Source organism: uncultured Tateyamaria sp. (assembly GCF_947488715.1).
In the GTDB taxonomy this organism is placed as follows: domain Bacteria; phylum Pseudomonadota; class Alphaproteobacteria; order Rhodobacterales; family Rhodobacteraceae; genus Tateyamaria.
Window position 1 is genome coordinate 120,001 of the sequence record NZ_CANLAG010000006.1, and the last position, 56,886, is coordinate 176,886.

At 61.3% G+C, this 56,886-nt stretch carries 55 protein-coding genes and 1 tRNA gene (1 of these 56 only partly in view); 24 read left to right on the forward strand and 32 right to left on the reverse strand.

Going from position 1 to position 56,886, the window contains the following annotated elements; all coding sequences use genetic code 11:
- Positions 1-136 precede the first annotated feature (136 nt).
- The 3 genes from msrQ to Q0936_RS14635 form a co-directional block, all read right to left on the reverse strand.
- Complete coding sequence (msrQ, locus tag Q0936_RS14625; protein WP_299143456.1) at positions 137-739, reverse strand: protein-methionine-sulfoxide reductase heme-binding subunit MsrQ; 603 nt, start codon at positions 737-739, stop codon at positions 137-139.
- Complete coding sequence (gene msrP, locus Q0936_RS14630) at positions 739-1,644, reverse strand: protein-methionine-sulfoxide reductase catalytic subunit MsrP (protein ID WP_299298188.1); 906 nt, start codon at positions 1,642-1,644, stop codon at positions 739-741. The genes msrQ and msrP overlap by 1 nt, the downstream gene beginning before the upstream one ends.
- A 74-nt stretch (positions 1,645-1,718) precedes the next feature.
- Positions 1,719-3,212, reverse strand: a complete 1,494-nt coding sequence (locus Q0936_RS14635; RefSeq protein WP_299298192.1) for an FMN-binding glutamate synthase family protein — start codon at positions 3,210-3,212, stop codon at positions 1,719-1,721.
- 246 nt (positions 3,213-3,458) lie between these two features.
- On the opposite strand from Q0936_RS14635, the gene Q0936_RS14640 reads away from it, so the two are divergent.
- From Q0936_RS14640 to Q0936_RS14650, 3 genes are all read left to right on the forward strand, one after another.
- Positions 3,459-3,947, forward strand: coding sequence for a fasciclin domain-containing protein (locus Q0936_RS14640; RefSeq protein ID WP_299298195.1), 489 nt, complete (start codon positions 3,459-3,461; stop codon positions 3,945-3,947).
- Positions 3,948-4,158: 211 nt separating this feature from the next.
- A complete protein-coding gene (locus Q0936_RS14645) occupies positions 4,159-5,898 on the forward strand; it encodes a calcium-binding protein (RefSeq protein WP_299298199.1) in 1,740 nt (579 codons plus the stop codon).
- 236 nt (positions 5,899-6,134) lie between these two features.
- Complete coding sequence (locus Q0936_RS14650) at positions 6,135-7,247, forward strand: hypothetical protein (RefSeq protein ID WP_299143476.1); 1,113 nt, start codon at positions 6,135-6,137, stop codon at positions 7,245-7,247.
- Between the two features lie 54 nt (positions 7,248-7,301).
- Here Q0936_RS14650 and clpB read toward each other — a convergent pair whose 3' ends face one another.
- A complete protein-coding gene (gene clpB / locus Q0936_RS14655; protein ID WP_299298202.1) occupies positions 7,302-9,917 on the reverse strand; it encodes an ATP-dependent chaperone ClpB in 2,616 nt (871 codons plus the stop codon).
- Between the two features lie 452 nt (positions 9,918-10,369).
- Here clpB and Q0936_RS14660 point away from each other — a divergent pair, with 452 nt between their 5' ends.
- Both Q0936_RS14660 and pyrF read left to right on the forward strand, forming a co-directional pair.
- Positions 10,370-10,681: an orotidine 5-phosphate decarboxylase gene (locus tag Q0936_RS14660; RefSeq protein ID WP_299298205.1), complete on the forward strand. Its 312-nt coding sequence runs from the start codon at positions 10,370-10,372 to the stop codon at positions 10,679-10,681.
- A 205-nt stretch (positions 10,682-10,886) separates the two neighbouring features.
- Positions 10,887-11,603: an orotidine-5'-phosphate decarboxylase gene (gene pyrF / locus Q0936_RS14665; protein WP_299298208.1), complete on the forward strand. Its 717-nt coding sequence runs from the start codon at positions 10,887-10,889 to the stop codon at positions 11,601-11,603.
- Positions 11,604-11,835: 232 nt separating this feature from the next.
- On the opposite strand, the gene Q0936_RS14670 is transcribed toward pyrF, so the two are convergent.
- Positions 11,836-12,264 (reverse strand): NUDIX hydrolase, encoded by a 429-nt coding sequence (locus Q0936_RS14670; RefSeq protein ID WP_299298211.1) that lies wholly within the window; start codon positions 12,262-12,264, stop codon positions 11,836-11,838.
- A 54-nt stretch (positions 12,265-12,318) separates the two neighbouring features.
- Here Q0936_RS14670 and Q0936_RS14675 point away from each other — a divergent pair, with 54 nt between their 5' ends.
- Positions 12,319-13,572 (forward strand): DNA polymerase IV, encoded by a 1,254-nt coding sequence (locus tag Q0936_RS14675; protein ID WP_299298213.1) that lies wholly within the window; start codon positions 12,319-12,321, stop codon positions 13,570-13,572.
- Between the two features lie 3 nt (positions 13,573-13,575).
- Here the strand turns inward: Q0936_RS14675 and Q0936_RS14680 are convergent, their stop codons facing one another.
- The gene (locus Q0936_RS14680; protein WP_299143493.1) at positions 13,576-14,436 is read right to left on the reverse strand and encodes an N-formylglutamate amidohydrolase; all 861 of its coding nucleotides are present in this window, start codon (positions 14,434-14,436) and stop codon (positions 13,576-13,578) included.
- A 170-nt stretch (positions 14,437-14,606) separates the two neighbouring features.
- On the opposite strand from Q0936_RS14680, the gene Q0936_RS14685 reads away from it, so the two are divergent.
- The 6 genes from Q0936_RS14685 (at position 14,607) to Q0936_RS14710 (ending at position 18,871) form a co-directional block, all read left to right on the forward strand.
- Positions 14,607-14,681: transfer RNA gene (locus Q0936_RS14685), tRNA-Val, on the forward strand.
- A 107-nt stretch (positions 14,682-14,788) separates the two neighbouring features.
- Positions 14,789-14,914, forward strand: coding sequence for a type B 50S ribosomal protein L36 (gene ykgO, locus Q0936_RS14690; protein WP_005850168.1), 126 nt, complete (start codon positions 14,789-14,791; stop codon positions 14,912-14,914).
- Positions 14,915-15,094: 180 nt separating this feature from the next.
- Positions 15,095-16,018 (forward strand): YeeE/YedE thiosulfate transporter family protein, encoded by a 924-nt coding sequence (locus tag Q0936_RS14695; RefSeq protein ID WP_299298216.1) that lies wholly within the window; start codon positions 15,095-15,097, stop codon positions 16,016-16,018.
- A 101-nt stretch (positions 16,019-16,119) separates the two neighbouring features.
- Positions 16,120-17,295 (forward strand): DUF2235 domain-containing protein, encoded by a 1,176-nt coding sequence (locus tag Q0936_RS14700; protein WP_299298219.1) that lies wholly within the window; start codon positions 16,120-16,122, stop codon positions 17,293-17,295.
- A 106-nt stretch (positions 17,296-17,401) separates the two neighbouring features.
- Positions 17,402-18,277 (forward strand): glutathione-dependent disulfide-bond oxidoreductase, encoded by an 876-nt coding sequence (gene yghU, locus Q0936_RS14705; protein WP_299298222.1) that lies wholly within the window; start codon positions 17,402-17,404, stop codon positions 18,275-18,277.
- A gap of 111 nt (positions 18,278-18,388) precedes the next feature.
- Entirely contained in the window at positions 18,389-18,871 is a 483-nt protein-coding gene (locus Q0936_RS14710) for a hypothetical protein (protein ID WP_299298225.1), read from the forward strand.
- Positions 18,872-18,879: 8 nt separating this feature from the next.
- Here the strand turns inward: Q0936_RS14710 and Q0936_RS14715 are convergent, their stop codons facing one another.
- The 6 genes from Q0936_RS14715 to Q0936_RS14740 all read right to left on the reverse strand — a co-directional run bounded on the left by Q0936_RS14715 (position 18,880) and on the right by Q0936_RS14740 (position 25,456).
- Positions 18,880-20,535, reverse strand: coding sequence for an iron ABC transporter permease (locus tag Q0936_RS14715; RefSeq protein WP_299298264.1), 1,656 nt, complete (start codon positions 20,533-20,535; stop codon positions 18,880-18,882).
- 82 nt (positions 20,536-20,617) lie between these two features.
- The gene (locus Q0936_RS14720) at positions 20,618-21,823 is read right to left on the reverse strand and encodes a phenylacetate--CoA ligase family protein (protein WP_299298228.1); all 1,206 of its coding nucleotides are present in this window, start codon (positions 21,821-21,823) and stop codon (positions 20,618-20,620) included.
- 3 nt (positions 21,824-21,826) lie between these two features.
- Positions 21,827-22,114 carry a hypothetical protein gene (locus Q0936_RS14725; RefSeq protein ID WP_299298231.1) on the reverse strand — a complete coding sequence of 96 codons (288 nt, stop codon included), beginning with the start codon at positions 22,112-22,114 and terminating at the stop codon, positions 21,827-21,829.
- On the reverse strand, positions 22,114-22,938 hold the full coding sequence (locus tag Q0936_RS14730) for an ABC transporter ATP-binding protein (RefSeq protein ID WP_299143516.1): 825 nt from the start codon (positions 22,936-22,938) through the stop codon (positions 22,114-22,116). The genes Q0936_RS14725 and Q0936_RS14730 overlap by 1 nt, the downstream gene beginning before the upstream one ends.
- 72 nt (positions 22,939-23,010) lie before the next feature.
- On the reverse strand, positions 23,011-24,288 hold the full coding sequence (locus tag Q0936_RS14735) for an ABC transporter substrate-binding protein (protein ID WP_299298234.1): 1,278 nt from the start codon (positions 24,286-24,288) through the stop codon (positions 23,011-23,013).
- Between the two features lie 91 nt (positions 24,289-24,379).
- Complete coding sequence (locus Q0936_RS14740) at positions 24,380-25,456, reverse strand: branched-chain amino acid ABC transporter permease (protein WP_299298237.1); 1,077 nt, start codon at positions 25,454-25,456, stop codon at positions 24,380-24,382.
- A gap of 125 nt (positions 25,457-25,581) precedes the next feature.
- Between Q0936_RS14740 and Q0936_RS14745 the strand changes: the two genes are divergently transcribed.
- Positions 25,582-25,908: a hypothetical protein gene (locus tag Q0936_RS14745; RefSeq protein WP_299298240.1), complete on the forward strand. Its 327-nt coding sequence runs from the start codon at positions 25,582-25,584 to the stop codon at positions 25,906-25,908.
- A 60-nt stretch (positions 25,909-25,968) separates the two neighbouring features.
- Here Q0936_RS14745 and Q0936_RS14750 read toward each other — a convergent pair whose 3' ends face one another.
- Genes Q0936_RS14750 through Q0936_RS14770 form a run of 5 tightly spaced genes read right to left on the reverse strand, consistent with a single transcriptional unit; the run spans position 25,969 to position 29,368 of the window.
- Positions 25,969-27,000 carry a branched-chain amino acid ABC transporter permease gene (locus Q0936_RS14750; RefSeq protein WP_299143530.1) on the reverse strand — a complete coding sequence of 344 codons (1,032 nt, stop codon included), beginning with the start codon at positions 26,998-27,000 and terminating at the stop codon, positions 25,969-25,971.
- 3 nt (positions 27,001-27,003) lie between these two features.
- Positions 27,004-27,543 (reverse strand): hypothetical protein, encoded by a 540-nt coding sequence (locus Q0936_RS14755; RefSeq protein ID WP_299298243.1) that lies wholly within the window; start codon positions 27,541-27,543, stop codon positions 27,004-27,006.
- Entirely contained in the window at positions 27,540-28,127 is a 588-nt protein-coding gene (locus Q0936_RS14760) for a hypothetical protein (RefSeq protein WP_299298246.1), read from the reverse strand. The genes Q0936_RS14755 and Q0936_RS14760 overlap by 4 nt, the downstream gene beginning before the upstream one ends.
- Positions 28,117-28,557 carry a hypothetical protein gene (locus Q0936_RS14765; protein WP_299378216.1) on the reverse strand — a complete coding sequence of 147 codons (441 nt, stop codon included), beginning with the start codon at positions 28,555-28,557 and terminating at the stop codon, positions 28,117-28,119. Before Q0936_RS14765 ends, Q0936_RS14760 begins: the two co-directional genes overlap by 11 nt.
- Positions 28,550-29,368: an ABC transporter ATP-binding protein gene (locus Q0936_RS14770; RefSeq protein ID WP_299298252.1), complete on the reverse strand. Its 819-nt coding sequence runs from the start codon at positions 29,366-29,368 to the stop codon at positions 28,550-28,552. Before Q0936_RS14770 ends, Q0936_RS14765 begins: the two co-directional genes overlap by 8 nt.
- A gap of 85 nt (positions 29,369-29,453) precedes the next feature.
- Between Q0936_RS14770 and Q0936_RS14775 the strand changes: the two genes are divergently transcribed.
- Positions 29,454-29,618 carry a hypothetical protein gene (locus tag Q0936_RS14775; RefSeq protein WP_299298255.1) on the forward strand — a complete coding sequence of 55 codons (165 nt, stop codon included), beginning with the start codon at positions 29,454-29,456 and terminating at the stop codon, positions 29,616-29,618.
- Positions 29,619-29,677: 59 nt separating this feature from the next.
- Here Q0936_RS14775 and Q0936_RS14780 read toward each other — a convergent pair whose 3' ends face one another.
- Complete coding sequence (locus Q0936_RS14780; protein ID WP_299298267.1) at positions 29,678-31,633, reverse strand: AMP-binding protein; 1,956 nt, start codon at positions 31,631-31,633, stop codon at positions 29,678-29,680.
- Between the two features lie 209 nt (positions 31,634-31,842).
- On the opposite strand from Q0936_RS14780, the gene Q0936_RS14785 reads away from it, so the two are divergent.
- The 3 genes from Q0936_RS14785 to Q0936_RS14795 are packed head-to-tail and all read left to right on the forward strand — an operon-like array spanning position 31,843 to position 34,688.
- Entirely contained in the window at positions 31,843-33,735 is a 1,893-nt protein-coding gene (locus Q0936_RS14785; protein ID WP_299298258.1) for a PAS-domain containing protein, read from the forward strand.
- Positions 33,732-34,433: a response regulator transcription factor gene (locus Q0936_RS14790; protein ID WP_299143551.1), complete on the forward strand. Its 702-nt coding sequence runs from the start codon at positions 33,732-33,734 to the stop codon at positions 34,431-34,433. Before Q0936_RS14785 ends, Q0936_RS14790 begins: the two co-directional genes overlap by 4 nt.
- Positions 34,434-34,460: 27 nt before the next feature.
- Positions 34,461-34,688: a WGR domain-containing protein gene (locus Q0936_RS14795; protein WP_299143553.1), complete on the forward strand. Its 228-nt coding sequence runs from the start codon at positions 34,461-34,463 to the stop codon at positions 34,686-34,688.
- On the opposite strand, the gene Q0936_RS14800 is transcribed toward Q0936_RS14795, so the two are convergent.
- The 3 genes from Q0936_RS14800 to fdhF all read right to left on the reverse strand — a co-directional run bounded on the left by Q0936_RS14800 (position 34,685) and on the right by fdhF (position 39,286).
- Positions 34,685-35,872, reverse strand: coding sequence for a hydantoinase/carbamoylase family amidase (locus tag Q0936_RS14800; RefSeq protein WP_299293160.1), 1,188 nt, complete (start codon positions 35,870-35,872; stop codon positions 34,685-34,687). The two genes, Q0936_RS14795 and Q0936_RS14800, sit on opposite strands and share 4 nt — an antisense overlap.
- A gap of 101 nt (positions 35,873-35,973) precedes the next feature.
- Positions 35,974-36,441, reverse strand: a complete 468-nt coding sequence (locus Q0936_RS14805) for a hypothetical protein (RefSeq protein WP_299293163.1) — start codon at positions 36,439-36,441, stop codon at positions 35,974-35,976.
- Between the two features lie 79 nt (positions 36,442-36,520).
- Positions 36,521-39,286, reverse strand: coding sequence for a formate dehydrogenase subunit alpha (gene fdhF, locus Q0936_RS14810; protein WP_299293166.1), 2,766 nt, complete (start codon positions 39,284-39,286; stop codon positions 36,521-36,523).
- A 150-nt stretch (positions 39,287-39,436) separates the two neighbouring features.
- Here fdhF and Q0936_RS14815 point away from each other — a divergent pair, with 150 nt between their 5' ends.
- The 5 genes from Q0936_RS14815 (at position 39,437) to Q0936_RS14835 (ending at position 43,303) form a co-directional block, all read left to right on the forward strand.
- Positions 39,437-40,480, forward strand: coding sequence for an AbrB family transcriptional regulator (locus Q0936_RS14815; protein WP_299293169.1), 1,044 nt, complete (start codon positions 39,437-39,439; stop codon positions 40,478-40,480).
- 99 nt (positions 40,481-40,579) lie between these two features.
- Positions 40,580-41,233, forward strand: coding sequence for a histidine phosphatase family protein (locus Q0936_RS14820; protein ID WP_299293172.1), 654 nt, complete (start codon positions 40,580-40,582; stop codon positions 41,231-41,233).
- Positions 41,234-41,265: 32 nt separating this feature from the next.
- Complete coding sequence (locus Q0936_RS14825) at positions 41,266-41,877, forward strand: glutathione S-transferase family protein (RefSeq protein WP_299293175.1); 612 nt, start codon at positions 41,266-41,268, stop codon at positions 41,875-41,877.
- Positions 41,874-42,926 (forward strand): saccharopine dehydrogenase, encoded by a 1,053-nt coding sequence (locus tag Q0936_RS14830; protein ID WP_299293178.1) that lies wholly within the window; start codon positions 41,874-41,876, stop codon positions 42,924-42,926. Before Q0936_RS14825 ends, Q0936_RS14830 begins: the two co-directional genes overlap by 4 nt.
- Before the next feature lie 53 nt (positions 42,927-42,979).
- Positions 42,980-43,303, forward strand: coding sequence for a hypothetical protein (locus tag Q0936_RS14835; RefSeq protein WP_299293181.1), 324 nt, complete (start codon positions 42,980-42,982; stop codon positions 43,301-43,303).
- A gap of 9 nt (positions 43,304-43,312) precedes the next feature.
- Here Q0936_RS14835 and Q0936_RS14840 read toward each other — a convergent pair whose 3' ends face one another.
- The 5 genes from Q0936_RS14840 to Q0936_RS14860 are packed head-to-tail and all read right to left on the reverse strand — an operon-like array spanning position 43,313 to position 47,948.
- On the reverse strand, positions 43,313-44,050 hold the full coding sequence (locus Q0936_RS14840; RefSeq protein WP_299293184.1) for an SDR family NAD(P)-dependent oxidoreductase: 738 nt from the start codon (positions 44,048-44,050) through the stop codon (positions 43,313-43,315).
- Complete coding sequence (locus Q0936_RS14845; protein WP_299293187.1) at positions 44,047-44,625, reverse strand: DUF3833 family protein; 579 nt, start codon at positions 44,623-44,625, stop codon at positions 44,047-44,049. Before Q0936_RS14845 ends, Q0936_RS14840 begins: the two co-directional genes overlap by 4 nt.
- A gap of 1 nt (position 44,626) precedes the next feature.
- Positions 44,627-45,895 (reverse strand): MFS transporter, encoded by a 1,269-nt coding sequence (locus tag Q0936_RS14850; protein WP_299293191.1) that lies wholly within the window; start codon positions 45,893-45,895, stop codon positions 44,627-44,629.
- Entirely contained in the window at positions 45,892-46,650 is a 759-nt protein-coding gene (locus tag Q0936_RS14855; RefSeq protein WP_299293194.1) for a DUF1365 domain-containing protein, read from the reverse strand. Before Q0936_RS14855 ends, Q0936_RS14850 begins: the two co-directional genes overlap by 4 nt.
- Positions 46,647-47,948, reverse strand: coding sequence for an FAD-dependent oxidoreductase (locus tag Q0936_RS14860; protein WP_299293197.1), 1,302 nt, complete (start codon positions 47,946-47,948; stop codon positions 46,647-46,649). The genes Q0936_RS14855 and Q0936_RS14860 overlap by 4 nt, the downstream gene beginning before the upstream one ends.
- Positions 47,949-48,155: 207 nt before the next feature.
- On the opposite strand from Q0936_RS14860, the gene Q0936_RS14865 reads away from it, so the two are divergent.
- Positions 48,156-48,704, forward strand: a complete 549-nt coding sequence (locus tag Q0936_RS14865; protein ID WP_299143596.1) for a sigma-70 family RNA polymerase sigma factor — start codon at positions 48,156-48,158, stop codon at positions 48,702-48,704.
- A 7-nt stretch (positions 48,705-48,711) separates the two neighbouring features.
- Positions 48,712-49,368, forward strand: coding sequence for a ChrR family anti-sigma-E factor (locus Q0936_RS14870; protein WP_299143913.1), 657 nt, complete (start codon positions 48,712-48,714; stop codon positions 49,366-49,368).
- Between the two features lie 15 nt (positions 49,369-49,383).
- Here Q0936_RS14870 and rmuC read toward each other — a convergent pair whose 3' ends face one another.
- The 6 genes from rmuC to Q0936_RS14900 form a co-directional block, all read right to left on the reverse strand.
- The gene (gene rmuC / locus Q0936_RS14875) at positions 49,384-50,595 is read right to left on the reverse strand and encodes a DNA recombination protein RmuC (protein WP_299293325.1); all 1,212 of its coding nucleotides are present in this window, start codon (positions 50,593-50,595) and stop codon (positions 49,384-49,386) included.
- Positions 50,596-50,624: 29 nt separating this feature from the next.
- Positions 50,625-52,427: a DNA mismatch repair endonuclease MutL gene (gene mutL / locus Q0936_RS14880; protein ID WP_299293199.1), complete on the reverse strand. Its 1,803-nt coding sequence runs from the start codon at positions 52,425-52,427 to the stop codon at positions 50,625-50,627.
- A gap of 53 nt (positions 52,428-52,480) precedes the next feature.
- On the reverse strand, positions 52,481-53,689 hold the full coding sequence (locus Q0936_RS14885) for a urate hydroxylase PuuD (RefSeq protein ID WP_299293202.1): 1,209 nt from the start codon (positions 53,687-53,689) through the stop codon (positions 52,481-52,483).
- Between the two features lie 135 nt (positions 53,690-53,824).
- Positions 53,825-54,835, reverse strand: coding sequence for a cytochrome d ubiquinol oxidase subunit II (locus Q0936_RS14890; RefSeq protein WP_299293205.1), 1,011 nt, complete (start codon positions 54,833-54,835; stop codon positions 53,825-53,827).
- Between the two features lie 5 nt (positions 54,836-54,840).
- The gene (locus tag Q0936_RS14895) at positions 54,841-56,229 is read right to left on the reverse strand and encodes a cytochrome ubiquinol oxidase subunit I (RefSeq protein ID WP_299293208.1); all 1,389 of its coding nucleotides are present in this window, start codon (positions 56,227-56,229) and stop codon (positions 54,841-54,843) included.
- A 204-nt stretch (positions 56,230-56,433) separates the two neighbouring features.
- Positions 56,434-56,886, reverse strand: partial view of an NADH:flavin oxidoreductase gene (locus Q0936_RS14900; RefSeq protein ID WP_299293211.1) — the 3' portion only. It continues 1,590 nt past the right edge of the window; the window shows 453 of its 2,043 coding nt (coding positions 1,591-2,043); its start codon lies beyond the right edge, outside the window — the gene reads right to left on this strand; the stop codon is at positions 56,434-56,436.

The following is a 56,886-nucleotide window of genomic DNA, read 5'->3' on the forward strand; positions in this document are numbered from 1 at the left end:
ATTCACCCGAATGAATCGCGCGATTCACCGGATGACTCGTTTTTCTGAGGGAATTTTTTGGCTGACTCGGGCGATTCATGGGGGTCGCGCCGGTCAGGCAAAGAGAAGTTCCGCCTGATTCCGGGCAAATCGGCCCTCAGGCTGCTGCTTTCTTGCGCAGTGTGGGAACACGAAACGCCAACAGGGCGATAATCACCGTCAAATAGGCCAGTGGTTCGATCTGAAAGCCTCTGGCGAGCCATACATAGTGAAGCGCACCCAACAGAGCGATGGGATAGGTCAGAAGGTGAAGCTTGCGCCACACGACACCCAGTTTGCGGATAGACATGTTGTTGGATGTCACCGCCAACGGGATCATCAGCACAAAGGCCGCCATTCCAATAGTGATGTAGGGGCGTTTGAGAATGTCGGCCCAGACACGTTCCAGGGATTGCACATCCAGAACCGCCCAGACCAACAGGTGTAGAGTAACGTAGGTAAAGGCCAACAGGCCGACTGTGCGGCGGAACTTGATCAGGTTGATCCCGAACACCTTGCGCAGGGGCGAGATACACAGGCCTATGATCAAAAGCTGGAGGGCAATCTCGCCCAGCTCGTGTTCCAGTGCTTTGACCGGATCACGGCCGAGCCCGTTGGTCACCCCCAGATAGAGCAGAACCGGGACCGGGATCATGTATACTATATATACGGCCCATGTGGGGACCCAACGGGCCGCTTTGTTGATCCGGTCGACGATCATCAGTAATTCGCGCGCAGGTCCATGCCGTCGTAAAGGCTGGCCACTTCGGCTTCGTAGCCGTTGAACATCAGCGTCGGTTTCCGCTTGGCGAAGAGACCGCCACCAACCGGGCGCTCGCTGGCCTGGCTCCAACGGGGGTGATCCACTTCGGGGTTCACATTACTATAGAAGCCATATTCCCGACCGTTTGCCTTGTTCCAGCTGGTGGGCGGTTCCTGATCCGTGACGGTGATACGCACAATCGACTTGATCGATTTGAACCCGTATTTCCACGGCACCACCAGACGCATGGGCGCGCCGTTCTGGTTCGGGATCGGTTTGTCGTAGATGCCTGTCGCCATAATAGTGAGCGGGTGCATCGCCTCGTCCAGACGCAGACCCTCGACGTAGGGCCAGTCCAGAACAGGAAAGCGGACGCCCGGCATCTCGTCGGGGCGCAGCGCGGTTTCAAAAGCGACGTATTTGCCGCCTTCCTGTACACCGGCGAGGTTCAGCAGATCGGCCAGTTCGAACCCGTTCCACGGGATCACCATCGACCACGCCTCGACACAGCGGAAACGATAGATACGTTCCTCGATCGTCATTGCGTCCATGATCTGTGCCATGGAGTAGTCGCCGGGGTTGTCGACCATGCCGTCAATCACGACGGTCCAGGGATCCGTGGTCAGAGTGTGGGCGTTGCGGGCGGGATCGCCCTTGCCGGTGCCGAACTCGTAGTAGTTATTATACTGTGTGATGTCTTCGTAGCTGTTGGGTTCCAGCGGCGCACGTTGCGCACGCGCCATGCCAGCCGCGCCGATCAGGCCAAGGCCCAGCGCCCCGCCCATCACCTGCCGACGATTCAGAAACGCATCATATGGTGTCGCGTCTGCGCGCGTCAGGTCATTCGTCCAGCGGTGAGCCATTTATATCATCTCCTAAAGGTCATCGGCATCTTGGCACATAGATGGATGCGCAAGCGCGGCAAAATGATATGTCCTCACGGGGTTGTCACCGCGTTGTAACTCGGGGTGATTTCATTCAGCGGGCGCGACCGTCCATCATCCTGCATGATACGCACGTGACGGCGCCGCATCATACGTGGTTCTGCAACGCCCACCGAATGCGCGATCACTTCGACTTCGTGGATCAGTTCGGTGGCATAGCGGGCCACGCGCTTTTCCTTTTCCTTGACCACCAGCCCCTTTTGGAACCGCTTGTCATGGGTCGTGATCCCCGTGGGACAGGTGTTTTTGTTGCACTTGAGGGCCTGGATACATCCCAGGCTGAACATGAACCCCCGTGCCGACGTGATAAAGTCGGCCCCCGCCGCAATGGCCCAGGCCACGTCGCCGGGATTGACCAGCTTTCCGCTCGCGACGATGCGGATCCGGTCCTTGAGGCCCGCCTGATCACGCAGATCCACAACCATCACCAGCGCCTCGCGGATCGACATACCCACCAGATCGATCAGAGGCATCGGCGCGGCCCCGGTGCCACCTTCGCCCCCGTCGACTGTAATAAAGTCGGGTGCCGACGCCGCACCACGCGCATTGATCGTGGCAAAAAGGTCCGCAATCGGGGCCTCGGCCCCCACCACAGTCTTGATCCCCACCGGTTTGCCAGTGACGTCGCGGATGTGGCCGATCAGGTCCAACAGGTCGTCCCAGTCATCCACTTCGGCGTGGCGGTTGGGCGAAATACCGTCCTGCCCCACATCCAGCCCGCGGATGCCTGCGATTTCGGCGGTCACCTTGGCACCGGGCAGAATACCGCCCTTGCCCGGCTTGGCCCCCTGCGCCAGCTTGATTTCAAACATGCGCACCGTCTCGTGGGCGGCCACCTCGCGCAGCTTTTCATCACTGAGCGCGCCCGCCTTGTCGCGCACGCCGAATTTGGCGGTGCCGATCTGGAACACCACGTCGCATCCGCCCTCGAGGTGATAGGGGCTGAGGCCCCCCTCGCCCGTGTTCATCCAGATGCCCGCCGCCTTGGCCCCGCGACTGAGCGCGCGCACCGCCGGTTTGGAAATCGCGCCATAGCTCATGCCCGAAATGTTGAAGAACGAATGCGCTGTATAAGGTGTGCGTGCATCTGCACCGATGACCATGGGCGCGGTTTTGGCGAACTGATCCTCGAGCGGGGGGAACGCCGCATTCACAAAGATCGGCGTGCCCACCACATTGAGATTGCGGGTCGAGCCAAAGGCGACTGTGTTGCTTTCCCCATGGCCTGCGCGATGGATCCACTCGCGTTGGGCCCGGTTGAACGGCATCTCTTCGCGGTCCATGGCAAAGAAGTATTGGCGAAAGAACTCGCCCAGGCTGGAGAACAGCCGACGAAAGCGCCCAATCACGGGATAGTTTCGGCGGATGGCGTCATCGGTCTGCATGCGGTCCACAAAGAACATGACCACCAAAACCGCAGCGCTCAGACCAATCAGAAACACAAAGAGGAACAACAGCACCTCAAGCACCGACATTGCAAAATCCATGGCCACCTCCGTTCGCGCTCGGTGCACTGTGCAAAGGCAAGAGAGGGGACGCAAGCGCAGGCGGATATTTGCCGCGCCTGACATGTTCGTGAGTGGAAACTCAAAGGCCCTCGGGCTTAGCGGTGGCGCGGGTTCTTTCAAGTATAAGTGGGAAAAATTTCCACGTGATCCAGCGGGCAAAGTGGTGCGTTTCCCTTGCGATACCGAATGACGGTTATCGCAACGCAATCAAAGGGAGACATCGTTATGTTCCGCAAGACACTTTTGACCACCATTGCCGCCGCCACCTTTGCAACCGGCGCCATCGCAGGTGCCGCCAAGAAGGACATCGTGGACACGGCTGCGAGCGCCGGTTCGTTTGAAACGCTGGTCGCAGCCGTGCAGGCCGCGGGTCTGGTCGATACATTGAAAGGCGACGGCCCGTTCACTGTCTTTGCCCCCACCGACGCCGCATTTGCCGCCCTGCCCGAAGGCACGGTCGAAACGCTGCTCAAGCCCGAGAACAAGGACCAGCTTGCGGCGATCCTCACCTATCACGTCGTCCCCGGCAAAGTGATGTCGACCGACCTGACAGATGACATGGAGGCAACCACCGTTCAGGGCGAGGCCGTTACCATTGATCTGGACAACGGCGTGATGGTCGAAGAAGCGACCGTCGTGTCGGCTGACATCGAAACATCGAATGGCGTGATCCACGTGATCGACAAAGTGATTCTGCCCGAAGGCAACAGCTAAGCCGTTCTGACAGAACACCGGATGGGCCCGCATTGTTGCGGGCCCGTTTACATTAAGCTCCCCAATAAATTGAATTCGACGCAATTTTGGCTCAATTTCGCCTTTTTCGAGCCACGCCCCCAAATCTCGTGCTACGAAATCACCCGAAAGCGGGCCTGCCAGCCACAACGCTTTGCGCGCAATTTCGCGTAACGACCTGGGGAGATATTGAATGCCGACCAATTATGTCGAAGAGACGGTTTTTCCGATGGGCACAATCGGGCCCTACTTCGAAAGCTTCAACGACGGTGTCCCGATTGACTTTCAGGTCGGAGACACGGTCAGCGGTAACGTCGGAGTGCCGTACATCTCACGACCGGATTCTCAAGATCAAATCGTCTTCAACGTACAAGCTGGCGTCGCTTACGTCTTTGAAGTGACTGTTCAGAAATCGGGCTCGGACGTGTGGATCGCGGTTGGCGATGACAGCGTTCAGATACCCTTTACTGAACCAGAGGGCGAATACACGTTCACACTCGGCCTGCCCTACGACGCAACCGGCACCAGTCAGTTGAGCATAAGCGCCGGATCGTCCGTAACATACACGTTCACGGTCCTGCAGGTCATCTACCCTGACCCGTCCGAGGGTGACGATTACATTGTCGGCAACATGACATCGGACCGCGTCGACCTGCTGGGCGGCAACGACACCTATGTGGCCCTCGGCGGATCCGACGTCATCACCGGTGGCATGGGTGACGACAGCATCGACGGCGTCTGTGGCAATGACACGCTCGAAGGCAACGAAGGCAATGACACCTTGCTGGGCGGCAATGGCCGGGACGTTCTGATCGGTGGCGACGACAACGACCTGCTGGATGGCGGCAATCAGCAGGACATGCTGGACGGCGGCGAAGGTAACGACACCCTCATCGGCGACAAGGGGGACGACACCCTGATCGGCGGCGACGGCGATGACGAAATCAACGGCGGCAAGGACAACGACGAGATGACGGGCGGTGCGGGCCGCGATGTTTATCGCATCCGCAACGGCGAGGGTCAGGACACGATCACCGATTTTACTCAGGGCGAAGACCTGATCGACCTGACCACGTTCGGCATCTGGGATATTTCCCAAGTCACCATTCAGGATCTGGGCAGCGGTGTGCGGATCAACACCGGCGACGGCAACTATGTCGAACTGACCGGCCTGACGACGGCGGACCTGAGCAACGCGGATTTCATCCTCGAAGACGCGCCGATCATTCTGGCGACGGACGGTGGTGATGTGATCCAGGGGACGGGTGCGGGTGACACCTTCATCATGCTGGGTGGTGCCGATCTGGTCCGCGGCGGCGCAGGCCGAGACTTTCTGGCAGGTGGCACCGGGCGCGACACGATCTTTGGTGACGACGGCGCGGATTCGCTGCGCGGCGGATCGGGATCGGACCAGATCTTTGGCGGGCGCGGCAACGACCTGATCGAAGGCGGGTCGGACAATGACCAACTGCTGGGCAACAACGGCCGCGACTTTATCAATGGCGGCAATGGCAATGACCGGATCATCGGCGGGTCAGGCAGCGATACGTTGATCGGCGAGAACGGCAACGACATGCTGAACGGCAATTCGGGCCGCGACTCTATTATGGGTGGCGCGGGCCAGGACACCATCCTTGGCGGCGGCGGCGCGGATACCATCGAAGGTGGTTGGGGCGATGATGAGCTGACCGGCGGTGCAGGTGCAGACCTGTTCGTGTTTGCCGATGACCGCACACGCGCTGACACCATCACGGATTTCGGGCGCGGCGCAGATGTGATCCAGATCGGGTTCTACGGCTTTACCGACATCAGCGACCTGAACCTGAACCAGGTGGGCAATGATGCGGTCATCACGCTCAGCGACCGCGACAGTATCACGATTGAAAACACGCTGGTCACCGATCTGACAAACGCGGATTTCGACTTTATCTGACCGTTTCAGGAAAAAGATGAACAAAAACAAGGGTGTCCCCGCGGGGACACCCTTTTTCGTGTCCAAACCGCGCGGCCGATTGGGGCGAAATACGCACAATTTACCCCACTTTTTACGCTATTGTTTCCAATTCCCGCCCCTTTGCCACGATATTGACGCTTCGACAGAGGGTAAAAATGACCGGAAACGGCAGGGTGCCCGATGGTTATTGAGCAACAAGTACAGGCATTAGACCAATGGCAACTTTGAACGAAACATATGACGCACTGATGTGGGTCCCGGGGGCTGCGAATTACAGCATCGTCACGGGCGACACTTTCAACGGAACGGTTGGCGGGACAGATCCGTCCGACAGCGTGAACCTGCAAGGCCTTGTGCCCGGCACGACCTATACCGTGTCTGTGACGATGCAGGACATCGCGGGCCCCACCGGGTTGGCACTGGTTGCGCCGGGCTTTGGTCCATCCATCTTCTTTGATGTGGTGAACGGTGTCCCGGTGAACAACACGGCGTGGAACGCAGGCTTTGTCACCACCTCAACGGTACGGGTGGATGGCAACACGATCTCGTTTGACTTCACTCCGACCAGCAACACCAGCTTGGCCTTGGAATTGCAAAATCCGAGCACTGCGGAAACCTATGCCATCACATTCGCGCCTGCGATTGTCCCCGGTGTCATTTCCGAAGGGAACGACATCATCATCGGAGAAAATGGCGGCGACAAGATCTTTACCCTCGGGGGCGATGACAGCATCGACGGCAAATCCGGCAAGGACACCATCCATGGCGGCGACGGTGATGACACGATCATCGGTGGTACGGATCACGACCAACTGTTTGGCGACGACGGCAATGATGTGATCATTGGCGGCGCGGGCAAGGACAAGCTGACCGGCGGTGACGGCGATGACACGATAACTGGCGCGCAGGGCAATGACCGTTTGTTCGGCGGCGCGGGCAATGACGATTTGCGCGGCGGCATCAGCAACGACCGTGTCTATGGCGGCGAAGGCAACGACGCGCTGTTTGGCGATGCGGGCAATGACAAGCTGTATGGCGGTGACGGCGACGACGTGTTGACCGGCGGCACAGGCAAGGATGTGATGACCGGCGGCGCCGGGGCGGACATCTTTGTGTTTACGGCAAACGCGCATCGCGACCGGATCACAGACTTCGAAGACGGCGTCGATCTGCTTGACTTCAGCGACCATAACAACGTGTCGAACATGTCCGATCTGGGCATCACGCAAAGCGGCGCCCATGTGGTCATCGATCACGGCGGCCCTGCCGAGTTGACGTTGTTGAACACCAACATCGCAGACATTGACGTGACCGACTTTATTTTCTGATCGGTGCGCGACGGTGATATGAAAAGGCCCGCATCGCTGCGGGCCTTTTTTGCGTCAGTGGATGACCGCGTCGTCAGGGCGGGGACGGTTTGATGCGGACACCGTATCCCCGATGATCAGCCCTTCGGTCCCGGCAGAGACCTCGACCGTTTCACCGTCCTTTATGTCACCCGCCAGCAGCATTTCTGCCAACGGGTTCTGCAAGGCGCGCTGGATCACACGTTTCAGCGGGCGCGCGCCAAAGACGGGGTCGTACCCTTCGTCGGCCAGCCATGTCCGTGCGCCATCGTCCAGCGACAGGGTGATCTTGCGCGCGGCCAGACGGTTGAGCAGACGCGCCATCTGGATCGTGACGATGCCGTCCATATCCGCGCGGGCCAGACGGTCAAAGATGATCGTCTCGTCCAGACGGTTCAGGAACTCGGGCCGGAAATGCGCCCGCACCGCGTCCATCACATCGCGCCGCGCCTGGCTGGCATCCGCCCCTTCGGGCAACTGGCTCAACGCCTGCGCACCCAGGTTCGATGTCAGGATGATCAGCGTCTGCTTGAAATCCACCGTGCGGCCCTGACCATCGGTCAGCACGCCATCGTCCAGCACCTGCAACAGCACGTTGAACACATCCGGGTGCGCCTTTTCGACCTCGTCGAACAGAACGACCTGATACGGACGACGCCGCACCGCCTCGGTCAACACACCGCCTTCGTCGTAACCAACATAACCCGGAGGCGCGCCGATCAGGCGGGCGACCGCGTGTTTCTCCATGAACTCTGACATATCGATGCGCACCATCGCGCTGTCGTCGTCAAAGAGGAACTCGGCCACGGCCTTGGTCAGCTCGGTCTTGCCCACGCCGGTTGGCCCGAGGAACAGGAACGACCCAAGCGGGCGGTTCTCGTCATTCAGGCCCGCACGCGCGCGGCGCACGGCATTGGCGACGGCACGCACGGCGCTGTCCTGGCCGATGACGCGGTTGTGCAGCTGGTCCTCCATACGCAACAGTTTGTCACGCTCGCCTTCCAGCATTTTGGACGTGGGGATGCCCGTCCAACGCTCCACCACGCTTGCGATCTGCTCGGGGCGCACGGCCTCGGCCACCATCGCATCGGTCTCAGCACCCTCGGCTTCGGTCAATTTGCGTTCCAGATCGGGGATCACGCCATAGGACAGCTCACCTGCCTTGGCGAGGTTGCCCTCGCGCTTGGCAATCTCCAGCGCCGCGCGGGCCTGATCCAGCGATTCCTTGAGGTCGCGGGCCGAGGCCAGCTTGTCCCGCTCGCCTTGCCACTGTGCCGTCATCTCGGCACTGCGTTCGGCCAAATCGGCGAGGTCCTTTTCCAGCGTTTCAAGCCGGTCCTTGGACGCCTGATCATCCTCAAGCCGCAGCGCCTCGACCTCGATCTGCATTTGCAGGATCTGGCGGTCCAGCGCATCCAACTCTTCGGGCTTGCTGTCGACCTCCATCCGAAGGCGGCTGGCGGCCTCGTCCATCAGGTCGATGGCCTTGTCGGGCAGAAACCGGTCGGTGATATAGCGGTGCGACAGTGTCGCCGCCGTCACCAAGGCGGAGTCAGAGATCCGCACGCCGTGGTGCAGCTCGTACTTTTCCTTGATACCGCGCAGGATGCTGATCGTGTCCTCGACAGTCGGCTCTTCGACCAGAACTGGTTGGAACCGGCGGGCAAGGGCCGCGTCTTTTTCGACGTATTTGCGGTATTCGTTGAGGGTTGTGGCACCGACGCAGTGCAATTCGCCCCGCGCAAGCGCCGGTTTGATCAGGTTTGCGGCGTCCATGGCGCCATCGGATTTGCCCGCGCCAACCAGCGTGTGCATTTCGTCGATGAACAGAACGATTTCACCCGCGGCCTCGGTCACCTCGGTCAACACGGCCTTTAGCCGTTCCTCAAACTCGCCCCGATACTTGGCGCCCGCGATCAGCGCGCCCATGTCCAGCGCCAGAAGGCGTTTGTTGCGCAAGGATTCAGGCACGTCGCCGTTAACGATGCGCAGGGCGAGCCCTTCGGCAATCGCGGTCTTACCCACGCCGGGTTCACCGATTAGCACCGGGTTGTTCTTGGTCCGCCGGGACAGCACCTGCATCGCGCGGCGGATCTCTTCGTCGCGGCCAATGATCGGGTCAATCTTGCCCGCCTCGGCCCGTTCCGTCAGGTCCAGCGCGTATTTCTTGAGCGCGTCATAGCCATCCTCGGCACTTGCCGTGTCCGCGGTGCGGCCCTTGCGGATGTCGTTGATCGCAGTGTTCAGCGCCTGCGGGTTCACGCGACCCGCCTCCAGCGCATCCTTTGCGCCAGATTTCACCATGCCAAGTGCCATCAAAACGCGTTCGACCGGCACAAAGCTGTCGCCCGCCTTTTTCGCCAGCGCCTCGGCTTCGGCCAGCACTTTGCCCGTGGCGTTGTCGAGGTACATCTGCCCCGCGTCACCCGTGATCTTGGGATGTTTCGCCAGTGTCTGATCCACATGGGTCAGCACGCGCGCAGGATCGCCGCCCGCCTTGGTGATCAGATTGGCGGCCAGCCCCTGATCATCATCCATCAGAGCCTTTAGCAGGTGTTCGGGGGTCAGTCGTTGGTGGTTCTCACGTGTCGCGATGGTCTGTGCCGCTTGCACGAAACCGCGCGACCGCTCCGTGAACTTGCTCAAGTCCATGGGTCTCTCTCCTTTGTCAGCGCCCGGTTTGGCATGCCCTCATCCGAGGCACATGCCCCTGCGGGCCGTCAGGAAACAGATGGTGCGGGAAGGCTGTTTTCTCAAGGGTGTGTGACGGTGAAATCCACCCCACTGCGCCGGACGGATCCCAATGGTTCACCCATACCAATCCGTTGTGAGGTCATCTAAATTGCCGGATAATTCATTGATAAATCAACGGATTACGGCGGAATTTCGCCGAAAAACAACCGGAGCCGTACAGTTGAACCCGAAACTTCGTGAGGACGCTTTTCGTATAATTATCAGTACTTTGACCCAGATTGCGGCGAATCGCATCCGCAATTTCCACGAATCCGTGACAAGTCGTGACGGGTTTTCCCCCTTCATTTGTGGAACTCTATCGCCATCTTGTTCGTTACAAGAGCAGAACCACAAAATGTAGGTGACCCAAAATGCAGACTGTCCCATTGCAACTGACCGATGTGATTTACAACGCTGCGACCCAGACCTTTGAGGCGCGCGTGACCGTTCACGACCGCAAGGGCGCGCACAGCTATGCCTGTGCCATCGACGCGCCAATCACGATGGAATTCGAAGACGCGGCCGCGGGCCTTGCGACACAGGCCATGCGACGCCATGTGCACGGCCGTGCCGACGCGACCCACATGCCGCACGCCACCGCACCGCTGCGGTCGAGCCGACGTGCCGGACTGCGCCGCATGGTGCTGGACCGTTTCGCAACTGAACGGCCCCGCGCGGCCTGAACCCCGTTTCCTTGACCGTGGCCCCGGTGCGCAACCTTCTGTCCCCTGCGCAACGGACCATGGCCAAGCTGCCAGAGACATGTGCCTGCCTGCAAAGTCTCTGATTTCCTGCCCGGGTGTCTCTGACATCCGGGCCTTTTTTTCGTCTGTGGACTTTGACGCGCTGCCTGCCGTATCACGCGGTGGACCAGTACAGGGGGCGTGAATGGCGGATGACAGGCTGATCGTGGCGATGGACGTGCCAAACGCCATCGCAGGACTTGAACTGGCCCAGACGCTGGGCGACAGCGTCAGCTTTTACAAGATCGGGCTGGGTATGCTGACGGGGGGTGGCCTCGCCCTCGCCAATGAGCTCAAGCAAGAGCACGGCAAGCGCATCTTTCTGGACATGAAGCTGTTTGATATCGGCGCCACAGTCGAGGCGGCGGTGCGTGGATTGGCGCAGTTCGAGCTGGATTTTTTGACCGTACACGGCGACCCGCATGTGGTGCGTGCCGCCAAAGAGGGCGCAGCGGGCACGTCTCTCAAGATCCTTGCGGTGACAATCCTGACATCGCTGGACCGGGACGATCTGGATGATTGCCTGATCCAATCGGGCGAGATCGGTGATCTGGTGCAGGACCGCGCGGGCCGCGCCTTTGATGCAGGTGCGGACGGAGTGATTTCGTCGCCCCACGAGGCATCAGCCATCCGCGCCCTGCCCGAAGCCGCAGGTCGGTTGATCGTCACGCCTGGTGTGCGCCCGGCAGGGGCCGATCTGGGAGACCAGAAGCGCGTTGCCACACCAGCCAATGCCATCGCGAACGGTGCGGATCATGTTGTCGTGGGGCGTCCCATCTGGCGCGCTGAAAACCCGCGCATCGCGGCGCAGGGTGTTCTGGACGAGTTGTCGAGCCCGCAGGCCCAGTCGCCAAACCGCTGACAATGCAGCACTTTTCAAGCGTGCTTTACGGTTCGATGCTCCGCTGAAAACCGTGCTGCCGATCCAACCTATTGTGCCATTCACGCAACAGACCACCGTATATTGCACGGTCAGGTTTTCCTGACCTAGCGTCAACCCGTTTAAGTGGTATTATGAATGATAGGTGATACTCCCCGACGAACCAGATCTTCCTGAGGTTCGTCACCTCCCCCCGCGCAACGCGGGGGGTCTTTCATGTAAAGCATGCCGTTTTCACACCCGCGAGGTAGTCCCTCAGGCGGGGTTTGAATTGCGGAACAGCCATCTCGTGGGCGAGGAAGTCATCGACGGTCATCATGGCCCATCCCTGCCCCTCGTCACCCAGCACGATCTGTGCCTCGACATCTGCTGGCACATGCGCGGCAAAGAACCACGAAATGCCACCGTTCGAGGCGCCGTATTCCCGCCCCCACTTCACGACAGCCGGATCAATCCGCAGGGTCAGTTCCTCGTAGGTTTCGCGCAAGGCACATTCGAGCGGCGTTTCGCCCGGCTCGATCCCGCCGCCGGGCAAGTCCCAGTGGTCGGCCCACAACAGGCCCGGCGTGTTGTCGCGTTGCAGTGTGGCCAGATTGTCCCCGACAAAAAGCGCCAATTTAGCACCAATCACACGCCCTGCCATGTCCAAGCCTCTCTGTCTGCGCTACACTCGCAGACCTAGCCATTCCTTGTGCCCATGCCCAGCCTTTGTCGCGATTGTCTGACCGATTTTGATGCCCTGCCGCGCTGCCCTGCGTGTGGCAGCCCGCGTGTTGTGGCGCATCCCGAATTGTTCGACCTCTCCATTGCACATATGGATTGCGACGCCTTTTATGCCTCGGTCGAAAAGCGTGACGACCCCAGTCTGGAGGGCAAGCCCGTCATCATTGGTGGCGGGCGGCGAGGCGTCGTGTCCACGGCGTGCTATGTGGCGCGGATTCGTGGGGTTCGATCCGCGATGCCGATGTTTCAGGCGCTCAAGCTGTGCCCCGAAGCGGTGATCATCAAGCCGCGCATGCAGGCCTATGTCGATGCGTCGCGCGCCATCCGCGAGATGATGGAAGAGATGACACCCGCCATTGAACCCCTTTCGCTGGATGAGGCGTTTCTGGACCTGCGCGGCACGACCAAGCTGCATGGCCGTCCGCCTGCGGTGATGTTGGCGCGGCTGGTCAAGCGGATGCGTGACGAACTGGGGCTGACTGGGTCGATTGGTCTGAGCCACAACAAGTTTCTGGCCAAGGTCGCATCGGATCTGGAAAAGCCGCACGGGTTTTCCGTTATTGGCACCGCTGAAACCGGCGATTTCCTGCGTGACAAGCCGGTACGCCTGATCTGGGGCATTGGCCCGGCGGCGCAGGCGTCATTGGACAAGGCGGGGATTCGCACGTTTTCGGACCTGTTGCGGTGGGACCGCGTTGATCTGATTGCCCGTTTTGGGTCGATGGGTGAACGCCTGTGGCATCTGGCGCGGGGCGAGGATCACCGCCGTGTGTCCCGCGATGCGCCGATGAAGTCGATCAGCAACGAGACCACATTCGGCGAAGACACAAGTGACCCCGATATTCTGGACGGCCATCTGTGGCGCATGGCCGAAAAGGTTGCGGACCGCGCCAAGGCCAAGGACATCGCGGGCCGGGTTGTGACGCTCAAGCTCAAGCGGCACGACCATTCGTCCCTGACCCGCCGCGTGTCACTGCGAGAGCCTGCGCAGCTTGCCGATACGATCTATCGGACGGCGCGGGCGCTGTTTGATCAGGTGGGGGATCAGGGGCCGTATCGGCTGTTGGGGTGCGGGATCAGTGATCTGTGCAATGCGGGAACGGTCGAGGCGTCTGGCGATCTGCTGGACCCGGATGCCCGCAAACGTGGACAGGCGGAGCGCGCCACAGACGCCATCCGCGACCGGTTTGGTCACGATGCAATCGTCAAGGGACGCGCTTTGCGGTGACTGCTATTCAGCCGCGAGCGGCACGCGCATCTGACCAATTGTGGTGATGTCCGCCACCACGCGCCGCAACCGGGCGCGCACCGCGTCAAAGTCGCCATTGGGACGGATCAGGCGCTCGTTCATATAGAGGGATCGGTCGATTTCGACCTGGATCGCGTGTTGGTTGCGGGACGGACGGCCATAGGCCTGCGTGACATAGGCCCCGGCAAAGGGCGCATTGCGCGCCACGGTGAACCCGGCATTGGCAAAGGCCGCTTCGACGATCTCGACCATGTCGCTGCCTGCGGCAGCACCAAAACGGTCACCCAACACCACATCAGGGCGCGCCATGCCGCCACGCGCAATGCCGTCCATCGCCTCGTGCGGCATGGAATGGCAATCGATCAACACAGCCTGGCCATGGGCCAGATGCGCGCCATCCAACAGCTTTTGCAGCATGTGGTGATAGGGGCGCCAATAGAGGTCGATCCGGCGCTCTGCCTCTCGCATCGACAGTTTGCCGCGATAGATCACCCGGCCATTGGCGACAACGCGGGGGATCACACCAAGGCCGCTGGCGATGCGTGGATTGTGGCCCTGCCGCCGCACACCTTCGATCAGCGCGGGGTCCAGTTCGTCGGCGCTGCGGTTCAAATCGACAAAGGCGCGTGGCGCACCGGCCTTGAGCAGCGGCGCGCCCATTTGCGGCACCATGTCAAAGAGTTGGTCGACAAAGGCATCCTCGGACGAGCGGATTGTCTTTTCATCCAGCTGGGTGCGACGCAGAAAGCTCCATGGATAATCGCGCCCGGAATGGGGCGATGCAAACACCACGCAGGACGTGCGTTTTTCAGGGTGTAGTACGTCGTAGGCGACCTTGGGCATGGATGCTCCTCCGAGAACCAACATAGCCCATGACATACCAAAGCCAAAAGCCCTTGATCATGCCATCGACTCCTTTTATACGCCCCCTCACCCGGCGCGGATTTCCGCGCCCGCTTTTATTGTGGGCCACCACTTTGAATCGCGGGAACGGCATCCGGGACGGTCAAAGTGGGCGATTAGCTCAGCGGTAGAGCACTTCGTTGACATCGAAGGGGTCACAAGTTCGATCCTTGTATCGCCCACCACCTATTCCGCCAACCGGGGCAACCCGCGCGGCACATCACACCGGCACTGAGGTGCCAAAACGCAACCCGGCGCTGCTTCGCGCCATGAAACATGAGGAAGAAGCGCCATGAAGGTTCGCAACTCGCTCCGTTCGCTGAAAAACCGGCACCGTGACTGCCGCGTTGTGCGTCGCAAGGGCCGTGTGTACGTCATCAACAAGACGCAGCGCCGGTTCAAAGCACGCCAGGGCTAAGCCCCGCAGCAACGACCAAATTCAAAAGGCCGTCCTTGATCAGGGCGGCCTTTTTGCTTGTCCGGCGCACGCAGAGGCACATTGTGATCGCGCGGGCGGTCACACCGCGCGGTTGCCATATTGCCAGAGCGGCGGCAAATCGGCTTACTCACGCGACAGGATGCGACGACGGAACACAAAATGGCTGACAGTCTGACAATTGCCGCTGCTTTTGTTCTCGGCTTTGCGCTGTCGCGGGCCAGCACATGTACGGTGGCCGCGACCATGCGCCTGGTGACGCTGCGGCGTGTGGACTGGCTGTTGGGTATTGCCGTTGCGGTCAGTTGGTCGGCGGTGGCGATCTATGCCCTGCGACTGGCTTTTCCCGAAAGCACCGCAGCACCCGACGCCTTTGGCATCAACACGACACTGATCGTGGCATCGGTCGTGATGGGGGCCGGGGCATGGTTGAACGGCGGCTGTTTTGTCGGGTCCGTCGGGCATATCAGCAGCGGCAACGTCTCTTATGTCGCCACCTTTGCAGGGCTGGCGGCGGCACGGTTGTTTGAAAACACCGATCGCCTGATGGGCCTGGCACCGATGCAGACCGCAGCGCGGCTGACGCCGGAGTCGGGCGGGCGGTATTGGGCCTTGCTCGGCCTGTTTGCCCTGCTGCTGGTGTGGAGCATGTGGCGTATTTTCAAACGGCGGCAACAGGCCATTATCGCCCTGAGCGCCATGGGCGTCGCCGCAGCGGTCGTCTATTCCCTGCAACCTGACTGGAGTTACGAGGCCCTCATCGGGCGCATGGTCCATGGGCAGGATGTTCGGGACAATCTGGTGATTCTGTTGGCCGTCATTGGCCTGTTCTCGGGCGCCACGCTGTCGGCCATGCTGAACAACCGCTTTCAATTGCGCCACAGCGGTTGGCGGTCCACGACGCTGTCCTTTGCCGGTGGGTTGCTGATGGGAATTGGTGCGCAGTTTGTGCCGGGTGGTAATGACACGCTACTTTTGTGGGTTATCCCCGGCTTTGCGCTGCACGGGCTGGCAAGCTATCTGATCATGGTTGGCACTGTTGCCATATTGATCATGCTGGCACGCGCGCGCGGGGCAACCGCCTGATCCATCCCGTTTTTTGACGACAACCGCTGGTTTGGTTTGCGTTCTACCTCGCCGTGCGTAGTCTTGGTGCATTGGTTAACGACATTGATGAAGGAAAGACCATGTCGCGCAAACTTGTGGTCTGCCTGGACGGCACCGGAAACGAAATCGAGACGAACGAGTCCAACATCCTGCGGCTCTACAAATGCCTTGAGCGGTCCGAAGATCAGATCGTGTATTACAACCCCGGCGTTGGCACGCTGGACACGCGGCCATTCACCCGCGCGGTGTTGACCAAGCCCAAGCTGGTTCTGGGACTGGTCGCGGGCCTTGGGTTGGAAACCAATGTGCTGCGGGCCTTCGAGTTTCTGTGCAAGAATTACCGCAAGGGCGACCGCATCTATCTGTTTGGCTATTCGCGGGGGGCCTATACGGCCCGCGCGCTGGCCGGGTTCATCAACGACTTTGGCCTTGTCGAACCTGATGAGTTCCACCTTGTGTCACCCGTGTTCAAGGCGTGGCGGCGGCTGCGCAAACACGACCCGCGCGTCAAACACGCCAAGCTGCGGATGCTGGAAAAGGCGTTTCGCATGACCCACCCGCCGATCCGGTTCCTGGGGTTGTGGGACACGGTCAGTTCGATGTTGCAGGTCAAGCTGTCGCGCGGAACCTTTGTGAACTACATCCACCACTCGAGTGTCGACGAAAACCCGTCCGTCGAATCTGTCCGGCATGTGCTGGCCATTGACGAGACGCGGCGTTTCTTTCGGCACCAGTTCTGGACAGACGGGCAGGAATATCACGGCACGCGGTTCCTATCCAAAGAGAACCCGCCCCAGCAGGACGTCAAACAGGTCTGGTTTGCCGGCACGCATACGGATGTCGCGGGATCGGTCCCCGAAGCTGAGGCGGGTCTTGCCAAACTGACGCTGCACTGGATGCGCGAAGAACTGGATGCGCTGCAAGTCGACGGGCTCGCCTTTCGCGACATCACCTACAATCGCTACGTGTTGGGCAAAGAGGACGAAGTTACCAAGCGGATGCAGCTCGACATCTCGATACCCGATCACAATGCCCCGCTGCACAGCCAGATGAAAAAGGGCTGGTTCCTGTTGGAGGGTGTTCCGCGCCTGCGGCGGCGGTGCCGGTGGCCGGAACAGAAGTCCTGGCTGGGGTATTACTTTCCGTTTGGGCAGGCGCGTTACATCCCGTCGGGATCTATCATTCACCCATCAGCATTGGCACGGCGGGACGACCCCTCCAACGCGTATGATCCGGTCAACCTGAAGGGGTTTTGACACCGCCGCCCAGGCACCTGTTCGAACTTGCACAGGCGGCACCCCTTGCGGTTGTCCCTGTGCGCCATAGGTTGCCATCAAACCTCTGATGCGAAAGGCCCAACCGATGAGTGACCCGACCTACACCCCCCCAGCCAAATGGACATGGGATGCCGAATCCGGCGGCCAGTTTGCCTCGATCAACCGGCCCATCGCGGGTCCAACGGCGGACAAGGAGCTGCCGGTGGGCAAGCATCCGTTCCAACTCTATTCGTTGGCCACGCCGAATGGCGTCAAAGTCACGATGATGTTCGAAGAGCTGTTGGCCGCGGGCGTGACCGGTGCCGAATACGATGCCTGGCTGGTCAACATCGGTGACGGCGACCAGTTCGGATCGGGCTTTGTCGAGGCCAACCCGAACTCCAAAATTCCGGCCCTGATCGACCGCACCGGCGACACGCGACTGCGCGTGTTCGAAAGCGGGTCGATCCTGATCCATTTGGCAGAGAAGTTTGGCATGTTCCTGCCTGCATCCGGTCCGGAGCGCACAGAGGTCATGAACTGGTTGATGTGGCAAATGGGGTCTGCGCCGTTCCTTGGCGGCGGCTTTGGCCACTTTTACGCCTATGCGCCCGAAAAATACGAATACCCGATCAACCGCTACGCGATGGAAAGCAAGCGGCAGTTGGATGTGCTGGACCGGGAACTGGCGACCAAACCGTTCATCGCCGGTGACGCATACAGCATCGCGGATATGGCGATCTGGCCCTGGTATGGGCAACTGTGCCTTGGTCGGTTGTATTCGGCGGCAGAGTTCCTGGACGTGGAAAGCTATGGCAACGTGATGGCCTGGGCCAAGAAGATCGACGCCCGCCCCGCAACATTGCGCGGACGCATGGTGAACCGCGCGTTTGGCGAGCCGGAGTTGCAGTTGCACGAGCGCCATGATGCCACAGATTTCGACACGCAAACGCAGGACAAGATCGGCACATCCGACACCTGACGTACCTTGCGCGGGGTCCCGCACACGCCAGGGACCTCGCCACGATTTGCCAAGACGCGATTGCCGCCTAAGTGGTCAGGGACATGCCCATGCCCCTGAAAGGTCTCCGTTATGCGTCTGCCCCTGATTATTGCCTGTCTTGTCACTGCGTCGCCCGCGTTGGCCGCATCCCTCACGGTCACGTTTCAGGATGGCGCGCCCAAGGACCGCTTTACAATTGTGCATGACGGGTCCTGCGCTGCGGCGCCCACACACCTTGTGATTGATCTGGGAACCGCACCTGCGGGCCTGATCTTTGACACCACAGGTGCAGGTGCAGGGGTCGAGGTGTTTCAACCCCTCGAATGGGTTACCGGTTCGGCACGCACGTCTGCGGTGACGGATGGGGACACCGCCCTGACCCTGTCGCTGGACCGCATCGCGCCGGGCGAAACACTGGCCTTCACCATAGACATCGACGACACCACCAGCGCGCGGCAGATCACCGTGGACGGTTCTGAAATGGCTGGGGCCAGCCTGCGCATGGCGGGAACTGAGGCGGTGTTTGACGCATCGGGTCGCGCCCGCATCGACTTGCCCGCCTGCACATCCTGAGCGGGCCGCTAGCGCCGGCCCACCTGCCGGCAAATCAACACCACCGGCAACAACCCCACGGCCACGATCACAAGGCTTGGCACGGCCGCGCCGTCGAGACGTTCGTCTGAGGCAAGGCGGTACGCCTGCACGGCCAGTGTGTCGAAGTTGAAGGGCCGCATGATGAGGGTCGCGGGTAGCTCTTTCATCACGTCTACAAAGACGATGAGCAAGGCAGTCAGCAGGCTGGGTGTCAGGATTGGCAGGTGGATGCGCCGCAGCGTGGCAAACGGCCCTTTGCCCAAAGACCGGCTGGCGGCGTCCATATTGGCGTGGACGAGGGCCTGGCCACCCTCGTAGGCCCCAAGCGCCGCCGCAAGGAACCGCACCATATAGGCAAAGACCAACAGCCAGATGGACCCGGTGATCAGCAGGCCCGTCGAGATGTCGAATGTCGCCCGCATCCATGCGTCCAGCGCGTTATCAAAGGCCGCGAACGGCACAAGAAGACCCACAGCTATGACGCCACCCGGCACCGCATAGCCCAGACGCGCCGCATAGGTCGCAGTCGCAGACGCGCGCCCCGGCCTTGTGCGTTGGTAGTACCCCAAAAGGATCGCTGCCCCGAGGGTCAGCACCGCCGCCGTTGCCGCCAGGGTCAGCGAGTTGCGCACAAAACCCAGATAGCGTTGGCTCAGCAGATCCTGTTCGGACCCGAGGCCCAGGTTGAACAACGCAATAACCGGCACCACGGCCCCAAAAAGCACCGGTAGACCACAGAGCGCCGCCGCGCCTGCCGCCTGCCACCCTGCAAGAACCAGGGGGGGGTGATGTTTCTGGCCGCGGCTGGGGTCGTGATACTTGGCCCGCCCCCGCTGCGCGCGCTCCAGCATGGCCAGCAGCAGGGCAAAGGACAGCAGGCACAGCGCCAGTTGCGCAGCACCCGCCCGGTCAGCGAGGGAGAACCAGCTCGTGTAAATGCCGGTGGCAAATGTCTGGACACCGAAATAGGCAACCGTGCCAAAATCCGCGATGGTCTCCATCACTGCGAGCAGCACGCCCGCCGCAATGGCAGGTCGCGCCAGCGGCAGGCTGACCCGCCAAAACGCCACAATCGGGCGTGATCCCAGCGCCCGCGCCGCCATAAAGGTCGAGCCGCTTTGCTGTAGAAAGGACGCTCGCGCCAGCAAGTAGACATAGGGATAAAGCACAAGCACCAGCATCGTCGCGGCCCCGCCAAGGCTGCGGATTTCGGGGAACCAATAGTCGCGCGGCCCCCACCCCATCATCGCGCGCAGGGTGGTTTGCACGATGCCCGGATGGTCCAGAATATGGGTGTAGGCATAGGCCAGCACGTAGGCCGGAAAGGCCAGCGGCAGGACCAGCGCAATCTCGAACAAGCGCACGCCGGGAAACCGCGTCATTGTCACCAGCCACGCCGCACCGACCCCAACGGCCAAGGTACCCGCCGACACCAACAGCACCAACAGCACGGTGTTGCCTGCGTAGCGTGCCAGCACACTGCCAAGCAGGTGAGACAGAGTATCTGTCCCGCCGGTCAGTGCGGCAATCGCCACGGCAATCATCGGCAGCAAGCAGACCGCCGCAATGGACCAGCCCAACACCGACAGCAGGCGCGGCGCCGTACGGGCGGGTCGGTTGGATACAAAGGGAAAAAGGGTCAGGGCCACGGGCGCGCCTATGTCTCGGGTTGCGCCGTTATCTTACGTTTTTGATCGGGTTTCCAGCCCCAGCCGCGACTGCGCCTCAATCGTAACTGCGCTGGTCTTCGATCACCAAACCGTCGCGCGGCAGGCTGCCGGGTGCGTGCAATTCCACAGCGCCTTTCAGCTTGAGTGTTGCAGCCACGCTGTCGGCATAGGCCCCGGCGTCTCCTCCGGCGGTTTCGATCTGCACGGTCATGGCATCCTGTTGCCCATCGCGGCGGGCAATCACGCGGGCGCGCGTCACCTCATCATGGCGTGCGACCAGTGCCGCGACCTGCTCGGGCCGTACAAACATGCCCTTGATCTTGGTTGTCTGATCCGCGCGGCCCATCCAACCCTTGATGCGCATGTTGGTGCGCCCGCATGGGCTGTGGCCCGGCATGACGGCGCTCATGTCACCCGTGGCAAAGCGGATCAGCGGATAGTCCGGGTTCAACGAGGTGACCACGACCTCGCCCACGTCACCGGGTGCAACCGGGTCGCCCGTGCCGGGGGTCACAATCTCGACCACCACGCCTTCGTCCACGATCATCCCTTCCATGGCCGGGGATTCGTAGGCGATGTTGCCCAAATCGGCCGTGGCGTAGGACTGCATACAGCTGATGCCACGGTCCGCGTATTCCTGCCGCAAGGATGGAAAGAGCGCGCCGCCCCCGACGGCTGCCTTGCTGATGGAGAGAGGCACGCCCATCTCGTCCGCCTTGTCGAGGATCACCTTGAGGTAATCCGGTGTGCCCGCATAGGCCGTGCTGCCCACATCCCGCGCGGCAGTCACCTGCAACTCGGTCTGGCCAGTGCCCGCAGGCAGCACAGTGGCGCCAACCGCCCGCGCACCGCTTTCAAAGATCATACCCGCCGGCGTCAGGTGATAGCCAAAGCAGTTCTGCACCACATCGCCTGGACCAAAGCCCGCCGCGTGCAGAAACCGTCCCATCCGCCACCAGTCATGGCTGATCCCACCGGGCTCATAGATCGGGCCAGGCGACTGGAATACGTGGGCAACATTCGCCACCGGCAGCCCGCCAAAGGGTGGCTTCTCGGCCTGCCACTTGGCCAATTCGGATTTCCGCAACACCGGCAAATGCGCCAGATCTTCGAGATACTTCAGCTTGCCAATGTCCGGCAGGCACGAACCATCCGCATGGGCAACGCGGGTCAGTTGCGCATTCACCGCCTCCAGTTGTGCAGCATGGCGCGCATCGCTCGAACGCGTTTCGAGATCGTCATAATATACCTTGTCCAGCATTGCTCACACCGCCCTGATCTGTTGCGGACCTTTGACATCGAGGCGCTCGATCTCGCCACGCACTTCCATTTCCAACTTTACGGTCACCACGTGCCATCCCAGCTTGCCCAGCCGGTCCAGCGTGTCCGCATCCAGCCGGTCCGCGACAGCCGCGTTTAAATCCGCATATCGAATTGGTCCGTCCTTGAGCGTGTCCAATATGGCGGCACGCACAGCTTCGAACTTCCAGGCAGGAATACGCGTTTCACCGGTCCGCCCTTCGGCGGGTGTGCGACAGGCGACCTTTTCCATCAGCTCAGCCAGCGTTTGCGGCGGCGATAGGACCGTACATCGCGGAACGACTTGCGGCCGTCATCGGACATGCCCAGGTAGAATTCCTTTACGTCCGGGTTCTCGCGCAGCTCTGCGGCAGGCCCGTCCATGACGACGCGACCGGACTCGAGGATGTAGCCGTAGTGCGCAAACCGCAGCGCAACATTGGTGTTCTGCTCGGCCAAAAGGAACGTCACGCCCTCGTTCTCGTTCACCGACTTCACGATCTCAAAAATCTGCTCAACCAGTTGCGGCGCGAGCCCCATGCTCGGCTCATCCAGCAAAATCGTCTCGGGCCGCGACATCAACGCCCGACCAATGGCGCACATCTGCTGCTCACCGCCCGAGGTATATCCCGCCTGTGACTTCCGGCGCTCGCGCAACCGGGGAAAGTAGTCATAGACCATCTCAAGGTCAGCCGCGATTGCACCTTTGCCATCACCGCGCGTATAGGCGCCGGTCATCAGGTTTTCCTCGACGGTCAGGTGCTCGAAACAGTGACGGCCTTCCATCACCTGCACGACGCCCCGCTTGACCAGGTCCGCCGGATCCGCATGTGCGGTGTCCTGACCACGGTACAGGATGGACCCCTTGGTCACCTCGCCGCGCTCGCTGGCAAGCAGGCCAGAGATCGACTTCAACGTCGTTGTCTTGCCCGCTCCGTTGCCACCCAGCAAAGCTGTGATACCGCCCTTGGGCACCTTCAGGCTGACACCTTTCAGCACGAGGATCACGTGATTGTAGATCACCTCGATATTGTTGACCTCCAAAACGGTCTCGGTCTGTGCCTGACTATCCAGCATGGGCCACCTTCATTGTTCCAAAAATATGCAATTCCCCGGCGGCAACAGGTGCTGCCGCCGGGGAAAAAGGGCTTAGTTACAGCTCGCTTCGATGCCGTTCTCGCTGGCATAGGATCCGCTGTCCGCGTCGATCAGAGGCTGGATGACATCCATGTCCGTCGCTGCAAACTCAGAGATCAGCGACCACGTGCCCGCAGACGCATCCCATTGGGTCATGCCAATCAGGCCCGGACCACCGTGGTTGCCGCACGACACCTTGAATGACGGACCAAAGCCCGGCAGACCCAGGTCGGTCATCTTGGCTTCGGTGATCTCCAGCGCTTCCATGCCGTCGCGCATCATCGCAGGCGTGATTTCGGCCACACCGTGGATGACTTGCGCCGTTTTGGCCGCTTCGGCTGCCAACATCGCCGCATAGAGACCCCGGTTGTACAGGACCGTACCCACTTGATCGCCGGCACCCGCTGCTTTGCCCGCATCGACAACGTATTTCTGGATGTCGTCAAACACAGGGAAGTCGCTGCCCACACCGTGGAACGTCAGCGCCTTGTAGCCATTGGCCGCGTCACCCGCTGGCAGCACGTCGTTTTCAGACCCGGACCACCAGATGCCGATGAAGTTTTCCATCGGATAACGGATGTTCGCCGCTTCCTGGATCGCCACCTGGTTCATCACACCCCAGCCATACATGATGACATTGTCGGGACGCTCGCGACGGATTTGCAGCCACTGCGATTTCTGCTCTTGGCCGGGGTGATCCACAGCCACCAGCATCAGCTCGAAACCGTGCTTTTCCGACAGCTCTTCGAGCGTGCGGATCGGTTCCTTGCCATAGGCAGAGTTGTGATAGACGAGCGCGATCTTCTTGCCCGAAATGTCGCCCTGGCTCATCAGATAGTTGATGGCACCAGACGCCCCGTTCCAGTAGTTGGCGGGGTAGTTGAACGTGTGGCTGAACACTTCACCATTTGCGGCAGAGGTCCGGCCATAGCCCATGGTGTGCATGGGAATGTTGTCAGCAGTGGTCTTGGGGATCAGCTGATAGGTGATACCGGTCGACAGCGGTTGATAGACGAGGCTGCCCTCACCCTTGGTCGATTCGTAGCATTCCACACCTTTCTCGGTGTTGTAGCCCGTCTCGCATTCCAGCACCCGTGCTGCAACGCCGCCGATGCCGCCATCGCGCTCGTTCAGCAGGGTAAAGTAATCCGCATAGCCATCCGCAAACGGGATACCACCTGCCGCATATGGGCCGGTGCGATAGCTCAGCGACGGGAACACGAGGTCCGCCATCACCGGGCTTGCCGCCATCAGGCCCGCGACGGCCATGGTTCCTAGTTTCATCTTCATCGGTAATTCCTCCCTAGTGGTTGTCCGATGTGAGGCCTTGCGGCCCATCCGTAGGGCGGGGTTGTCCCCGCCATTCTTGGCGACCGCCCCGTCAGTGCGGGAACGGCCACAATCTCAGTTTCTCCTTGGCCACGCGCCACAGCTGCGCCAGCCCGTGCGGCTCGAGGATCAGGAACATGATGATCAACCCGCCCACGATCACCAGTTGGAAATGCGCCACGATATCCGTGGGCCACCCCATCAGGTCCACGCCCACAATCTTCAGCACCACAGGCAGCACCACCAGAAACGCAGATCCCGCGAAGGCGCCGAAAATGCTGCCCAGCCCGCCAATGATGATCATAAAGAGGACAAGGAATGATTTGTTGATCCCAAACACCTCGCCCACTTCGACCGCGCCAAGGTACACCGCAAAGAACAACGCCCCCGACACACCGACAAAAAACGAGGACACGGCAAATGCCGTCAGCTTGGCCCGCAGCGGGTTCACCCCGATGATCTCGGCCGCGATGTCCATGTCCCGAATCGCCATCCACTGCCGCCCCACGGACCCGCGGGTCAGGTTGCGCGCCAGGATGGCCGCCCCCACGGTAAAGACGAGGCAAAAGAGATAGGTCGCCCAGGCTTCGGTGTTTGGCCCCGTGACTTCGATGCCGAACACGGTGCGCTCCGGCGCGTTGATCTGACCCGACGCTGAGTAGTTGTAGAACCACGACACCTTGTTAAAGAGCCACACAAGAAAGAACTGCGCCGCAAGCGTCGCAACCGCCAGATAGAACCCTTTGATCCGCAACGACGGCAGGCCAAAGGCGGTCCCAACCAGCGCCGTGATTCCGCCCGCCAGAATGACGTGGAAAAAGATGCTCACATCCGGGAATGCCGTCATCAGCTTGTAACAGGCATAGGCCCCCACCGCCATGAAACCGCCGGTGCCGAGGCTCACCTGACCACAATAACCGGTCAGAATGTTCAACCCGATGGCCGCGATGGCATAGATCAAAAAAGGCAGAAAGATCGAATTGACCAGATAATCCGTCATCACAAAGGGCATGATGATCGCGGCAATCAGCAACACCGCATAGTACCGATACCTGTCGAACCTGATCGGAAATGTCTGGCTATCCTGCGGATAGGTCGTCGAAAAATCGCCCGCTTCACGATACAGCATCAGTGCTACCTCCTGTGACGACAAGACTTTCCGTCGCCTTAACCATTCCTACGGGTTTTTCCGTTTCGCCACATTTCCCGCCCCGTTCCATGGCATTCTGGACATGGGAAAATGGAGTGGGATCTATGACCGCGATACTTGACGACATTCGTCGTCTCGAGACCGCGCATGCGCGGGGTAAAATCAATGCTGCAGAGCTGGCTGCTGCTAAGGCAGATCTGTTTGACGCAATACCGGACGTTACCGAAACGGTGCGCGAACCAAAACCGCGCACTGAACCACGCAAACCGCCGTCCCGATTGGGACAGGCCCTGCTGCTGTGCGCCTTTGTGCTGACGCTCTGCGCAAGTGCGACGCTCTTTATCACCGGCGACCTCATGCTGACGGCCACAGTGTCAATCACCGTCCTTGCCGCCTTGACGGTGACCATGTTCCGACAGCTCGACGGCTGAGAAGGCGTCGGGCGGGTGGGTGTCGTGAGGCCACGCCTCACGCAGTCACCCGAGCGGCGATCATACACGTTCAATGATCTTCTCCCCGAACAGGCCCTGCGGGCGGAACACGAGGAACACCAGCGCCAACACATAGGCAAACCAGTTCTCGGTCGCATTCATCGTAAAGCCAAAGAGCGCACCGGCCAGATCACCCGAGGACATGAAGAACTCGAACAGCTTCTCGCCAACCCCAATGATCAACCCGCCGACAATCGCACCGGGGATCGAGGTAAACCCACCCAGCATCAGCACCGGCAACGCCTTGAGCGCAATCAGGCTTAGCGAGAACTGCACACCGGACTTGGCGCCCCACATGATGCCCGCAACAAGGGCGACGAAACCCGCAACCGACCACACCAGGATCCAGATGTAGTTCAGTGACACACCCACTGACAAAGCCGCCTGATGGTCATCGGCCACCGCACGCATCGCACGGCCCTGCTTGGTGTATTGCGAAAACGCCACCAGAACGGCCACCAGCAGGATCGCAATGATCGTCGCTGTGATGTCCAGATTGTCGATAAAGAACCCGTAGCCAAAGATGTTGAACGTCGCCTCGTCGATGGCCAGGTTGATGCCCTGTGGCAGGCAGGTGCCTTCGGCCAGACAAACATCCAACTTCTTGATCTCTGACCCCCACATCAGGTCCGCAACACCTTCGAGCAAATAGGCCAGACCGATGGTCGCCATGAACAGGATGATTGGCTCCTGCCCGACAAGAAAGCGAAAGATAAATCGCTGCACCGCCCAGGCGAGGCCAATCATCACCACAACCGTCAGAAGGATCGCGATGATGGAATGCACCTCCCAGCCAAAGTGGTGAATGTGCGTTCCGAACACTGCGTTGATCATATGCGCAAACGGCACCTGCCCGGTCTGGATACCCACCAGCGTCATCGCCGCAAAGAGCGCCATGACCCCCTGCGCAAAGTTGAAAATGCCTGACGCCTTGAAGATCAGGACAAAGCCCAGCGCCACCAGCGCATACATCACACCGGCCATCAGCCCGTTCAGAAACACTTCCATGGCATAGATCAGTTGATCTGACATGATTTACCCTTTCCATCCCATCGAGGTGCAGAACGCAGCCGCAGCAGGACCTGTCGTGGCAGCAAACACCACCCTGTCCCCGTCGCCCGCGTTGAACAAGAAATAGACATCCGGCGCGTCAGCGCCGCAATTTGCATAGGCCCGCTGCGGCGGCGGAAACTTCAACTCGACCAATCCGTTGGAGCGCAACCGCGCATCGGCACCAATCCAGCCCGTGACATTAAACGCCGGCCATTGCGGCGCCTTTGGCCCACTGCCACTGCATGTCCAGGTGCCCGGTGTGGTCGACGTTCCACGATCAAAGGCAAAGCTGACGGCAAAATCGAACCCGCCGCCGGACCCTTGCGGGTAGACAACGGTCGCGTCGATCCCGCCCTCGTCTTCGTCCACCGACAGCGCCGGCACCTGCGACGCCCATGGAACAGTCGGTTTGGCCGTTATGTACCGCGCACATTCACCCAATCCGGCCTCAAACGCCGCCTGATCCTGCGCCTGTGCCGCCATCGGCAGCACCAGAAGCGCGAAAACAGCAAGTCCCCTCATTTCATAGCCACCCCCATCAAGTCCGCAGTGTGATCCCGCAGCGGTTGATAACTCACCCGCAACCGCGTCAGACCCTGAAAGGTCAGGTTCCAGTTCAACGTGATCTCGGTCACGCGCCCATCACGTCGGGGCGCTGCAAGGAAAGCGGCCGCATAGGCTCGGTCCATTGTGACCCGTGAGACAGGCTCGAACCCCGTGGTGGACACGAACCGTGCACCCGGCCCATCGCGCCAGTCGCGAAAGGCCAGCAAAAGGTCCGAATAGCTCAACCCGCTGGAAATGATCTCGCAGGCGGGTTCATCATACATAAACACCACCAGCGTCGCGGGCAGATCCGTCTCCTGATAACCCAGCGCATAGGAATTCAACGTGCTTTCAAAATACCGACGGAAGGTCCGCGGGATCGGCATGATGTCCTGAGGCGACAGACTCGCCGGATCCTCAAGATAAGGCAGGCACCGCGTTTCGATCACATCGCACAGGCCCGCCATACCGGGCTGTGCCGCGTCGCAGATGGCAGGCTCCTCCGCCCATCCCGGACCAGCCCAAAGGGCGGCGCATATGGCCAATGCCCTAGCTTTCAAGGTCAGTCTCCACCACCGAATAGGATGTGCGCACATCCGTGACCTGCGTCCGTACCTTGACGCGCGGCTCTATCCACTCGTTGCTGACCAGCCACGACCCCTCGGGGGCATAGCGCCCCGAAGACAGTTGATCATACCGCCACGCCAATTCCGCTTGCGTCCGTTCCTCGCCCGGCACCTCAATCGCGCAAGCGCGGTCGCCTTCGCTTGGGGCTGCGTCCACAACCAACAAATACCCTTCGTCCGTTGGACCATAGACGCGGCGCGCCTCGTGCATCTGATCGATCGGATGCGCGTCCAGACCGCTGATCACGGGCAGGGTCTGATGTTCGAACGGGTCAAGACACCGCGCAACAAACATGTCCCACGCCGTCCCTGCCTGTGCCGCAACAGGGCAAAGACACAGGCAAAGTGCCCCAAGCTTAGTCATGCGCTACACCCAGATAGGCGTCGATCACGGCTTGGTTGCCGCGCACCTCATCGGGTGTGCCGTCGCCAATCTTCTTGCCGTAATCCATCACGACCACACGGTCGCTCAGATCCATGACCACACCCATGTCATGCTCAATCAGCGCAATCGTGGTGCCAAACTCGTCGTTCACATCCAGGATAAAGCGGCTCATGTCCTCCTTCTCCTCGACATTCATCCCCGCCATCGGTTCATCCAGCAGCAATAGCGATGGTTCCGCCGCCAGCGCGCGCGCCAACTCGACCCGCTTTTTCAAACCGTATGGCAGACGCGACACAGGCGTCTTGCGGATCGCCTGAATCTCAAGGAAATCAATAATCTTTTCAGCAACTTCCCGGTTCGCCGTCTCTTCAGCTTCGGCCTTGCCCTTCCAGAACGACTGCGCAAAAAGCCCGGTCTTCATATGGGTCAACCGCCCGGTCATCACATTGTCCAGCACGGACATCCCCTCGAACAGGGCGATGTTCTGGAACGTGCGCGCAATGCCCTGACGGGCCACCTCAAACGGCTTCATCGACGGGCGCGGCGCACCCTTGTAATACACCTGGCCCTCCTGCGGGATGTAGAACCCCGAGATCACGTTCAGCATCGACGACTTGCCCGCCCCGTTGGGCCCGATGATGGCGCGGATCTCGCCCTCGCGAATGTCGAACGAGATGTCCTTGATCGCCTCAACACCGCCAAAACGCAGGGTGATGTTCTTCATCTCCATCACAACGCCGCCAATCTTGCGCCCGTCTGCGGTGGTGTACCCTTCGGTCTGATCAAGCATGATCCGCCTCCATCGCCCGCCGCATTGGGGGCATGTTAACCAATTTATGCGCAAGCTCGGACCAACCTGTATCGGAGGGTCTGCTATGTTTGATGCACTTGAACGCCGCTATCTTTTGAAACTCGCCTTCGACTGCCGCCGCAAGGGTTTCACCGCCCGCGAAACCCGCGCGGTCATGCGCAACAGCATCGGCGCCTTTACTGGCGACAACCGCTTGCGCTGCGCCGTGCGCCACGTGTTCGACGCCTGACACCCACACCCAAGGGATGGTGGGTGGGGCGATGCCCGAAGGGCGAGCGTCACGCATCATCACTCTGCCGCCATCTTTGTCACAACAGCCGATGTCGCGGCGGTGCGAATATCCAGCGTCGCCGAAATCGACCCCTTGCGCCCATCCTCATATGTCACCTCGGTCGTTGTCGACACTTCGGACGACCCATCATAGAGCGCCGCAATGATGTCGGCGAATTTCTCTTCGATGATCCGGCGGCGCACCTTACGGGTCCGCGTCAATTCCCCATCATCTGCGTCCAGTTCCTTGTGCAGCACAACAAACCGATGCACCTGACACCCCGACAACATCTCGTCCTGCGCCACAGACGCATTCACCTCTTCGACATGTGACTGGATGGTTGCCAGGACCTGAGGATGCTGCGCCAGTTCCTGATAGGACGCGTAACCAATGTTGTTCCGCTCGGCCCAGTTGCCCACCGCCGTCAGGTCGATGTTGATAAAGGCCGTGCATTCATCCCGGCCATTGCCGAACACAACCGCCTCCAGAATGTTTGGAAAGAACTTGAGCTTGTTCTCAACATATTTCGGCGCAAAAAGCGCACCCGATGCCATCTGGCCCACATCCTTGGCCCGGTCGATGATGCGCAGATGTCCGGTGTCTTCCTCGATGAACCCGGCGTCGCCCGTCGCGACCCAGCCTTCGGCATCCTTGGTGTCTGCCGTGCTTTCGGGGTTCTTGTAGTACTCCACGAACACGCCGGGCGAACGGTAAAACACCTCGCCATTGGGCTCGATCTTCAGCTCCACGCCGGGGCATTGCACACCCACCGTGTCACTGCGCACTTCACCGTCGGGTTGCGCAGTGATGAACACTGTCGCTTCGGTCTGACCATAGAGCTGTTTGAGGTTGATCCCCATCGACCGGTAAAAATCAAATATCTCCGGCCCAATCGCCTCACCGGCGGTATAGCCCACGCGCACACGGCTGAACCCAAGCGTGTTTTTCAACGGGCCATAGACCATCAACTCGCCCAGCGCGTATTTCAGCCGGTCTCCCAGACCCACGGATTTCCCGTCCAGAATGGCGGGGCCCACATTTCGCGCGTGATCCATGAAATAGTGGAACATCCGCTGCTTAAACCGCCCGGCGTCCTCCATGCGGATCATCACGTTGGTCAACTGTGTCTCGAACACGCGCGGCGGGGCAAAGTAATAGGTCGGCCCGATCTCGCGCAGGTCCACATGCATGGTATCCGCGCTCTCCGGGCAATTCGTGCAAAACCCGGTCCACAGCGCCTGCCCCACGGAAAAGATGAAATCGCCCACCCAGGCCATCGGCAAATAGGCCAGAATGTCATCCGTTTGCCGCAACCCGTCGAACTCTGACGAAGACTTAGACGTCTCAATCACGTTGCGGTTGCTCAGCACCACGCCCTTAGGCTTGCCGGTCGTGCCGGACGTATACAGCATCACGCAGGTGCTGTCGTAATCCAGCTTGGCAATCCGCGCCGCCATTTCAGCGGCCAACGCGTCGCGGTTGGTGCGCCCCGCCTCTTGCACGGTGGAATACTGGTGCAGCTTGGAGTGATCGTATTTCCGCAGCCCCCGCGGATCGAGATAGATCATCTGCTCGAAATTGGGCAACTCACCCTGCACTTCGATGACCTTATCGACCTGCTCCTGATCGCCCGCGATCACGAACCGCGCGCCGCAATGCCCAAGGGTATAGGCCATCTCTTCGGCAGCCGCGTCTTGATAAAGGGGGACAGGAACCGCGCCGCACATCTGCACCGCCATCATCGACCAATAGAGGTAAGGCCGATTGCGCCCGATCACGGCGACAAAATCACCTTCTGCCACGCCCAGATCGATCAGGCCAAGGGCCAGTGCCTCGATCTCGTCACGTGTCTCGGCCCAGGTCCAGCTTTGCCATATCCCGAATTCCTTTTCCCGATAGGCAGGGGCGCTGCCAAACTGGGTTGCGTTGCGGTGCAATAGCGCCGGCACTGACACAAGGCCTGCCGCGCCCATGGGCGTTTCAACCAACTTCTTTCCTCCCAGACGCGCCCCGCTTCTCCGAAGTCGCGCTTGATCGCTCAGGCGATTCTTATCCTCTACCCAAGGATGTCGGTCTGACCCTCTACGTCAACTTTTTCCTGATGTTTTCCCAAACCTTACGAATTGTAACAGCCTCACTCTCAGCGTTGTGTGCGGCTCAAAGACAGTGCTAGCCATGGTGTATGGCACAGGATCACACAGCCTCCCTTACCGCCTCTGGCCTGAACCTGATCGCGCAGGCGTTGACGATCTATGACCGCGATTTGCGGCTGGCGGTGTGCAATGCGCCGTTCCAACAGATGTTCGACCTGCCCAACGCGCTGGTCACGCCCGGATCGACCTTTCGCGAGACAATCACGCATCTGGCCCATCGCGGCGAATACGGGCCCGTAGACGATGTCGACACCTTCGTGCAGGAACGCGTCGATCAAGCCCTCGCGTTCGAGCCGCATTACATGGAGCGTACCCGCGCCAACGGCCGCACCATCAGCGTCGAAGGGTCCCCCCTGCCGCAGGGAGGCTGGGTCACCGTCTACACGGATATCTCGCATACCAAGTCCCAAGAGGCGCTCTTGCGTGCGCGCGCCACAGAACTCAGCGATCAGGTGCTGCAACATACTGAGGCGCTCAGCGCCACCAACCGCCAACTGGCCGCGACCGTATCCGCGCTCGAAGAGGCCAAGCGCCAGCTCACCCAGACCGAGGCGCGCACCCGTCTGACCACAGAAATGATGCCTGCCCATATCGCCCATGTGGACGCCTCCGGGCACTATACGTTTTCGAACAGACGGCTCAGTTCGGTGATCCCGGACCGCCCCACCGACATTGTCGGGCAACATATCTCGGATGCGCTGGGGGCCTTTGCCTATAGGCGGATCACGCCAAATCTCGCCCGTGCCTACAAAGGCGAAGCATCCGTGTTCGAATTCACCGACGAGGCCAGCGCGCGCCGCATCCGCGTCGCCTTTACCCCCGAAACATCCGGGGGCGTCTATATCCTGTCGATGGACATCACCGAAGAAACCCAGGCCCGCGTTGCCCTACAACAAAACCGCCGCCGCACGTTGGCAGCGCAGATGACGTCCGGCATGGCGCATGACTTTTCCAACCTGTTGACGATCATCCTCGGCCTACAGTCCAAACTGTCCCGTATTGACGGCCTGCCGGATCACGCGCGTGATCTGATCGGTGGGACACTGTCGGCCACCCGTCGCGGGGGCGAATTGCTGAACGCACTGGCGGACATGACCGCAGGCCGCGCAATGCGCCCTGCCGCGACGGACATTCAGGCACTGCTTTCGGATGTACAGACACTTGCACAATCCACAATGCCCGAAGGTCTCGCGTTGACCATGCACACCGATATCGACACGCCACACATGATCGACCCCGGTTTGGTCAAGGACAGCTTGCTGAATCTGGTTCTCAATGCACGCGACGCCTGTGGGACCTCCGGTGACATCACCGTCACGGCACGGGCGGTCCACGACACGTGGCTTGAGTTCACCGTGACAGATACCGGCCCTGGCTTTTCCGACGACGCCCTCGAACATGGTTTTGACCCCTTCTTTACGACCAAAGGGTCCGAAGGTTCCGGCATGGGTCTGCCAATGGTCTATGACATGACAAAACGTGCAGGCGGCGACCTGAAACTCGGCAATGGGCAGATGGGCGCGCATGTTCGGCTCCGCCTGCCGCTGCGCCCCGCACCACAACTGGCCGGGGCGCTTGTGCTGTTGGTCGAGGATGATACAGACCTGCGCCAACACTACCGCGACATGCTCATGGGGCTTGGCCATGCCGTGATCGAAGCCGCCGGTGTCGACGAGGCTATTGCCCTCACCGCGGATCTGCCTGACATCGGGCTGGTTCTGTCAGACATCAATCTGGGGGCCGGCACCCGCACCGGTGTCGATCTGGCCGCCCAATTGGGGGCCAGCCTGCCCGTGATCCTGATGACATCCCTGCCGCCCGGCGATCCCCTCTATCAAACCGCCACGCAAATCGCACCCGTGTTGCACAAACCCTTCGACGCAGGCGACCTTGCCGCACTGCTGCAGGCGGACGCGGCATGACAACACCCCTTGTCACCATCCTCGACGACGAACCGGCCATTCGCACCATCCTCGCCGACGCATTGGAAGAGGCCGGGTTCCGCACCTTGTCCTTTTCCCGCGCCTCCGCGTTCGAAGCGGCGTTGAAAACCCACAAACCCGATGTGTGCCTCGTGGATCTTGGCCTCCCAGACACGGATGGGCTGACCCTGGTGCACAAACTCGCCCTCGAACAAGGGGCCGCCGTCATCATCATCTCTGGCCGGGCCCAGGTGCAGGACCGCGTGACAGGTCTCGAACTGGGGGCCGATGACTATATCATCAAACCATTCGACCCCGCCGAAGTTGTGGCCCGCATCCGGGTGCGCCTGCGCACCCCACGGACCGCAACCCAAACCAGCCAGGTGGCGCAGTTCAATGGCTGGACCGCATCCTTTGACAGCTACACCCTGATTGACGAAAACGGCGGCGAGACCCCCTTTTCCCATGCCGAGGGCGAGGTACTGCGCCTTTTCCTCGACGCCCCCAAACGGCTGATCAGCCGCGCCCAAATGCAAGAGATGCTGGGTGGTGCTGCGGGCGACAGTTTTGACCGCGCCATGGATGTCCGTATCAGCCGCCTGCGCACCAAACTGCGCGAAGACCCCAAAAATCCCCGCCTGATCAAGACGATCTACGGTGCAGGCTATATCTTTCTCGGAGACGTGGAGTGGACATGACGATTCCACTCATGCAAGAATCACCCCATGATCGAAGCGCTCCTGTATCGACCCGGCCCACGCCACCAACGGTTCTACCGGGTTGAAATCACGCTCAACCTCTTTGCCGAGGCGTCCGTGGTCATTGAATGGGGCCTCGCGGGTGGCACACCCTGCCGCCGTGTGACGTGCCACAGCGACCTGCGCGCGGCCTCAACCGCCGCTGACCGCTACCGCAAACGCGCCCTGAACCGTGGATATGCACGGGCGGGCTAAAGCCCTGCGGCATGCGCCAGCACCTGCAAACCCGCAACCAGGTCGGCCTCGTCCGTATCCTCGTCAAAGGCATGGCTGATCCCACCGATGGACGGCACAAACAACATCGCCACAGGCATCAACCGCGCCACGTTGGTCGCATCGTGCAAGGCACCCGACGGCATGCGTCGCCACGCACCGGGCGCCACCACATCTGCCCCGGCCTCAAGCCGCGCGCGCAGGTCTGCATCCATCGCCACAGGCTCCAGGCCCAACAGCGGCCCTTTATCGACACCCAGTTCCATCTCGGCGGCTACTTCGCTCAGCACCTTGTCGATGACTGCCTCCATCCGCGCCAAACGATCCGGATCGCCGTCACGCCACTGCATCGAAAACCGCACCTCACCCGGCACAATAGACGACGCATTGGGTGCAACCGACACATGGCCGATGGTCCAGACACTCTGCGGCGTGACCACATTCCGCAACCGGTCATTCAACCGGGCTGAAAACGCAACCAAGCCCTGAAACGCGTCCCGCCGCAACGCCATGGCCGTGGTGCCCGCATGGTTCTGTTGCCCGATCAGTGTGATCACCCGGTCGCGGATGCCAACGATGTCCGTCACAACGCCAATGCGCTCCCCTGTAGTATCCAGCGTCGCCCCTTGTTCAATATGCAATTCGACAAACCCGGTGAATTGTGCGGGATCAACGGCACCAGTTACCCGATCCCCCACCACCTGACGCGCCGTGCCAAGCGTCACTCCGTCATGATCCAGCAACTCATCTGCATCCGCGAGGGCCAAGCCACCGGACCACACGTTCGATCCTGTTGTGACACCGAAACGGCCTTCCTCATCCTGAAAGGACACAACCGAAATCGCAGGCCCGCCCGCTTCGACACTGGCCCGCGCCACTTCCAGCGCCGCCACCACACCCAGCGCCCCATCCAGCCACCCGCCCTGAGGCTGGCTGTCCGAATGTGAGCCCAACAGCAACGATGGCGCACCCGCCAAACCAAACAGATTGCCCATCGCATCGCACTGCACGCGCAACCCTGCGGCATCCATACGCTCCGCCAACCAGTCCCGCGCCGCCATATCCGCGTCACTATAGGCAGGCCGCACAACACCCTTGCCCACACCCGCCGCACCAAAACGCCGCAAGTCATGCAAATCCTGCAAAAACCGTTTGGGATTCACCACCGCACAGGTTTCCTTTCGCCCAAAATACCTTGGGGAGTTTGAGGGGTGAAACCCCTCATTCACAAGACAAAATCGCGTGCGCCGTCAGGCGCGCATCCGGATCACCAGAAAAGGGTCAACCGTTTCATATGCGCCCGCAGCATCTCGACAGTACCTGCAGGCACATCCGACTGTCCCCGAACAAAAAGCACACTGCGGATCATCTCTGGGCCATGCGCCCGATCCTGGTAAAACACCGTCGTATCCATGGACCAGACACCGCCCAAGTCCTGAGACATCTCAAGCCCCACAAGACCCCCGGGCGCCATGCGCACCGGACGCGTCTTTAGACAACGGCCAACGCCGTCGACCGCCCAGCTCGCGCAATCGTGCGCCCGCAACCGCTTCAGATCCGCAAGCCCTTCGGCAACACCCATACCCTGTGGCAACGCAACCACCTGCAAACGCGCCGTGACCCGCCCGGAACACGCCACACAGGCATAGATCACATCACCACCTTCGACGCTGATCTCCCAAACGCCTGCACCCTCCATCTGCGTCAGAAGAACGGACTGGACCAGGACCGACAAGCAATCCGACACCGTCTCCGCTACGGCACAACCGGTCAAGCACATCCAGATCGCTGGCCACAAAACCCGCGCACTGACCCTATTCCGCTGCAACCGCATCCGCCGCGGCCTCGACCCGAACAGCCGAAAACTTGAACTCAGGGATCTTGCCATAGGGGTCCACCGCCGGGTTGGTCAGAATGTTCGCCGCCGCCTCGACATAGGCAAAGGGCAGGAACACCATATCCGGCGCCACCGCGCGATCCTCGCGCGCCATGATCTCGATCGACCCGCGTTTCGTGGTCAACTGCACCATCCCACCCGCAGGGACACCCAGCTTGCGCAAGGTGCTGGGATGCAACGAACAGTTCGCCTCCGGCTCCACCGCGTCCAGCACCGTGGCCCGCCGCGTCATCGACCCGGTGTGCCAATGCTCCAATTGCCGCCCGGTGGTCAGGATCATGGGATACTCCGCATCGGGCACATCATCGGGCGGGATCACCGCCGCAGGCGTGAACCGCGCGCGCCCATCCGGCCGCGGGAACCCGTCGCCAAACACAATCGGCTGGCCAGGATCCTCGGGCGACAGCGACGGATAGGTCACTGCATTCTGCCCCTCCAGCCGCTCCCAGGTAATGTTGTTCAGCGACTTCATGTTCAGCTTCATCTCGGCAAACACATCCGCCGGGCTCTGATAATCCCAACCCAGCCCCAGCCGTTTCGCCAGTTCCACCTCGATCCACCAGTCCTCGCGCGCCTCACCGGGCGGCGGCACCGCGGGCCGCCCCATCTGCACCTGACGGTTGGTGTTGGTCACGGTCCCCGTCTTTTCGGCAAAGGCCGACGCAGGCAGGATCACATCCGCATAATTCGCCGTTTCGGTGATGAAAATGTCCTGCACCACCAGATGATCCAGCTTGGCCAACGCATCCCGCGCATGTTCCACATCCGGGTCCGACATCGCGGGGTTCTCACCCAGAATGTACATCGCCTTGATCTCATCCGCATGGACCGCATCCATGATCTCGGTCACGGTCAGCCCTTTTTCGTTCGAGAAATCGCCAGACCCCCAGACATCCGTAAACGCCGACCGCACACCGTCATCCGTCACCGTTTGATAATCCGGCAGGAACATCGGGATCAGCCCCGCATCCGACGCGCCCTGCACATTGTTCTGCCCCCGCAACGGATGCAGCCCGGCACCGGGCCGCCCGACCTGTCCTGTCATCAGCGCCAGCGAGATCAAACACCGCGAATTGTCCGTCCCGTGAATGTGCTGGCTCACGCCCATGCCCCAGAAAATCATCGCCGACTTCGCCCCGGCAAAGGTGCGCGCCACATCGCGCAGCACCTCCGCATCGATCCCGCACATCTCGGCCATCTTTTCAGGCGCAAAGCCCGCCAGATGCGCCTTCTCCGCCTCCCAGTTTTCGGTATAGGCGTCGATATACTGCTGGTCGTAGAGGCCTTCCTCCACAATGACATGCATGATCGCGTTCAGCATCGACACATCCGCACCCGGCCGGAATTGCAGCATATGCGACGCAAAGCGTTTCAGTGCCTGTCCCCGCGGGTCCATCACGATCAACTTGCCACCACGTTTGGTGAACTGCTTGAAATAGGTGGCCGCGACCGGATGGTTCTCGATCGGATTGCACCCGATTGCAATCGCTACATCCGCATTCTCGATCTCGTTGAACGTCGCGGTCACAGCGCCCGAACCCACATTCTCCATCAACGCCGCCACCGAACTCGCGTGACACAACCGTGTACAATGATCGACGTTGTTGTGACCAAATCCCTGACGGATCATCTTCTGGAACAGGTACGCTTCCTCGTTCGTACACTTGGCCGACCCAAAGCCAGCAACCTCACGACCACGCCCCTTCAACCCGTTCGCCGCGAAATCCAACGCCTCGTCCCAGGACGCTTCCCGGAAATGCGTCGACCAGTTGCCCGGATCGACATTCAGCCCCTTGGCAGGCGCATCCTCGCGCCGGATCAGCGGCTTGGTCAGGCGGTGATCGTGGTGGATGTAGTCAAAACCAAAACGCCCCTTCACACAAAGCCGCCCCTCGTTCGCAGGACCATTGATGCCCTCGACATATTTGACCTTGCCGTCCTTCACCCTCAGCGAAATCTGACAGCCCACACCACAGAACGGGCAAATGCTCTCGACCTCATCATCGTAATCCGCGCTGTCGCCGACCTGAGCCTCATCTACAACGGTGGACGGCATCAATGCCCCGGTCGGGCAAGCCTGCACGCACTCGCCGCAAGCGACGCACGTCGACTCACCCATCGGGTCAGCCATGTCAAAAGTCGGATAGGCATCATGCCCGCGCCCCGCCATGCCGATCACATCGTTGACCTGAACCTCCCGACACGCGCGCACGCACAACCCGCACTGAATGCACGCATCAAGGTTCACCGACATCGCCACGTGGCTGTCATCGAGCAGCGGAATGCGCCCTTCTTCCAGCTTGGGAAACCGGCTCTCTGCCACGCCGTTCATCTCGGCCATATTCCAAAGATGCGCCGACTTGTCGTGTGCCACATCGCGCTCCGGCTGATCGGCCACCAACATTTCGACAACCATCTTGCGCGCATTTTCGGCCCGCGCCGAATTGGTTGTAACCACCATCCCCTCGGACGGCTCACGAATACACGAGGCGGCCAGGACCCGCTCTCCCTCGATCTCGACCATACAGGCGCGACAGTTGCCGTCAGGGCGATATCCGGGCGCAGGCTTGTGGCACAGATGCGGGATCACAAGGCCACGGCCATTGGCCACTTCCCAGATGGTCATGCCGGCTTCGGCCTGCACTTCGGCCCCATCCAGCGTGAATGTCACCTTATCCGTCATCGCGCACGTCTCCCTGATGCTCACAGTATTTTAGCCCAGCGCCACGCGCCAAAGGACTCCCAATCCCGACACCGCGCCCCGGTTTTGCGCCACACAGGTTTCCGATCCGCAACCATTGCTCCGACCCGGCAACAGGCGTAGCCATGGCGCATGCTGACCCGCCCCACCGCCCAAAGCCTGCGCGTGACAGGCCAAACCCTGATCGTTGGTGCCATTGGTGCGGCACTGGCAGAGATCGCGAACGCACCCATCGCGGTCCTCACCGGTCCGGCCCTGCTGGTCAGCGTTGCGGCTCTTGCAGGCCTGCGCACCGGCATCGACGACACGGTGCGCAACCTCGTTTTCCTGCTCGTTGGCGTCAGCATCGGCAGCGGCGTAGACGCCTCCTCGGCACAGGCGATGCTGCGCTGGCCATTGGCCTTTGCCGCCCTCGGCGTGATGCTCTGGGCGACGCTGTGGCTCTGTGGCCAGATCCTGCAACGCGGCTTCGCCATGGACCGGCGCAGCGCCTACCTCGCCGCTGCCCCCGGCCACCTCAGCTTTGTCGTCGGCCTGTCAACAGGCCTCGGCCTCGACACAACCCGCATCGTGGTGATCCAGTCCGTGCGCCTACTGGCCCTTACGCTGACCGTACCCGTGATTGCCCTCGCCTTCGGTTTCGAACTGACGGGCCAGGTGCTGCCCAGCGGCGCGCCGATGCACTGGATCGACCTGTTCAACCTGCTGGCCCTAGGCTACATGCTGGGCCACGCGCTGGACAAGATCGGCCTGCCCGCGCCACTGCTGATCGGCGGTATGGTGGCCTCGTCAGTGGGCCACGCCACCGCATTAACCCCCGGCTTTATGCCAAACTGGCTCGCCTATGCGGGTCTGATGACCGTCGGCACGCTGATCGGCGCGCGGTTCAACGGCCTTACCCGTGCGGCCTTTGCCCAATCGCTCGGCGCGGGGCTTCTTGTCACCGCGCTCACCGTGCTGATGGCACTGGCCGCTGCATTGCCAGTGGCGCTCGCACTCGGCTTTGACCCTGCTCATGTGCTGGTGGCCTTTGCCCCCGGCGGGTTGGAAACCATGATCGCCATGGGCATTGTCCTCGGCGCCAATCCAGGCTTTGTCGCGGCCGCCCACGTTGCACGGCTGCTCTACCTCACGGTCATGCTGCCCGCCTTCGTGGGCCGCATCAAACGCGACTGACCCTTCATTGTTCCGATAAATATGCCCGCCGGAGGCACCCGCACTTTCCACACACCCTCCGGTGACCTAGAACCAAACAAACACCAGCCACAGGCGCCCATGTCCCACATCACTCTTATCCGCCACGGTCAGGCCAACACCCACGCCAAGGACGAAGCCAGCTATGACCAGCTCTCCCCGCTGGGGCACCAGCAGGCGGCGTGGCTTGGTACCCATATGCGCGACACACACCAGCACCACGCGCGGCTCTATACCGGCACCCTGCGCCGCCACCGCGAAACCGCAGACGGCATGGACACCGGGCTGGACGCCACCCGCGACGCGCGCCTGAACGAGCTGGAATACTTCACCATGGCGCAAGCACTCGAGGCCGAGCACGGCATTGCCGCGCCGCAAGACCCCAGCCAGTTCGTGCACCACTTTCCCGTGGTCCTCGCCCATTGGCGCGACGACAAGCTCGAGGGCGCGCCCGAACGGTTCAGCGCCTTTGAAAACCGTATCCGCGATGTCCTGCGCGAAATCGGCGACGGCACGGGACCCGCTTTGGTGGTGACCTCCGGCGGGTTGATCGCGATGACCATGCGGCTCCACCTTGGGCTGGACATCTCTGCGATGGCGAATGTCGCGCTGGCGATCGTGAACACGTCCATACACCGTCTGCACCCCATCGGCGGCACCTGGTCACCGGTGATGTTCAATGCCGTCCCACACCTTGAACCACCCGACCGGCACCACGCACAGACCCACGTCTGATCAGACCCGCTGACCCAACCCAAGGACCCGACATGAAACTGCACTACGCACCCGGTACGATTTCCATTGCGGTCGCCATTGCGCTGCATGAGGCCGGACTGGACTACACCCCGCAAAAGCTCGACTTCCGCGCGGGCGAACAGCGCACGGATGCCTATGCGCGGATCAATCCCAAGGGCCGCGTTCCCGCATTGGAGACCGAAGGCACGATCCTCACGGAAACCGGGGCGATCCTCGACTATCTGGCCGCCCGTGCGCCGGGTCTGATGCCTGCCGATCCGCTGGATGCCGCGCGTGCCCGCGCCGTGATGTATTACCTCGCGTCTACCATGCACGTGAACCACGCCCACAAGATGCGCGGCAGCCGGTGGGCGGATCAGGACAGCAGTTGGCAGGACATGGCCGCCAAGGTGCCGGAAACCATGGCCGCGTCCGCGCAATTCGTCGAAGACACATGCCTGACCGGCCCCTACATCCTCGGCGAGACGGCCTGTATCGCTGACGCTTACCTGTTTGTGGTCTGCACGTGGTTGCCCGGCGACGGCGTTGACCTTGCGCCATACCCCAAACTGCGCGCCTTCATGGCCGCGATGGAGGCACGCCCAAGCGTCCAGACGGTTCGGGGCAACGGGATGTTGCCATGACACATCTCTGGGTGCGCGCCGAACAGCGCGACAACGAAACCCGCGTTGGCCTGACGCCACAAGGCGCGGCAAAGCTGATCGCCGCCGGTCTCACCGTCACCGTCGAAGACAGCGCCACCCGCTGCATCCCGACCGACCGCTATGCGCAGGCCGGTGCCACCATCGCGCCAGAGCACAGTTGGCCGGATGCGCCCGACGATGCCGTTGTTTTTGGCCTCAAGGAACTGCCCGACGATGGCACGGCGTTGCGGCACCGTCACATCATGTTTGGCCACGCGTTCAAGGGGCAACCCGCCGGACAAGTGCTGCTGCGCCGGTTTGCAGAGGGTGGAGGCACGCTGTTTGACCTGGAATACCTCGTGGACACCGACGGCCGCCGCGTCGCCGCATTTGGGTACTGGGCCGGATACGCAGGCGCGGCCGTCGCCCTGACATGCTGGATCGCCCAGCAAAAAGGCCACATCGCTGGCACCGTCAGCCCATCGCCCAGCGCCAGCCACATGCTCGCTGATCTTCAGGCGGCACTGGTGTCGACAGGCACCCACCGCCCCACCGCGTTGATCATCGGCGCGCTTGGCCGCGTCGGCACGGGGGCTGCGGATCTCTGCAACGTGATGGGCGTTCCGACGACACGCTGGGACATGGCCGAAACGGCATCCGGCGGCCCCTTTCCGCAGGTGTTGGCGCATGATATTTTCTTCAATTGCATCCTCGCGCGGCCCGGCACGCCGGTGTTTGTCCCCGCGGGGACACCCCACCAGCCGCGCAAGCTGACCGTGATCGGCGACATCGCCTGCGACCCCGACAGCGACTTTTCCCCGATCAAGGTCTACGACCGCACAACCACATGGGAGGCTCCGGCCCTGCGCGTCCATGATGCGCCACCACTGGACGTCACAGCCATCGACAACCTGCCCTCCATGCTGCCGGTCGAAAGCAGCGAGGACTACGCCGAACAGCTTTTGCCCAGCCTGCTGACGCTCGGGGAGATGGATGCGGGCGTCTGGGCACGGGCCAAAGACACCTTCGACGCAGCCCAGCGGGGATGATGCGCGCGCAGTACCATTTTCGCCCCGGCCCGCACGGGCTGCGGGCGTGGGACATGCGCAAGATCGTGGCACAGGCAGAACACCTGCCCAGTCACGATGTGCCACTGACAGAGATCGCGGAAATCGACGAGGATTGGTGGTTTGCCGAAGGTGGTGTGCCGTCGCCGCGCGCGTTGACCGATCACATGGCGATGGTTCAGCAGGTGGATCGGGCCTATCCGATCATCCTGGATGCAGAGGGGCGTTTGATGGATGGTATGCACCGGGTCGTGCAGGCGTTGCTGGCGGGTGACACCATGATCAAGGCCATTCGACTGCCCAGGACACCGGAACCCGATTTCGTCGGCGTCGCGCCCGAGGACTTGCCCTACGACTGACGCGCCCCGTCAGGCAAAGATGCGGTAGTAGAGCCAATCCGGCAGGAATTGCGACCCACGAAACAGCAGCGAAAAGAACGTCGGAAAGCTTTTTTTGAAGTGGTCCGACACCATCAGTTCGACCATCTCGCGCGCTGCATCCTCGGGTTCCATGATGAACGGCATCTTGAAATCGTTCTTTTCGGTCAGCTGCGTCTTGATGAAACCGGGGTTAGCGACTTGGACGCGCACACCTGTGTCGCGCAGGTCGGCGTGCATGCACTCGGCCAGCGACATGGTCGCGGCCTTGGACGCCGTGTATCCGATAGAACCGGGCAAGCCGCGGAACCCGGTCAGGGACGACGTGACCACGATGTGACCCGCATCGCGTTCGATAAATTTCGGCACCACCTGGCCCAGCACGCGCATGAAACCGGTAAAGTTGATGTCGGCCATGGCCACCGCCTGATCCGCATCCCATGCCTTGGCCGAGAACGGCCAGTACACGCCCGCCAACAGCACCAAACCGTCGATGTCGCCCACCGCTGCGGCGGCGTCCCGCACGCTTTGGTCATCCGAGATGTCTATGGTCTGAAACGATGCCTTGCCCGGCAGCTCAGCCACCAGTGCTGTCAATTTGTCCTCGGACCGGGCGGACACGACCACTTCGACGCCCATGCGGCTCAGATGATGGGCGAGCGCCTTGCCCAACCCATCGCTTGCGCCCACAAGCCAATACCGTTTGCCCGCCAGATCCATGTCACTCATGCTGCTTCTTTCATCTCCTGTGGTGCGGGGCGCATGGTCGCGACCAGCTCTGCCACTTTGATCCCGTATTTACGGAACTGCGACCGGTTCACGATGGTTCCATTGGGTGCCAGATACATCCAATCCACGGTGTCCAGAACGTGCCCGCCCGATGCCTCAGGCAGGCGAAACCTGTACTTCAACTGAACGGAGTCGCCGCTTTGCTGCCCCGTACCCTCGCCGACCACATCGTCGGCCAGCGCCTTTATGCCCCCGTCATTGCCTAACGTCAGATGCCAGCAGCGGTCCTGCCGCGAGCCATCGTCATAGTGAAACGTCTCGTTCATCGTGCCCTTGTTACCGTCCCAGTGGCAGTCGAACTCGCCGACAAAGCGCGACGATACGCGGCCTGTCGGGCCGTAGATCACGCCTTCGCAGACGATGGGGCCGTTCAAATGTGTTCGCACGTCAAACGCATTGTCCGCCGAGGCGTAGTCGTCAGGGGATTGGCCGAGGAAATCGGCATAACGGGACCGCGACCAGCCCAGGGCAAAGATCACGACGGCGCCGATCAACACATAGATCAGTTCTTCCATCTCAGGTCTCCTTCAGGTCCGTGGTGGCCAGCAACAGGACGGCCACCACCTTGAGGCCGCAGGGAACAGCGGCATAGAGCACCGTCAGAAGCATCAGTGCCTCAGGCGGTGAGCTGGCCCCGGCACCACTGACAAAACCCGCCTGCTCAAGCGCAGGCAGCAATGTCACGGCGGCAAAGGCCAATGTGAATTTCGAAACGAACGCCCAGAGGCCAAAGCCCTCGGCAGCAGAGGGGCTGATCCGGGCCATACGCGTCGCAAAGACGGCAGGCAGCAGGGTCAGGTCCGCGCCCAATGTGGCCCCAGACAGCGCACAGATCACCGCAAAGACAGCCCAGTCCCCCGGACCAAGTGTCATCGCGCCTGCAAAGGCGCATATGGCCAGCACCATGGCAGACAGCAGCACCGGCTTGACCCCGAACCGCTCTGCCAGCCGCCCCCAAACGGGGGCCGCAATGGCCGCCGACAGGAAAAAGAGCAACAACAGCGGTCCTTCGAACCCGGCCGCTTCCAAACGGCTTTCGACAAAGAAGAGAAAGAGAGTCGAGCTGACCGCAACAGGTGCTGCATTGACCAATGCAATGACCAACAGGCGACGCGCCAGGGCATCGCCAAGCACGGCGCGAAAGCCGACCGAGGCGGGCAATCCGTTGTGCACCCATTCGCCGCGCATCATCACCACTGCGGCGAGGGCGAGCACAGCAAAACCTACGGCGAACCCGGCAAAGGGCGCGCCCATGACTGTACCCAGCATCACCGGTGCAATCGCTGCGGCACACACCCCCAACAACGCCCCCGTCTCGCGCCACTGCGCCAGACGCAGGTGGCCCTGCCCCGGCAGTTGGTCGGCCTTGATCACCCCTTGGGCGTAAAAGTTGATGGTCAGAAAACTGAAAGCCGAAAACACCCCCGTCAGCATCAGCGCAAACCAGAGCAGCGGTGGCAACAGCGGCGGGATCGCAAATAGCCCCAACATCGAGAGCGCCATGACGGTTGTCCCGATCAGAACACCCGCCCCGCGCTTGCTGCGCAGTGTTTCAGACAAACGACCGAACAGCGGATCCTGCACCACGTCCAACAACCGCAGACCAAACAGAACAGCCGCCAGCGCGGCAAGCGACACACCATATTCATCCACGTAAAACTTGGGCGCGTGGATATAGATCGGCAGACCAGCAGAAGCCAACAGCGCGGCGAACACCGCGTAAGCTGGCAGCCGATGGGCCTTGGCCTGATGTGCCGGATACTGATGGGTCTGCGTGACCGTCACCGCGACACCTCTTCGGTCGGCGGGACGGGGCGGGCGCGGTATGTGGCGCGCTTGATCCACAGCTTGAGCGCCTGCCAATGGATCAACCCGAGAACCCGGCGCGACCCAAAGGGGCGGCGCAGGATGGCGCGAAGGATCGACCCATTGCTGAGAGCGGCACGACGTCCGGTCAGCGTGGCGATCAGGCCACCCTCACCGCGGGAATAGTCGATCCAGATACCCACCCGGTCGTCGCGGATGTCGAAACGGAACTCATAGCCGCCTTCGACGGGTTGAAAGGGCGACACGTGAAAAATCTTGGTCGCCTGCATCCGGTCTTCGGCCGCAATAGGGCGCACATCCGGATGCGACACGAGATAGCTGTGGCGGTCGCCAAAGGTGTTGGTGACCTCGGCAATCACGGCGATCAAGGCGTTGTCCGCGCGGCGGCACAACCAGAAACTGACAGGGTTGAACACGTGCCCCAGCACCTTGGGCTGCGCCAGCAATTCAATGCGGGTCACCCCCGTGATCTGATGCGCCTCAAGCACTTCGCGCACCCATTGGGCACCGCGTCCGGCCTTGGGCGTGCCACCGTGGTCGACATCGTCCAGCGCCATCACACCCCGGCCATTGCGCCGAAACAGGCCCGGCGTAGTCACGTCGGCCTCTGCATCCAGCAGCATGTAATCCACCGAATAGCGAAACGCGTTTTCGATCGCACCCTTGCGCCCGTGATAGGTCACGCCCGCGATATGATCGACGGTCGAGGTCATTCTGCCGCCACCTGCAATGCCGGCGCCGCGCGCAAGGCACGGGCAACGTCCAACCCGCTGGTCAACCCGTCCTCGTGGAAGCCGTGGCGCATCCATGCCCCGCAGAACCACGTATGATTGACCCCGTTCATAGCCCTTACCGCGTCTTGCGCGGCCAGAGCGGCAAGGTCGTAGACCGGGTGCCGCAGCACGGTCTGATCATATATCTTGTCCTCGCGAATGGTACGTTTGGTGTTCAGCGTGACAAAATGGGGGTCGTCCATCGGAACCGGTTGCAGCGAATTGATCCAATAGGTCAGGTCAATCCGGTCATTCCGGGCATTGCGGTCCTCGGTATAGACCCAGCTGGACCATGTCTGACGGCGTTCAGGCATGATCGCCTCATCGCAGTGCAGCACGATGTCATTCGCCTGGTATTTGATGGCGCCCAGCGCATCCTGTTCGGCGTCGGTCGGGTCATCCAGCATCGCCAGACTGTCGTCCGAGTGGGTGGCAAAAATCACCTCGTCGAACACCTCCCACGTGCCGCCCCAAACCTTGATCTGTGCACCACCGGCTGTGCGCCGCACGGCCTGTACCGGGGCCTTGAGCCGGATGTCAGCACCATAGCCCAACAGCGCGGCCTCCAACCTGCGGACATATTGCACCGAACCACCATCGACCGTGTACCACTGGTGCTGACCTGTTGTGTTCAGCAGGGCGTGGTTTGCAAAGAACTGGATCATCGCATGGGCAGGGAAATCCATGATCTTGTCCGTCGGCGTGGACCAGATCGCGCCACTGAGTGGCAGCAGGTAAAAATCGCGGAACCAATCGCCCGTTCCCATCGCCTCAAGAAACTGCCCAACTGTACGTGTCCGGTCGGCATTGGCCACCCGAAGCGCATCGCGGTTAAAGCGGAAAATATCGCGCACCATGCCCAGGAACCGGGGATTCACAACATTCGATCGCTGCGCAAAGAGCGCGTTCAGGCTGGCCAGACCGTATTCCAGACGCCCGCCGTCGATGGACGCGCCAAAGCTCATGTTTGATTTCACAACCGGCACGTCCAGTTCGGCAAACAGGTCGGCCATGTTGGGATAATTGGCATAGTTAAAGACAAGAAACCCCGTATCCACTGGCTGATCCCCGCGTTTGCCTGCCGTGATTGTGCGGGCATGCCCACCCAAACGCGGCTCGGCCTCGAACAGGGTCACGTGGTGATCGGACGCCAAAGCATAGGCAGCGCCCATCCCAGAGATGCCGCCCCCGATGACGGCGATGCGTTTGCGGGGGGCTGGTGGATTTTCAAAAGGCATAAAAGTCAGGCGTCCCTGTGGTTGTCGTGTATTGAACTGTGTACGGCATTGCGCGCCAAACGGATGTGGAAAAGCCGGAACTTTATTTTTGATCCAATTCACAAGTGCTGGCGTAGACGAGATATGTACGCGGGTTTAGACACGTCAGAGGCAGCAAGTCGACCGAAACCGGGATTGGTTTCGGCAACTGTGACAGGACCCAAGGGCATGAACGACAACGATGCGAAACGGATGTTGTGGGTGTCCCACATGGTCCGCATCCGCGACACACAGGATCAGGCAGCCTTCAAAGAGCTGTTCGAGCACTTTGCCCCACGGGTCAAAGGGTTCCTGATCAAGTCAGGTGCCGACGCGTCGTTGGCCGAAGAGTGCGCGCAGGAGGTGATGGCCACCTGTTGGCACAAGGCACATATGTTTGACCCCGCGCGGGCTTCGGTGGCGACCTGGATCTTCACCATTGCGCGGAACCGCAAGATTGACGTGCTGCGCAAGCAGCGCCGCCCCGAACCCGAAGATCTGGGTTGGGGACCCGAAGAAGACCCTGATCAGGCCGATGTGATGGCCCTGCAACAGGACTGCGAACAGTTGGGCCGCGCAATCGAAGATTTGCCGCCTGCCCAGCGTGAATTGATACAACGGGCGTATTTCGGGGACCTGTCCCACAGCGAAATCGCCGAGCAAACCGGTCTGCCTCTGGGCACGATCAAATCAAGGTTGAGGCTGGCGCTGGAACGGCTGCGTCACGCGATGAAGTGAGCAAATGATGGAACATGAAATCAAACACCATCTGACGGATGACGTGTTGATGGGATACGCCGCCGGGACCCTGCCGGAAGCGTTCAATCTGATGGTCGCGACCCATGTGTCGCTGTGCGACACCTGTAGGGCGCGCGCCGAGAGCTTTGACGCCCTTGGCGGTGAAGTGATGGCGCAGACACCCGGAAACGATGTGGCGATGGATACCGACAGCTTTGCGGCGACGATGTCACTGATTGCCGGGGGTGCGCCTGACGAGATTCGTATGCCGCGCGACGCAGGCTCGATCCTGCCCGGCCCGTTGCAGGATTATGTCGGTGGCGGCGTGGATGCCGTTAAGTGGCGCAGCGTCGGCATGGGTGTTAAACAGGCGATCCTGCCCACGTCGCGCGATGCGTCGGCCCGGTTGCTGTTTATCCCGGCGGGTGCAGCCATGCCCGATCACGGGCACAAAGGCACCGAGATGACGATGGTGCTGCAAGGCGCGTTTCAGGACGAAGATGATTATTTCGCGCGCGGCGATGTCGAAATCGCGGACAGCGATCTGCATCACACGCCCGTTGCTGACATCCACGAGGACTGCATCTGCCTGGCCGTGACGGATGCTCCGCTGGAATTCCAGGGCCTGCTGCCGAAAATCGCTCAGCGCTTCGCACGCATCTAAACGTAACGACCGACGCTACTCTGCGGCGTCGGTCCGCTTGCCTATGGGCAATGGGGGCGTGTCCTCCAACTCTTCGAAATCAAAATTATCCAGCCGATGGGCACGTTTGCCCGCCTTGTCGGCGCTGATCTTGATCTCTTCGATATCCTTGGCGGCCTGACCGAAATGCCGGTCCAGATTGCCGACCCGTGTGCCCAGTCGGTCCACATCTGCCACCAGCATCGACAATTCCTTGCGAATGGCCCCCGCCTGTTCGCGCATGCGCGCGTCCTTGAGAATCGCCCGCATCGTGTTCAGCGTCGCCATGCAGGTCGTAGGTGACACGATCCACACCCGCGCATCGAACCCGGCCCGCACCAGATCCGGGAAATTGGCGTGCAATTCGGCATAGACCGCCTCGGACGGCAGGAACATGAGCGCGCCGTCCGCCGTCTCGCCCTCGATGATGTATTTCTGCGAGATGTCCGCGATGTGCTTTTTCACCGCCACCTTCATCTGTGCGACGGCGAGTTTCAGGTCGTGTTCCGTCTCGGCCCGACGCAACGCCTCATAGGCCTCCAGCGGGAACTTGCTGTCGATGACGATGGGGCCCGGCGGGTTGGGGAGGTGGATCAGGCAATCGGCCCGCTTGCCATTGGACAGGGTCGGCTGCCACGCATAGCTGTCATTGGGCAGCGCCTTGCCCACGATGTCGCGCAACTGGATCTCGCCAAAGGCGCCGCGCGTCTGCTTGTTGGACAGAATGTCCTGAAGGCTGAGCACATCGCCCGACAGTTTGGTGATGTTGTCCTGCGCCCGGTCGATTACGGCCAGACGTTCCTGCAATTGCGTCAGGCTAGTGGTGGTCTGTTTCGACGACCCGTGCAGCGTTTCCTTCATCCGTTCCTGCATCTCGGTCAGGCTGCGCTGGCTGCGCAGTGCATTGTCGGCCAACCGGTCCTGCATCTGCTGCTGTACCGCGCCCAACCGCTGTTCCAGCGTCTGCGCCAGTTGCGCCTGCCCGTTGGTGGCCGTGTCGGACACCATTTGGATCGAGGCGCGCAGCCCTTCCTGTCCCTGCGCCAGCCCCTGCACGTGCTGACCAAGATAGCCCAGTTGCTGCGCCAGCGGCTGCACCGCGCGGGCCGAGCGGCCCGACCGCACCACCGTCAGGATGAGCAGCACAAAGAGCAACAGGACAAGCGCCGCTGCCAGGCCGGCAATGATCAGCACAGGTTGGCTCAGCATGATCTGGGTCCCGTTAAATTCGAATGTCATCAGGTACGTCCGAACAGCCGTTCGATATCGGCCAGCTTGAGTTCCACATAGGTCGGCCGCCCGTGGTTGCATTGACCGGAATGGGGCGTCGCCTCCATCTCGCGCAAGAGCGCATTCATCTCTTCGGCGCGCATCCAGCGGCCCGACCGGACCGACCCATGACAGGCGACGCGGCTCAGGATCGCCTCGATCCGGGCCTGCACCGATTGGCTGCTGCCCAGATCGGCCAGTTCGTCGAGAATGTCGTGGATCATCGCTTTGGCGTCGACTTCACCCAGGATCGCAGGCGTTTCGCGCACGGCGATGGCGTCGCCGCCAAAGGCCTCGATCCCGAGGCCCAGCGCCGACAGCGCCTCAGCGATCTCGAGCAGGCGCGCGCAGTCGCCGGGCGACAGGCTGACGATCTCGGGGATCAGCAGGGCCTGCGCGGCAACGCCGTTCTCGGCCATCTGTGTCTTGAGCTTTTCATAGACCAGCCGTTCGTGGGCGGCGTGCTGATCCACGATCACCATGCCGGTCGCGGTCTGGGCAACGATGTAGTTCTCGTGCACCTGACCGCGCGCCACACCCAATGGTAGATCCTCAGGTGCGGGTGCGGTGGGCACCTCCACCACCTGCGCGCTATAGTCCTGCGCCATCTCGGCAAAGCCAGCGTCGATGGGCGCGCGCGGCCCAAGGCTGGGCCGGTCCATCTGGTAGACACGCGGTTCGGTCACCTCCGGGCGCATGGCCCCCAACGTCGCCCCGGCCACAGTCGATGACGCACGGTGCCCGGCCCCGGCCAGCGCATGACGCAGGCCCGATACGATCAGCCCGCGGGCGAGACCGGGATCACGGAACCGCACCTCGGATTTGGCCGGGTGCACGTTCACATCCACCAACTGCGGGTCGCAATCCACGAACAGGGCCGCCGCCGGGTGGCGGTCACGGCTAAGGAAATCGAAATAGGCGGCACGCAGGGCTCCGGTCAGCAGCTTGTCCTTGACCGGGCGGCCGTTGACGAACAGGAACTGTGCCACCGCCGCGCCGCGTGAATAGGTCGGCAGGGCCGCATAGCCCGACAGGTGCAGCCCCTCGCGCATTGTATCAATCGCGATGCTGTTTTCGGCAAATTCAGCACCCAGCACATCCGACAGCCGCCCGCGCAGCGCATCCATCGGATCGCCGGTCTGCGCCTCGACCTTGAAGACGGTGCGCGGATCACCCGACACATCGCGCAGTTCGAACCGCACGAAGGGTTCAGCCATGGCCAGCCGTTTGATAACATCCGTGATCGCCTGCGCCTCAGCCCGGTCCGTGCGCAGGAATTTCAATCGCGCAGGCGTGGCATAGAATAGATCGCGCAGGGTGATGACTGTGCCACGGTTGAGCGCCGCAGGCTTGACCGCGCTGTGCGCGCCGCCCTGCACCGAAATTTCGGCCCCCGCATCGCCCGGCACCCGGCTGGTGATCGTCAACCGCCCCACAGCACCCAGACTGGGCAGCGCCTCGCCCCGGAACCCGAAGGTGTGGATGTTCAGCAAATCAGAGCCGTCGATCTTGGACGTGGCATGGCGGCTGAGCGCCAGCGGCAGATCATCCGGCGCAATGCCACAGCCGTCATCCGTCACGCGGATCAACGTCTTGCCCCCGTCCGCCACGTCGATGGCGATGCGGGTGGCGCCAGCATCAATCGCGTTTTCAACCAGTTCCTTGACCGCGGATGCGGGGCGTTCCACGACCTCGCCCGCCGCGATGCGGTTCACGGCGGCCTCGTCCAGCTGGCGGATCACGGGTCTTATGTTGGGGGTCTGGTCGTTCATCCCACAAGACTTAGCATGTGGTGGCCCGATTCGACCACAGCCGAAGCGGGGTTTCAGCCGCCAGTTGCCGCGCGGTACCACGCCACGATGGCGGCACGCTCGTCGTCTTCCATATAGCTGAGATTGGCGGGCGGCATCGCGTGGCTGATCCCCGATTGCAGGTAAACGGCAAGGGCATTGCGGCTCAGATCCGCCGGGGTTTCCAGCACAACCCCCTTGGGCGCCCAGAGCAGGCCGGACCAGGCCGGTTCGGCGGCGTGGCACATGCTGCACCGGCCCTGCACGATCTCATGGACGGTCTCAAACCCGTCGGCTTGGGCAAAGCGGGTGACGATGGCGGCCTCGCGCTGTGCCATCGGCGCGGTGCTGAGCCAGACAATCGCGATAAAGAGCAGCGCGGTCACACCCCATGTCCAATGCGGATTGCCCTTGCGCGCGTGATGGGTGTTGAACCAGTGCCGGATCGTGACCCCCATCAAGAACACGAGGCTGGCGATCACCCAGTTCCAATCGCTCGCAAAGGCCAGCGGGTAGTGGTTGGACAGCATCAGGAAGATCACGGGCAGGGTGAGGTAATTGTTGTGGGTCGACCGTTGCTTGGCGATCTTGCCGTATTTGGCGTCGGGCGTGCGGCCCGCCATCAGGTCTGCGACCACGATTTTCTGGTTCGGGATGATGACGAAGAACACGTTGCCGGACATCAGCGTGGCCGTGAACGCGCCCAGATGCAGCAGCGCCGCGCGACCCGAGAAGACCTGCGTGTAAAACCACGCCATGCCCACCAGCACCGCAAAGAGCGCCACCATCAGCACCGTCTGGTCTGCGTCCACAAAGATGCGGCAGAGCTGGGTGTAGACGATCCAACCAAAGGCCAGCGAGGCCAGCGAAATGCCCACCGCCTGCCACGTGGTCAGGTCCATCACATTGGGGTCAATCAGGTAGAATTCCGCCCCGAGGTAGTAGACCAGCACCAGCAGGGCAAAGCCGCTGAGCCACGTCCAGTAACTCTGCCATTTGTGCCAGATCAGCCCGTCGGGCATGCCGGGCGGGGCGACGAGGTATTTCTGGATGTGGTAGAACCCGCCGCCGTGAACCTGCCATTCCTCACCATCCGCGCCCGAGGACAGGTCGCGGTCGCGGTGCAGGCCCAGATCCAGCGCGATGAAGTAGAAGGACGACCCGATCCACGCAATCGCCGTGATGACATGCAGCCAGCGGACGGCAAATTCAGCCCATGCGCCCAAGGCGGCGAGATCGTACATGCGCGGTGTTCCTGTCTGTTCTACAGGTTCAGACTAGACGCCGCCGCGGGTGAGGGGAAGATGCTGTGCGCAATGGCGCACGCCAGCGCCCAAAGGCTGGCGTGCGATATGCATATTTTTTGGAACAATGAATGGTCAGTCGTAGCGCAATTCTGCCGCCTTGCCCTTGAACACGTAGTAGGCCAGCGCGGTGTAGCCCGCGATCATCGGCAGGACAAAGACGGTGCCCACGAGGATGATGAACAGGCTTTCGGGGGCGCTGGCGGCCTCGTAGATCGTGAGCTTTTCCGGGACCACGTAAGGGTAGAAGGAATAGGCCAGCCCGCCGAAAGAGAACACGAAGAGGGTGATCGCAAGCATGAATGGCGTGCGCGCGCCTGCGTCGGTTTCGTTGGGCAGGCGGCCCAGGGCGCGCCAGAGCCAGTAGACGGTGACCCCGGACAGGATCGGCAATGGGGCGAGCCAGAAGATCTCGGGCGCGGTGAACCATTTGTCGAAAATACGCGGGCTGACCAGTGGGGTGGCGAGCGAGATCAGGCCGAGGCCGAGTACAAGGCCCCAGATGCCGCCCTTGGCCCAGTCGACCGCTTTGGCCTGCAGGGTGTACTCGGTCTTGAGGATCAGCCAGCACGCCCCGATGAAGGAATAGGCCACTGTTAGGAACACGGCGGTGATCATGGCAAAGGCCCAAGTGCCCAGCGTGCTTTCCAGGCCCATGACGTATTTGCCGAGCATGAAGCCCTGGCTGAGCGAAGTCATCAGCGACCCGGCAAAGAACAGCCAGTTCCATGTGGCTTTGTGCGGTGTGGGTGCCTTGACCCGGAATTCGAACGCTACACCGCGCAGGATCAGACCGATGAGCATGATTGCCACCGGCAGGTAGAGTGCGGTCAGGATGGTGCCGTGGGCCGAAGGAAAAGCCACCAGCAAGAGACCGATGGCAAGCACCAGCCATGTTTCATTGGCATCCCAGAACGGGCCGATCGAGGCCACCATCATGTCCTTTTCGCTGTCCGAGGCGAAGGGGAACAAAACCCCCACGCCCAGGTCAAATCCGTCGAGGACAACGTAGACGAGGATGGACACCCCCATCAGTGCTGCAAAGGTAAACGGCAGCCACTGTGCCGGATCGCCAAACAGATCCATCAAGGTCACTCCGCAGGAACTTGGCGGGCCAGGGCCTCGCCGGATTGAGGGGTGCGGCGACGCGGGACGTCACCGTCCACGCCCTTGCGCGCAAGAAAGAACAGCACACCGATATAGGCGGTCAGCAGCAGCACATAGATCGACAGATAGGCGCCAAGCGTCGTTGCCACGAAGGGTGCTGGCACATCCGCTACGGCCATTTCGGTGGTCATGATGCCCTGCACCAGCCACGGCTGCCGCCCGATTTCGGTGGTGTACCAGCCCGCAAGCGTCGCGACCCAGCCCGAAAAGGCCATTGGCACCATCGCAAAGAGTATCAGCTTGGGCAGCCCTTCGGCCCCGCGCCCCTTGCACAGCATCAGGAAGGCGGCCCCCCAGCTGAGCAGCAGCATCGCCATGCCGGTCGCCACCATGATGCGGAACGACCAGAACACCGGGGCCACCGGCGGGTGCAGGACCTCGCCGTCCTCGCTGACGAAATCGTTCAGACCCGGCACGACGCCATCGGCTTTGTGCTTGAGGATGATCGACGCCATGTTGGGGATGCCGACCTCGAAATGGTTGGTGCGGGCCTCTTCGTCCGGGATGGCAAAGAGCAGCAGCGGCACGTTGGACTGGGTTTCCCAGTTGCCTTCCATCGCGGCGACCTTTTGAGGCTGGTGCTCCAGCGTGTTCAGACCGTGCATGTCACCCATAAATATCTGCACAGGGATCAGCAACGCGCCAAGGTAGACACCGGTTTTCAGTGTCGCACGCACGCCTTGCGACCGGTCACCGAGCAGCCAGCGGAACGCGCTGAGACCTGCGATGAGGAAGGCAACCGTCAGGCCCGAGGCCAGCATCATATGCGTAAAGCGGTAGGGCATCGACGGGTTGAAGATGATCGCGAACCAGTCGGTGGCATAGGCCACGCCATCGCGCATCTCGTAGCCCTGCGGTGTGTGCATCCAGCTGTTGAGCACGATGATCCAGAACGCCGACATCGAGGTGCCGAACGCCACAAGGAAGGTCGCAGTGGTGTGCAGCCAACCTGGCACGCGCGAGAACCCAAAGAGCATGATGCCCAGGAACACCGCCTCGAGGAAGAACGCGGTCATCACTTCATAGGCCAGCAGCGGCCCCGCGATATTGCCCACGGTTTCCATGAACCCCGGCCAGTTGGTGCCGAACTGGAACGACATGGTGATGCCTGACACGACACCCATGGCAAAGCTCAGGGCGAACACTTTGACCCAGAACCGGTAGGCATCCATCCACTTGCCGTCACCGGTGGCGTTGAACCGCAGCTTGAAGAACAGCAAGACCCAACCCAGTGCGATCGTGATCGTCGGGAACAGGATGTGGAACGAAATATTGGCCCCGAACTGGATCCGGGAAAGCATTAATGTGTCCATCGTCAAGCACCTCAGGTGTCGTGAATACCGTGTTTGATCCTGAGATAGGGTACACGACTTCGCCGACACCGGGGGTGCGACAGGGTGCGCAGGCGCGTTTTGTCACAGGGCTTGGCGGCTATGGGAAGGGCGAAATGGGCTGCAACTGCCGGCAACGATCCGTGTTTTCTCATCTGGGCATTGCCGCGCCCGTGTTTCACCGCGTCAGAGGTCCTTGATCAACCTCAGCGCATCATAAATCGCCGCATGGGTGTTTCGCGCCGCCACCGCATCGCCAATGCGGAACAGTTGGAACGACCCGTCCGGGTTCGGCGACAACGCCTGCGCCCGCCCGTCTATCAGTGCGTCGTGATCCACCTCACCGAGGTTGCGCGAGAGCGATTTGAGGTCAAAGTAGAGGTCCGCATTCGGCAAGGTGCCGTAATTGACGACAATCTGGTCAAAGGTCTTGTCGTTTCGTTTGTCGCTATAGTCCGAACCGATGTCGGCAAGCAGCCGATTGCCATCCTTGCGCACACCCATAAGACGCTGCGCGACCGTCATCCGCACATCCTTGTCCTGCAAACGGGCGACATAAGGCACGAGGTTCAGCCCCATGACCTCGGGCGCAAAGGTGCGGTCTGGCGTCATAACCTCAACATGTGCGGTGTCGGCGGC

Excerpts from the sequence above, each read along its gene's own strand:
- Q0936_RS14680 (WP_299143493.1), bottom strand. The coding sequence starts at position 14,436 with ATGCCCAAGGTCGCCTACGACGTACTACACCCTGAAAAACGCACGTCC.
- rmuC (WP_299293325.1), bottom strand. The coding sequence starts at position 50,595 with ATGCTGAGCCAACCTGTGCTGATCATTGCCGGCCTGGCAGCGGCGCTT.
- Q0936_RS14700 (WP_299298219.1), top strand. The coding sequence starts at position 16,120 with ATGTCGCGCAAACTTGTGGTCTGCCTGGACGGCACCGGAAACGAAATC.
- Q0936_RS14670 (WP_299298211.1), bottom strand. The coding sequence starts at position 12,264 with ATGGCAGGGCGTGTGATTGGTGCTAAATTGGCGCTTTTTGTCGGGGAC.
- Q0936_RS14840 (WP_299293184.1), bottom strand. The coding sequence starts at position 44,050 with ATGAGTGACATGGATCTGGCGGGCAAACGGTATTGGCTTGTGGGCGCA.
- Q0936_RS14820 (WP_299293172.1), top strand. The coding sequence starts at position 40,580 with ATGTCCCACATCACTCTTATCCGCCACGGTCAGGCCAACACCCACGCC.
- clpB (WP_299298202.1), bottom strand. The coding sequence starts at position 9,917 with ATGGACTTGAGCAAGTTCACGGAGCGGTCGCGCGGTTTCGTGCAAGCG.
- fdhF (WP_299293166.1), bottom strand. The coding sequence starts at position 39,286 with ATGACGGATAAGGTGACATTCACGCTGGATGGGGCCGAAGTGCAGGCC.
- Q0936_RS14845 (WP_299293187.1), bottom strand. The coding sequence starts at position 44,625 with ATGGAAGAACTGATCTATGTGTTGATCGGCGCCGTCGTGATCTTTGCC.
- Q0936_RS14885 (WP_299293202.1), bottom strand. The coding sequence starts at position 53,689 with ATGTACGATCTCGCCGCCTTGGGCGCATGGGCTGAATTTGCCGTCCGC.
- Q0936_RS14660 (WP_299298205.1), top strand. The coding sequence starts at position 10,370 with ATGCAGACTGTCCCATTGCAACTGACCGATGTGATTTACAACGCTGCG.
- Q0936_RS14735 (WP_299298234.1), bottom strand. The coding sequence starts at position 24,288 with ATGAAGATGAAACTAGGAACCATGGCCGTCGCGGGCCTGATGGCGGCA.
- Q0936_RS14830 (WP_299293178.1), top strand. The coding sequence starts at position 41,874 with ATGACACATCTCTGGGTGCGCGCCGAACAGCGCGACAACGAAACCCGC.
- Q0936_RS14720 (WP_299298228.1), bottom strand. The coding sequence starts at position 21,823 with ATGCTGGACAAGGTATATTATGACGATCTCGAAACGCGTTCGAGCGAT.
- Q0936_RS14695 (WP_299298216.1), top strand. The coding sequence starts at position 15,095 with ATGGCTGACAGTCTGACAATTGCCGCTGCTTTTGTTCTCGGCTTTGCG.
- Q0936_RS14795 (WP_299143553.1), top strand. The coding sequence starts at position 34,461 with ATGATCGAAGCGCTCCTGTATCGACCCGGCCCACGCCACCAACGGTTC.
- Q0936_RS14710 (WP_299298225.1), top strand. The coding sequence starts at position 18,389 with ATGCGTCTGCCCCTGATTATTGCCTGTCTTGTCACTGCGTCGCCCGCG.
- Q0936_RS14815 (WP_299293169.1), top strand. The coding sequence starts at position 39,437 with ATGCTGACCCGCCCCACCGCCCAAAGCCTGCGCGTGACAGGCCAAACC.
- Q0936_RS14650 (WP_299143476.1), top strand. The coding sequence starts at position 6,135 with ATGGCAACTTTGAACGAAACATATGACGCACTGATGTGGGTCCCGGGG.
- Q0936_RS14745 (WP_299298240.1), top strand. The coding sequence starts at position 25,582 with ATGACCGCGATACTTGACGACATTCGTCGTCTCGAGACCGCGCATGCG.
- yghU (WP_299298222.1), top strand. The coding sequence starts at position 17,402 with ATGAGTGACCCGACCTACACCCCCCCAGCCAAATGGACATGGGATGCC.
- Q0936_RS14765 (WP_299378216.1), bottom strand. The coding sequence starts at position 28,557 with ATGACTAAGCTTGGGGCACTTTGCCTGTGTCTTTGCCCTGTTGCGGCA.
- Q0936_RS14640 (WP_299298195.1), top strand. The coding sequence starts at position 3,459 with ATGTTCCGCAAGACACTTTTGACCACCATTGCCGCCGCCACCTTTGCA.
- Q0936_RS14645 (WP_299298199.1), top strand. The coding sequence starts at position 4,159 with ATGCCGACCAATTATGTCGAAGAGACGGTTTTTCCGATGGGCACAATC.
- Q0936_RS14775 (WP_299298255.1), top strand. The coding sequence starts at position 29,454 with ATGTTTGATGCACTTGAACGCCGCTATCTTTTGAAACTCGCCTTCGAC.
- Q0936_RS14865 (WP_299143596.1), top strand. The coding sequence starts at position 48,156 with ATGAACGACAACGATGCGAAACGGATGTTGTGGGTGTCCCACATGGTC.
- Q0936_RS14835 (WP_299293181.1), top strand. The coding sequence starts at position 42,980 with ATGCGCAAGATCGTGGCACAGGCAGAACACCTGCCCAGTCACGATGTG.
- mutL (WP_299293199.1), bottom strand. The coding sequence starts at position 52,427 with ATGAACGACCAGACCCCCAACATAAGACCCGTGATCCGCCAGCTGGAC.
- ykgO (WP_005850168.1), top strand. The coding sequence starts at position 14,789 with ATGAAGGTTCGCAACTCGCTCCGTTCGCTGAAAAACCGGCACCGTGAC.
- Q0936_RS14870 (WP_299143913.1), top strand. The coding sequence starts at position 48,712 with ATGGAACATGAAATCAAACACCATCTGACGGATGACGTGTTGATGGGA.
- Q0936_RS14785 (WP_299298258.1), top strand. The coding sequence starts at position 31,843 with ATGGCACAGGATCACACAGCCTCCCTTACCGCCTCTGGCCTGAACCTG.
- Q0936_RS14780 (WP_299298267.1), bottom strand. The coding sequence starts at position 31,633 with ATGGGCGCGGCAGGCCTTGTGTCAGTGCCGGCGCTATTGCACCGCAAC.
- Q0936_RS14750 (WP_299143530.1), bottom strand. The coding sequence starts at position 27,000 with ATGTCAGATCAACTGATCTATGCCATGGAAGTGTTTCTGAACGGGCTG.
- Q0936_RS14860 (WP_299293197.1), bottom strand. The coding sequence starts at position 47,948 with ATGCCTTTTGAAAATCCACCAGCCCCCCGCAAACGCATCGCCGTCATC.
- Q0936_RS14895 (WP_299293208.1), bottom strand. The coding sequence starts at position 56,229 with ATGGACACATTAATGCTTTCCCGGATCCAGTTCGGGGCCAATATTTCG.
- Q0936_RS14855 (WP_299293194.1), bottom strand. The coding sequence starts at position 46,650 with ATGACCTCGACCGTCGATCATATCGCGGGCGTGACCTATCACGGGCGC.
- Q0936_RS14730 (WP_299143516.1), bottom strand. The coding sequence starts at position 22,938 with ATGCTGGATAGTCAGGCACAGACCGAGACCGTTTTGGAGGTCAACAAT.
- Q0936_RS14890 (WP_299293205.1), bottom strand. The coding sequence starts at position 54,835 with ATGGATCTGTTTGGCGATCCGGCACAGTGGCTGCCGTTTACCTTTGCA.
- Q0936_RS14675 (WP_299298213.1), top strand. The coding sequence starts at position 12,319 with ATGCCCAGCCTTTGTCGCGATTGTCTGACCGATTTTGATGCCCTGCCG.
- Q0936_RS14725 (WP_299298231.1), bottom strand. The coding sequence starts at position 22,114 with ATGGAAAAGGTCGCCTGTCGCACACCCGCCGAAGGGCGGACCGGTGAA.
- msrQ (WP_299143456.1), bottom strand. The coding sequence starts at position 739 with ATGATCGTCGACCGGATCAACAAAGCGGCCCGTTGGGTCCCCACATGG.
- Q0936_RS14790 (WP_299143551.1), top strand. The coding sequence starts at position 33,732 with ATGACAACACCCCTTGTCACCATCCTCGACGACGAACCGGCCATTCGC.
- Q0936_RS14635 (WP_299298192.1), bottom strand. The coding sequence starts at position 3,212 with ATGGATTTTGCAATGTCGGTGCTTGAGGTGCTGTTGTTCCTCTTTGTG.
- Q0936_RS14740 (WP_299298237.1), bottom strand. The coding sequence starts at position 25,456 with ATGCTGTATCGTGAAGCGGGCGATTTTTCGACGACCTATCCGCAGGAT.
- msrP (WP_299298188.1), bottom strand. The coding sequence starts at position 1,644 with ATGGCTCACCGCTGGACGAATGACCTGACGCGCGCAGACGCGACACCA.
- Q0936_RS14770 (WP_299298252.1), bottom strand. The coding sequence starts at position 29,368 with ATGCTTGATCAGACCGAAGGGTACACCACCGCAGACGGGCGCAAGATT.
- Q0936_RS14825 (WP_299293175.1), top strand. The coding sequence starts at position 41,266 with ATGAAACTGCACTACGCACCCGGTACGATTTCCATTGCGGTCGCCATT.
- Q0936_RS14755 (WP_299298243.1), bottom strand. The coding sequence starts at position 27,543 with ATGAGGGGACTTGCTGTTTTCGCGCTTCTGGTGCTGCCGATGGCGGCA.
- pyrF (WP_299298208.1), top strand. The coding sequence starts at position 10,887 with ATGGCGGATGACAGGCTGATCGTGGCGATGGACGTGCCAAACGCCATC.